Source organism: Stenotrophomonas sp. SMYL41, assembly GCF_036319965.1.
Classification (GTDB): Bacteria; Pseudomonadota; Gammaproteobacteria; order Xanthomonadales; family Xanthomonadaceae; genus Stenotrophomonas; species Stenotrophomonas maltophilia_R.
Window position 1 is genome coordinate 55,017 of record NZ_JAWIRX010000006.1, and the last position, 57,315, is coordinate 112,331.

Here is a 57,315-nt window from a genome sequence, read left to right on the forward strand (position 1 = left end):
GCGGGCCAACGCCCATTTCCAGCAGGCGGTAGGCCATGCCGAAGGCGGCCAGCTTCGGTGCCGAGCTGATGAACAGTGCGATCGGTGCCGGGGCACCCTGGTACACGTCCGGCAGCCACATGTGGAACGGCGCGGCACCCAGCTTGAAGGCGACACCGGCGATCATGAACACCGCACCGGTGATCAGCAGTACGCGCTCTTCCGAGTGCGGAATGGCCTCGCGGATGACGTCCAGGTGCAGGCTGCCGGTAGCGCCGTAGATCAGCGACATGCCGTACAGCAGCAGGCCCGAGGCCAGCGAACCCAGCACGATGTACTTCATCGCCGCTTCCGAGGCCAGGCCGTTTTCGCGGTTACTGGCGACCAGGGCGTAGGAGCACAGCGCCAGCAGCTCCAGGCCCAGGTAAACCATCAGCAGGCTGCCGGCCGAGACCAGGATCATCATGCCGGCGGTGCCGAACAGGATCAGCACCGGGATCTCGCCCTGGAACAGGTTGCGGTCACGCAGGTAGCGCCAGCCGTAGACCAGGGTCAGGCCGCTGAGCAGCACGATCCCGGTCTTCATCACGTCCGCGGCGGTATCGCGCACGAACATGCCATGGAAGACCTCCCCCTGCCCGCCCACGCCGGTGGCCAGCATGAACAGCACCACGGCCAGCGCAGCGAGCGAGAACAGGTGGGTGACGATCTTGTTCCGGTTGCTGACGAACAGGTCAAGGATCATCAGGGCGAAGGCGCTGCCGATCAGCACCAGCTCGGGAGCGAGCGGTGGCAGGTCGGCGGCGGTCAATGGCAGCAGCGGCGAGGTGGTCATCATCAAATCCTGGAATTACAGCAGCTTGCTGGATGCGATCTGCATCGCCAGCTTCGCGATCGAGGGCTCCATCAGGTCGGTCAGCGGCTTGGGATAGATGCCCAGGGCCAGCACGCCGATGGCGAACACGCCCAGCACCAGCCATTCGCGACCGTTGATGTCCTTCAGTTCGGCAACATGGCTGTTGGCCACTTCACCAAAGAAGATGCGCTTGTACAGCCACAGGGTGTAGGCCGCGCCGATGATCAGGGTGGTGGCCGCGCCCAGCGCGATCCACGGATTACGCTGGAAGGCCGACAGGATGACCATGAACTCGCCGACGAAACCGCTGGTACCCGGCAGGCCCGCATTGGCCATGAAGAACAGCATGGCGAAGGTGGCGAACCACGGCATCACGTTGACCACGCCGCCGTAATCGGCGATGCGGCGGCTGTGCATGCGGTCGTACAGCACGCCGACGCAGGAGAACATGGCGCCGGACACGAAGCCGTGCGAGATCATCTGCACCATGGCACCCTGCAGGCCCAGGCGGGCGGCATCGGCGTTGCCGGCTTCACGCACCAGCCACAGGGCGATGAAGGTACCCAGGGTGACGAAACCCATGTGCGCGATCGACGAATAGGCGATCAGCTTCTTCATGTCGTCCTGCACCAGGGCAACCAGGCCGACGTAGATCACCGCGATCAGCGACAGCGCGATCACCAGCCAGGCCCATTCCTGCGATGCGTCCGGGACGATCGGCAGGTTGAAGCGCAGGAAGCCGTAGCCGCCGATCTTCAGCGCGATGGCGGCCAGGATCACCGAACCGGCGGTCGGCGCTTCCACGTGGGCGTCCGGCAGCCAGGTGTGGACCGGGAACATCGGCACCTTGACCGCGAAGGCGATCAGGAAGGCGAAGAAGATCCAGGTCTGTTCCTTGGCCGACAGCGGCAGCGCGTACAGGTCGGCCAGCTGGAAGCTGCCGCCCTTCATGTACAGGTAGATCAGCGCCACCAGCATCAGCACCGAGCCGAGGAAGGTGTACAGGAAGAACTTCAGCGCAGCGTAGATGCGGCGCGGGCCGCCCCAGACACCGATGATCAGGAACATCGGGATCAGCATCGCTTCGAAGAACACGTAGAACAGCATCGCGTCCGTCGCGGCGAAGATGCCGACGGTGACGCCTTCCAGGATCAGGAAGGCGGCCACGTACTGGTTCACGCGCTTGTCGATGGCACTCCAGGCACCGATCAGGGCAAGCACGCTGACCAGCGTGGTCAGCAGGATCAGCGCCACGGCAATGCCGTCCACGCCCAGGTTGTAGCCGATCTTGTACGCCGGGATCCAGGCATGGGTCTCGACGAACTGCAGACCGTCGATGCCCGCGTTGTAGCCGCTCAGCAGCGAGAGGCACGCCACGAAGGTCAGCACCGCTACGCCCAGCGACGCCCAGCGGGCGGTCTGCGCATCACGGATCGCAAGGATCAGGGCACCACCGATGATCGGCAGCCAGATGAGGACACTGAGTAGAGGCCAGTTCGACACGTCTTCTTATTCCGTACAGGTCATCAACGCAGGTAATGCATCAGCACGCCCAGCAGGGCAATCAGGCCGATGATCATCGCGAAGGCGTAGTGATAGAGGAAACCGGATTGGGTACGACGCAGCACGCCGGCTGCGACGTCCACAACACGTGCCGAGAGATTGACCACGCCGTCGACGATGTTGCTGTCGATCCAGCGCGAGACCTTGCCCAGCTTGACGCTGCCACCGGCAAAGCCATCGATCCACAGCTTGTCGAAGCCGTACTTGTTTTCCAGCACCGACACCAGCGGGGCGAAGGTCTTGCGCGCCTTGCCCGACAGGTCCGGCTTCCACAGGTAGAACAGTGCAGCCAGCAGGAAGCCCGCAACGGTCAGGAAGAACGCAGGCGCCATCATGCCGTGCAGCGCGAACGCGACCGGGCCGTGGAACTCTTCGCCCAGGAAGCCGATGGTGTTCTTGGCCGGATCATAGAAATCGACGATGCCGGTGAAGAACGTATGCGCCTGGCCCTTGATGGCGTCGTGCGCGTGGTGGCCGGCCCAGTCGGTGCCGTACAGCATCGGACCGATGCTGAAGAAACCGATGGCGATCGACGGGATGGCCAGCAGGATCAGCGGCAGGGTCACCACCCACGGGGTTTCGTGCGGCTCATGCGGACCGTGGCCATGGCCGTGGTCGTCGTGGGCATCGCCGTGGTGGGCGTCGGCGGCGTGGTGATCGTCATGACCGTGGCCATGGGCATGATCATCATGCGCGTCGCGGAAGCGTTCCTTGCCATGGAAGGTCAGGAACAGCAGGCGGAAGCTGTAGAAGCTGGTAACGATCACGCCACCCAGCACCGCCCAGTAGCCGTAGGTGGCCACCCAGTTGTTGGACAGGTGCGCGTGCAGCTCGGCCGCCTCGATGATGGTGTCCTTCGAGTAGAAGCCGGAGAAGAACGGCGTACCGACCAGCGCCAGGGTACCGATCCACATGGTGATGAAGGTGATCGGCATGTACTTGCGCAGGCCGCCCATCTTGCGCATGTCCTGCTCGTGGTGCATCGCGATGATGACCGAGCCGGCGCCCAGGAACAGCAGCGCCTTGAAGAAGGCGTGGGTCATCAGGTGGAACACGGCGGCCGAATAGGCCGACACGCCCAGGGCGACGGTCATGTAGCCCAGCTGCGACAGCGTGGAGTACGCAACGACGCGCTTGATGTCGTTCTGCACGATGCCGATCAGGCCGGTGAAGAACGCGGTGGTGGCACCGATGAACAGCACGAAGTTCAGCGCAGTCTGCGACAGCTCGAACAGCGGCGACATGCGGGTAACCATGAAGATACCGGCGGTCACCATCGTCGCGGCATGGATCAGTGCCGAGATCGGGGTCGGGCCTTCCATCGAGTCCGGCAGCCACACGTGCAGCGGAACCTGGGCCGACTTGCCCATGGCACCGATGAACAGGCAGATGCAGATGACGGTGGCGATCGACCAGATCACCGGCTCGTTCAGCAGCTGCATGCCCAGGATCGTGCCGTCCCAGATCTGCAGCTGGGCGCGCGGATCAGCCAGCAGGCCGGCCTGCGAGAACACCTGCGCGTAGTCCAGGGTGCCGAACACCCACAGCACGCCGGCGATGCCCAGCAGGAAGCCGAAGTCACCGACGCGGTTGACCAGGAACGCCTTCATGTTGGCGAAGATCGCGGTCGGGCGCTTGAACCAGAAGCCGATCAGCAGGTACGACACCAGGCCCACCGCTTCCCAGCCGAAGAACAGCTGCAGGAAGTTGTTGCTCATCACCAGGGTGAGCATCGAGAAGGTGAACAGCGAGATGTAGCTGAAGAACCGCTGGTAGCCCGGATCGTCCTGCATGTAGCCGATCGTGTAGATGTGGACCAGCAGCGACACGAAGGTCACCACCACCATCATCATCGCGGTCAGCTTGTCGACCATGAAGCCGACGTGGGCCGAATACTGGCCAACCTCGAAGAACGTGTAGATGTTCTGGTTGAACGGCTGCGCGCCGCCCCACATCAGCTGGTAGAACGTGTACATCGACAGGCCGCAGGCAACCGCGACGCCGAGGATGGTGAGGGTCTGCGCGCCGAAGCGCTTGACCTGGCGACCGAACAGGCCGGCGATGATGCTGCCGAACAGCGGTGCAAGCACCACTGCGATCAACAGACTCTTGGAGAGAGTGATTTCCATCTGTGGATCAGCCCTTCAACGAATCGACTTCGCCGACATTGATCGTGCGGCGGGTACGGAACAGGGTCACCAGGATCGCCAGGCCGATGGCGGCTTCCGCGGCGGCGACGGTCAGGATGAAGAACACGAACAGCTGGCCGGACGGATCGCCCAGCTGACGCGAGAAGCCGACGAAATTGATGTTCACCGACAGCAGCATCAGCTCGATCGACATAAGCAGGACGATGACGTTCTTCCGGTTGAGGAAGATGCCGGCCAGGCTGATGGCGAACAGCACCGCGCCAAGCGCAAGCATGTGGCCAAGGGTAATCACGGCTGGGTCTCCTCGCCGGCGGCCGGCTTGCTGTTGCTGTGCACGACCGGTGCTTCGGCGCCCATCTTCACCATGCGCAGGCGCTGGCCCGCCTTGACCATGGTCTGCTGGCCCGGGTTCTGGCTCTTCACGCCGGTACGGCGACGCAGGGTCAGCATCACGGCGGCAACCACGGCCACGGTCAGGATGACGGCGGCGAACTCGAACGGCAGCAGGTACTCGGTGAACAGCGTGCGCGCCAGCCAGGTGACGTTGGAGCTGTCGGCGGCGACCGCAGCGGCGTTGTCGGCCGGGAACGGCGTGACCGAGCGGGCCTTGACGCCGATCAGGATCAGCATCTGCACCAGCATCGCCACCGCGACGATGAGGCCGACCGGCAGGTAGCGCACCCAACCCTCACGCAGCTTGCTGGGGTCAATGTCCAGCATCATCACCACGAACAGGAACAGCACCATCACCGCGCCGACGTAGACCAGCACCAGGGCCACGCCGAGGAACTCGGCGCCCACCAGCAGCCACACGCAGGCGATGGAGAAGAAGGTCAGCACCAGGCAGAGCACGGCGTGAACCGGGTTGCGCACGCTGATCACCGCACCGGCCGAAACCGTTGCCGCGATGGCGAACACCCAGAAAGCGATATTTACCCAATCCATCTCTCGACCTCAGCGGTAAGCGGCATCGGCGGCGCGACGCTCGGCGATCTCGTTTTCGAGACGGTCGCCCAGGGCCAGCAGCTGCGGCTTGGTAACGATGTTTTCGCCACGATTCTCGAAGTGGTACTCGAGGATGTGGGTTTCGACGATCGAGTCCACCGGGCAGCTTTCTTCGCAGAAGCCGCAGAAGATGCACTTGAACAGGTCGATGTCGTAGCGCGTGGTACGGCGGGTGCCGTCTTCGCGCTTGGCCGAGTCGATGGTGATGGCCAGCGCCGGGCACACCGCCTCGCACAGCTTGCAGGCGATGCAGCGCTCTTCACCGTTGGGGTAACGGCGCAGGGCGTGCAGGCCACGGAAGCGCGGCGACTGCGGGAACTTCTCCATCGGGTACATCATCGTGTACTTCGGCTTGAAGCTGTACTTCAGCGTCAGCCAGAGACCGGCCAGCAGTTCGAGCAGCAGCAGGCTCTTGAAGTAATGGGTAATCCTGTTCATCACTTTAGACGCCCTTTTGAATCACGCCGAAGAACACCATGACGGCGGTAACCGCGATCCACAGAATGGCCAGCGGGATGAAAACCTTCCAGCCCAGGCGCATGATCTGGTCATAGCGGAAGCGCGGGAAGCTGGCACGGAACCAGATGTAGGCACTGGCGAAGAAGAACACCTTGACGAACAGCCACGGCGCACCACCCTTCCAGATCCAGTCGACCAGCGGCGAGACGTCGCCGAAGTTGACCCAGCCCTGGACCGGGCTCAGCCAGCCACCGAGGAAGAAGATCGAGATCAGGAAGCTGATCAGGATCATGTTCGCGTATTCGGCCAGGAAGAACAGGGCGAACGCACCGCCCGAGTATTCGACCATGTGGCCGGCGACGATTTCCGATTCGCCTTCCACCACGTCGAACGGCGCGCGGTTGGTTTCAGCCACGCCCGACACCCAGTAGATGACGAACAGCGGGAACAGCGGCAGCAGGAACCAGTCGAAGAAGCCGGAGCTGCCGGCCTGCGCCATCACGATGTTGCTCAGGTTCAGGCTGCCCGACGCGATCATCACGCCGACCAGGGCGAAGCCCATGGCGATTTCGTAGCTGATCATCTGCGCCGAGGCGCGCATCGCACCCAGGAACGCATACTTCGAGTTGGACGCCCAACCGGCCAGGATGATGCCGTAGATGCCCAGCGAGGTCATCGCCAGCAGGTACAGCAGGCCGGCGTTGGCGTTGGACAGCACGATCTGCGAATCGAAGGGCACCACCGACCAGGCCGCGAAGGCCGGGGCCAGGGTGATCAGCGGGGCCAGCAGGTAGATCGCCTTGTTGGCGCTGCTCGGCTGGACCACTTCCTTGAACAGCAGCTTGAAGACGTCGGCGAAGGCCTGGAAGATGCCCATGCCCACGTACATCGGGCCGTGGCGGACGTGCATCCAGCCGATCAGCTTGCGCTCCCAGACCACGTAGAAGGCCACCGAGATGATCACCGGAACGGTGATCACCAGGATCTTCAGGATGATCCAGATCAGCGCGCCGATGTCACCGAGGCCAAGCAGCCACTGGTGCAGCGGGTCGACCGCGTTCAACAGCAATTCGTTCATGCAGCCACCACCGTTACGCGAGCGGCACCCAGCGGCGCGGTCGCGCCGTGGCCCGATTCAATCCAGACCGAACCCGCAGCGACGCGGGCATCGACCACCACCGGCAGGGTGGCCTTGCCGGCATCGGTGCCGACCTTGGCCATCTGCCCTTCCTGCAGCTGCAGGCGAGCGGCATCTTCAGCGTTCAGCACGATGCACGGGGCGTTGTTGAGCGGATGCGACTGCAGCGCCGGGGCGCGGCGGACCACCGCATCGGTGCGGTAGATCGCGGCGGTCGAAGCCACTTCCAGGCCTTCGCCGGCAACCACCGGCTGCGCCGAAGCGGCAACGGTGACCGACACCGACGCCAGGCTGGCGCGCAGGCCGGCCAGGTCGGTGAAGTCGAAACCGGCCACGGCCAGCTCGCCGCCCAGAGCACGCAGCACGCGCCAGCCTTCACGGGCCTCGCCCGGCAGCTTGCCACCGGCACGCGCCGACTGCTCGCGGCCATCGAGGTTGGTCAGGGTGGCGTCGATTTCCGGCAGTGCACCGATCGGCAGGATCACGTCGGCGACGTCGCGGGTCGAGGTGCAGGCGAACTGGCTGAACGCCACCACCTGGGCACCGGCCAGCGCCTTGCGCGCGGCGGGTGCATCGGCGAAGTCCAGGCCCGGCTCCAGGCCGTACACCACGTAGGCCTGGCGCGGCTGCGCCAGCATCGCGGCGACGTCCTTGCCGGCCGGCAGCACACCGGCGCGGGTCAGGCCAACGGCGTTGGCGCCCTGCGGGATGCGGCACAGCTTGGCACCGGTGGCGGCGGCGAAGTCACGCGCGGCGGCGCGGATCGCGGCAGCCTGCGGGTGGTTTTCGGCGATGCCACCAACGATCAGCACGGTGTTGTTGCCGCCCTGCACCGCCGAACGCAGCTCGGCGTTGGCCAGTGCGTCGACGAACTTCGACGGCGCAACGATCTGCTTGCCGGCAATGCTGAAGGCGAAGTCGAAGTCCACCGGGTTGACGACGTGGATCTTCGCGCCGTTGGTGGTCTGCGCCTTGCGCAGGCGGGCGTGCAGCAGCGGCAGTTCGTGGCGGATGTTGCTGCCCAGAACGACGATGCGGTCGGCGCCTTCGATCTCGGCCACCGGCAGGCCGAATACTTCGGCGGTTGCAGCGTCGGAGAAATCGCGGTTGTTGATGCGGTGGTCGATGTTGCTCGAGCCCAGTCCCTTGGCCAGGCGGGCCAGCAGCGCGCCCTCCTCGTTCGAGGTCGACGGGTGCACCAGCACGCCCAGGTTGTCGCCCTGGTTGGCCTTGAGGATCTCGGCGGCCGCGGCCAGGCCTTCGGCCCAGCTCACTTCCTTCCACTCGCCATTGACCTTGCGCAGCGGCTTGACCGCACGGTCTTCGCTGTACAGGCCCTGGTGCGAGTAGCGGTCACGGTCGGACAGCCAGCACTCGTTCACCGCTTCGTTGTCGCGCGGCACGGTGCGCAGCACTTCGCCGCGACGCACGTGCAGGAACAGGTTCGAACCCATCGCGTCGTGGTAGCCCAGCGACTCGCGCGCGGTCAGCTCCCACGGGCGGGCGCGGAACTGGAACACCTTGTTGGTCAGCGCGCCAACCGGGCAGACGTCGACGACGTTGCCGGACAGCTCGGTGGTCAGCGGCTTGCCGTCGAAGGTACCGATCTGCAGGTTCTCACCGCGGTACATGCCACCCAGCTCGTAGGTACCGGCAACGTCGGCGGTGAAGCGGACGCAGCGGGTGCACTGGATGCAGCGGGTCATTTCGGTGGCAACCAGCGGGCCCATGTCCTCGTCCGGCACCACGCGCTTGCGCTCGTTGAAGCGGCTGACCGAACGGCCATAGCCCAGCGACACGTCCTGCAGTTCGCACTCGCCGCCCTGGTCGCAGATCGGGCAGTCCAGCGGATGGTTGATGAGCAGGAACTCCATCACCGAGCGCTGGAACTTCAGCGCCTTCTCACTGCGGGTGGCGACCTTCATGCCGTCCATCACCGGGGTGGCGCAGGCCGGCGCCGGCTTCGGCGACTTCTCCACGTCCACCAGGCACATGCGGCAGTTGGCGGCGATCGGCAGCTTCTCGTGGTAGCAGAAGCGCGGAATCGAAATGCCGGCCTTGTCGGCCGCCTGGATGATCATCGAACCCTTGGGCACGACCAGCGACTTGCCATCGATTTCGATGGTCACGTGATCCGGTGGCACGTTCGGGTTTACGGGTTGCGCGCTCATGCGGCGGCTGCCTCCACCTTCTTGCCGTCAACCATCGAATGACCGTTGACGATGTAATACTCGAATTCGTCCCAGAACTGGCGCAGGAAGCCCTGGATGGGCCATGCAGCCGCTTCACCGAACGCACAGATGGTGTGGCCTTCGATCTGGCCGGCCACCGCCTTCAGCTGGTGCAGGTCTTCCATCGTGGCCTTGCCGGCGACGATGCGCTCCAGCACGCGGTGCATCCAGCCGGTGCCTTCACGGCACGGGGTGCACTGGCCGCACGATTCTTTGTGGAAGAACTGGCTGATGCGGCAGGCGAACTTGACGCAGCAGACGCTGTCGTCGAGCACCACGATCGCACCCGAACCCAGGCCGGAGCCCAGCGCACGGATGGTGTCGTAGTCCATCGGCAGATCCTTCAGCTCGGCCGCGGTCAGCACCGGCATCGACACGCCGCCCGGGATCGCACCCTTCAGCGTGCGGCCCGGACGCAGGCCACCGGCCATTTCCAGCAGGTCGTGGAATTTGGTGCCGAGCGGCACTTCGAAGTTGCCGCCGTTCTGCACGCAGCCGGACACCGAGAAGCACTTCGGGCCGCCGTTGGCGGTCAGGCTCAGGCCCTTGAACCACTCCGGACCGTTGCGGATGATCGCCGGCACCGAACCGTAGGTTTCGGTGTTGTTGATCGTCGACGGCTTGCCATAGAGGCCAAAGTTGGCCGGGAACGGCGGCTTGTAGCGCGGCTGGCCCTTCTTGCCTTCCAGCGATTCCATCAGCGCGGTTTCTTCGCCGCAGATGTACGCGCCGGCGCCCAGCGCACCGTAAATGTCGATGTCCACGCCCGAGCCCATCACGTTCTTGCCCAGCCAGCCATTTGCATAGGCGTCGGCCAGGGCCTGCTCGAAGTGCTCGAACGGCTCGTGGTGGAACTCACCGCGCAGGTAGTTGTACCCCACGGTCGAACCGGTGGCGTAGCAGGCGATTGCCATGCCTTCCACCACCGAATGCGGGTTGTAGCGCAGGATGTCGCGATCCTTGCAGGTGCCCGGCTCGGATTCGTCCGAGTTGCAGAGGATGTACTTCTGCATGTTGCCCTTGGGCATGAAGGACCACTTCAGGCCGGTCGGGAAGCCTGCGCCACCGCGGCCACGCAGGCCCGAGGCCTTGACCATCTCGATGACCTGCTCCGGCGGGATCTTCTCTTCGAGGATCTTGCGCAGGGCGGCGTAGCCACCGGTCTTCAGGTAGCTTTCGTACGACCACGGGGTGTCGTAATGCAGGGTGGTGTAGACCACCTGGTGCGGCAGCGGCGCGGGGCCGACCGGACCCTTGGATTCGTGGTGATGTGCCATGCCCTTACTCCAGCCCGTCCAGCAGCTCGTCGACCTTTTCCAGGGTCAGACGCTCATGGTAGTGACCGTTGATGACCATCATCGGCGCGCCGCCGCAGCCGGCCAGGCACTCTTCCTCGCGCTTGAGGTAGACGCGGCCGTCCGGGGTCGATTCACCGTGCTTGATGCCCAGCTTCTTCTCGCAATGGCGGACGATGTCCTCGGCGCCATTGAGCCAGCAGCTGATGTTGGTGCAGATGGCCACGTTGTTGCGGCCCACCTTCTCGGTCTCGAACATCGAGTAGAAGCTGGCGACCTCGTATGCCCACACCGGCGGCAGGTCGAGGTACTTGGCCACGGCGGCGATCAGCTCGTCGGTCAGCCAGCCCTCGTTCTGCTCCTGGGCCGCGTGCAGGCCCTGCAGCACGGCAGAGCGCTTGCGGTCCGGCGGGAACTTGGACAGCCAGTGATCGATGTGAGCGCGGGTCTTGTCGCTCAGCACCACCATCGGGTCGACGTCGCGCGCCGCCTCGAAATTACCTGTCGCCTTCATCGGCCGACCTCAGCGAAATGCATAACGTGAAATTGCAGAAACTGCGGCGCCGGCTTGCGCCGGCTGCCTGCAGCGGGCGTTGGCGTGGCGGACGGCATTACCGGTCAACCTCGCCGAACACCAGGTCGTAGGTACCGATCATCGCCACCACGTCGGCCAGCATGTGGCCGCGCACGATCGAATCGATCGAGGACAGGTGGGCGAAGCCCGGTGCGCGCAGGTGCACGCGGAAGGGCTTGTTGGCGCCATCGGAGACCAGGTAGCAGCCGAACTCGCCCTTGGGCGCTTCCACTGCCGCGTAGGTTTCACCGGCCGGCACGCAGTAGCCTTCGCTGAACAGCTTGAAGTGGTGGATCAGCGCTTCCATGTCGTCCTTCATGTCCTCGCGCTTGGGCGGAGCGACCTTGAAGTTCTTGACCATGACCGGGCCGGGGTTGGCCTTCAGCCACGCCACGCACTGCTTGATGATGCGGTTGGACTCGCGCATTTCGGCGACGCGGACCAGGTAGCGGTCGTAGCAGTCGCCTTCCTTGCCCAGCGGGATGTCGAAATCGACGGCATCGTACTTGGCGTACGGACGCTTCTTGCGCAGGTCCCAGGCAACGCCCGAGCCGCGCAGCATCACGCCGGTCATGCCCCACTGGTGGGCCAGTTCCGGACTCACCACACCGATGCCGACGGTACGCTGCTTCCAGATACGGTTGTCGGTCAGCAGGGTTTCGTATTCGTCGATGCGCTTGGGGAACTCGACGGTGAAGTTCTCCAGGAAGTCCAGCAGCGAGCCTTCGCGCGCAGCATTGAGCTGCTTCAACGCCTTGCCCTTGTGCCAGCGCGACTCCTTGTACTTCGGCATGTGGTCCGGCAGGTCGCGGTAGACACCGCCCGGACGGTAGTACGCCGCGTGCATGCGCGCGCCGGAGACCGCTTCATAGCAGTCCATCAGCTCTTCGCGCTCGCGGAAGGCATACAGCATCACCGCCATCGCACCCAGGTCGAGCGCGTTGGAGCCCAGCCACATCAGGTGGTTGAGGATGCGGGTGATTTCGTCGTACATGGTGCGGATGTACTGCGCACGCTCCGGCGCCTCGATGCCCATCAGGGTCTCGATCGCGCGCACGTAGGCGTGCTCGTTGCACATCATCGACACGTAATCCAGGCGATCCATGTAGCCGATCGACTGGTTGAACGGCTTGGACTCGGCCAGCTTTTCGGTACCACGGTGCAGCAGACCCACGTGCGGGTCGGCGCGCATGATGGTTTCGCCGTCCATTTCCAGGATCAGGCGCAGCACACCGTGAGCGGCCGGATGCTGCGGGCCGAAGTTCATGGTGTAGTTGCGGATTTCCTGCCGGCTTTCAGCGGCGTTGCTGGCGAACGCTTCGCCGGCCTGGTGTACGTGGCTCACTTCACTGCCTCCTGCGCGCGCTCACCTTCTGCGGTCTGCAGACGGGCGTCGTCGCGGATCACGCGCGGCACGCCGACACGCGGCTCCACCGAGGTGACCGGTTCATAGATCACGCGCTTCTTTTCTTCGTCGTAGCGGACTTCGACATTGCCGATCAGCGGGAAGTCCTTGCGGAACGGATGACCGACGAAACCGTAGTCGGTCAGGATCCGGCGCAGGTCCGGGTGGCCTTCGAAGATCACGCCGTACAGGTCGAACGCTTCGCGCTCGAACCAGTTCAGGCCCGGCCAGATGCCGGTCAGCGAGGACACCACCGGCAGCGCTTCGTCAGGGGCGAAGCAGCGCAGGTGCATCATCAGGTTGTGCTGGTACGAGCGCAGCTGGGCGACCACGGCGAAACGCTGGGTCGGCATGTGCTGCGGGCGGGCACCATCGGCGCCGTTCTCCTCGGTGGGGAACTCACCCCACGCGAAGCGGCCCTGGGCCTTGCCTTCGACGCCACGGCTGAAGCCCTGCGAGGACACATCGGCGGTATCCCATTCGTCGGAGCCATAACCAAGGTAGTCGACGCCGCAGAGATCCACGGCCTGCTCGAAACCAAACTCGTCACGCAGCGCCAGGGCGGTGGCGTGCCACTCGGCGGCAGGCACTTCCAGCGTCACTTCGCCGCGGGGTTCGACCACGATGACCTTCGCACCAGCGAAACGTACGGAGAGTCGGTCGATGAAGGATGCTTGCTCTGCCATGGGGGCTTGGCGCGCTCTTGTCAGGTGAAGGGGTCAGCGGGCGATGGTCTGTGTACGCCAGATCTTCTTCTGCAGCTGCAGGATCCCGTACACCAGCGCCTCGGCGGTCGGCGGGCAGCCCGGGACGTAGACGTCCACCGGCACCACGCGATCACAGCCGCGCACCACAGAATAGGAATAGTGGTAATAGCCGCCGCCGTTGGCGCAGCTACCCATCGAGATGACCCACTTCGGGTCCGGCATCTGGTCGTAGACCTTGCGCAGCGCCGGGGCCATCTTGTTGACCAGGGTGCCGGCGACGATCATCACGTCGGACTGACGCGGCGACGGGCGGAACACCACACCGTAGCGGTCAAGGTCCAGGCGCGCGGCGCCGGCGTGCATCATCTCGACCGCGCAGCAGGCCAGACCGAAGGTCATCGGCCACATCGAGCCGGTGCGCGCCCAGTTCAGCAGTGCGTCGACGCTGGTGGTGACGAAGCCCTTTTCCAGCAGCGGGTTGTCGCCTTCCGGCCGCAGGATGTCATCAACCCGGCCTTCCGGCGACGGGTTGTTCATGAGGCCATCGAGAGTCTGAATCACTCCCATTCCAGCGCTCCCTTCTTCCAGACGTAAATGAAACCGAGGAACAGCATGCCGACGAACAGGCCCATGGTGATGAGCGAACGCGCGCCCAGCTCCATGAAGACCTGGGTCCAGGGCACGATGAAGATGATTTCCAGGTCGAAGACGATGAACTGGATCGCGATCAGGTAGTAGCGCACGTCGAACTTCATGCGCGCGTCTTCGAAGGCCTCGAAGCCGCACTCGTACGGCGACAGCTTTTCCAGATCGGGGCGGCGGGGACCGAGGAATCGACCAACCAGCATCAGCGTAATACCGATACCGGTGGCAACGATCAGAAACAGCAGAGACGGCAAATATTCGGCCAGCACAGCGATTCTCTCTTGCCTCTGCCGCCGCGCCTGCAGGCGCTTTGGCATGGGGGAGTGGACGGGAATCTGCCTGGCGCCTTGCGCGCCAGACGAACCCGCTTTACTTACAAATGGTGCCCAAGAGGGGACTCGAACCCCTACGACTTGCGTCGCTACCACCTCAAGGTAGTGCGTCTACCAATTCCGCCACCTGGGCAAACGATCACATCAGACTATGTTCCCGATGCGCCGCGTATTGTAACCGGCTTCAGTCTTTCTGGGAGCCTTCCGAAGGCTTTTCTTCACCAGAAACCGAAGATTCCGCCTGAGCCGGCACAATCGCGGCCGGAACCGGGGCGGCCGGGACCGCATCGGCCTTCGGAACGGCCGGCAGTTCGCCCGCCGGAGCCGCCGGAGCGACTGCCGCCGGGGCGGACATCAGGCCCAGATCCTGGTCGGCCGCCGGGCGGCTGCCATGGCCGGCATACCAGGCCATGAAGAGGCTGATGCCGAAGAACACGACAGCCAGCCACTTGGTCGACTTGGACAGGAAGTTCGAGGCACCGCGCGCACCGAACACCGTACCCGAGGCACCGGCACCAAAGCCCGAACCCGCCGCCGCCCCCGAGCCACGCTGCATCAGGATCAGCGCGATCATGGCCACAGCGACCAGCACGTAGACGACATTGAGGATCAACATCAGCATTGGAAACCGCCCTCGGACAAAACTTCTAGGATTAGTTCGCGGCCGCCGCCCGTGCGATGGCCAGGAAGTCCGCGGCCACCAGGGAGGCGCCGCCGACCAGCCCACCATCGACATCCGGCTGCGCGAACAGTTCCCCGGCATTGTCGGGCTTCACGCTACCGCCGTAAACAATGGGCAGTGAATCAGCGATTCTAGCATCGATACGCGCGACTTCGCCACGGATGAACGCGTGCACCTGCTGCGCCTGCTCCTTGCTGGCGGTACGGCCGGTGCCGATGGCCCAGACCGGCTCGTAGGCGACCACAGCCTTGGCGAATCCGGCCGCGCCAACCCGCTCCAGCACCGGCGCCAGCTGGCTGGCGATGACCGCTTCGGTCTGCCCGGCCTCGCGCTGCTCCAGGGTCTCGCCCACGCACAACACCGGCACCAGGCCGGCATGCTGGGCGGCGGCGAACTTGCGCGCGACCAGCTCGCTGCTTTCATGGTGGTACTGGCGGCGCTCGGAGTGGCCGACCAGGCCATAGCGGGCCCCGACCTCGACCAGCATGGCCGCACAGACCTCACCGGTGTAGGCGCCCTTCTCATTACTGCTCACGTCCTGCGCGCCGAAGGCCAGGCCGGTCTCACCGAAGTCCTCGACCAGCTCGCCCAGGTACGGCAGCGGTGGCAGGATCACCACGTCCACCCCCTCCAGCGGCAGCCCGCCGGCCACCTGCCCCAGCAGTTCATTGGCGAATTGACGGCTGCCATGCAGCTTCCAGTTTCCGGCGACGATCTTGCGGCGCATGAGCGGGTGGCTCCTGTGTGAAGTCAGCCGGTCATGATACCCGTTGCGGCAAAAATCCGTTTCCGTGTAAGCGTTTACATGGATTTTCAGCCAACGGCGCCGCCCCTCGTGGCGGGGGCGCAGAGAGCCCGGTTGGATTTGGGGCGTGGCCGGGCGAGTGGGACTGCGCAGGGGGCGCTGCAAGTCCCCCTCCGGGGCCCGGCCCAGCCGCTGGCGGCTGTGCGTTCGGGCGCTTGGGAAGCAGTGCTTCGCAAGCAAAGCGCCCTCACCCATGTAAGCTCGGTCGCCGCTTGCTCGTGTGCGCTGTCCTGCACACACGAGCAAGACCGGGGTTGGGCGTCCTGCCCAACCCGCCCGGCCTCTGACACATTCCGGCGGTTCCGCCCGCCACGGAAAGAAAAAAGAAGAGCAAGGGCAAAAGCAGAAGCAGGAGCAGCACTCCGGTCGACCGCCGGTGTCAGATCCCTTTTCCGCAGGAAAAGGGATCTGACACCTACCCCACTTCGATCTGACAGATGTGTCGACCAAGGTCGACACCTACCAGAAGCCGCCCGTACCCACCGTCACCGGGAGACTGCCGAAGGCGGGGGGGGGGGGGGGGGGGGGGGGGGGGGGGGGGGGGGGGGGGGGCGCGCCCCCCCCCCCGCGGGGGGGGGGGGGGGGGCCCCCCCCCGCCCCCCCCCCCCCCCCCCGCCTCCCCCCGCAACACCCCAGAGCCGCTTTGGCCTTGGCTTTGGCTTTGGCCTCGGCGGGTGCCGGGCGCAGCCCTGAAAAGAAAAAGGCCGCCTTTCGGCGGCCTCACTTTTCTTTACTTCAGCTTGATCTCGCGCAGGCGTTCCTCGAGGAAGCCGTGGGCGGTGATCGCCTCCGGGTACCGGCTCGGGTTCTCCGGGGTGATGCAGGACGGCAGCACGTCGATCAGGAAGTCCGGGTTCGGGTGCAGGAAGAACGGCACCGAGTAGCGCGGCTGGCGGGCCAGCTCACCCGGGGGATTGACCACGCGGTGGATGGTCGACGGATACACGTGGTTGGTCAGGCGCTGCAGCATGTCGCCGATGTTGACCACGATGGTGTCCGCATCTGACGTAAACGGCACCCACTCGCCTTCATGCGACTGCACTTCCAGGCCCGCGGCGCTGGCGCCGACCAGCAGGGTGATGAAGTTGATGTCGCCGTGGGCACCGGCACGCACGTTCGGGATATCGTCGGTGGTGATCGGCGGGTAGTGGATCGGGCGCAGGATCGAGTTGCCGAAGTTGGTCTTGTCGGCGAAGAAGTCCTCCGGCAGGCCGATGTGCAGGGCCAGCGCGGACAGTACGCGAGAGCCCAGATTGTCCAGTGCCTGATACAGGCCGTACCCGCGCTCGCGGAAACCTTCGACCTCGGTCGGCCACAGGTTCGGTGCCATCACGTCCCGGTACTTGGAGTCATCGGCGATTTCACGACCGATATGCCAGAACTCCTTCAGGTCGAAATGCTTGGAGCCCTTGGCGGTCTCCACGCCGAACGGAGTGTAGCCGCGGGCCCCGCCACTGCCGGCCACGTGGTACTTGCGCTTGACCTCTTCCGGCAGTGCGAAGAAGGCCTTGAAGGCGTCGTAGGCCGCGTCGATGTCGGCCTGCGGGATGCCGTGGTTACGGATGCCCGCGAATCCCCATTGGCGGTAGGCCGCGCCCAGCTCGGCCACGAAGGCCTCGCGGTCGCTGTCGAAACGGGTGATGTCGAGGGTGGGGATCTGGCTCACAGCGGTTCCTGGCTTGTCGTTGGGTCTGAGGGGGCCAACGCATTCATGGCCCGCCTGAACATTGTGACAGATCGCCCGGGGGACGCCACTCGATACAAGGATACAAACCGATACAATGCGCGACCCGCGCGCGTCGTAACGCTTTCGTCACGCAGGCGCTCCCTTGTCTCCGCGCTCCCTGAACCCGACCCGCCATGCCCGCAGCTTCCCCTGCCGCCCCCGCCACTGAAGGTTCCACCCGGCGCTGGCGCCGACTGGCCTGGTGGTCGCTGTTCATCGCCGGCAACGCGGTACTGGCCGCAGCGATCGCGCTGGGCAACGTGCCGCTGCGTGACAATCCGGGCGGCGGCGCCGGCCTGGCCTACCTGGCGATTGCCCTGCCCGGCCACCTGCTCGCGTTCGGTGCGCTGGCCGGCCTGCTGCCGTTGCTGCTGGGCCTGTGGCCGCGCAGCGCGCGCACGCTGAGCGTCAGTGCTGTACTGCTGCAGGGCCTGTGGCTGTGCCTGCTGCTGGTCGACGCCAAGGTCTTCACCCTGTACCGCTTCCACCTCAACGCCATGGTCGTGAACATGGTGTTCGGCGGCGCCCTGCACGACCAGGTCGCCCTGTCCTGGAAGACCTGGCTGCAGGTCGCGCTGCTGGTCGCTGCGGTCTTCACCGCCGAAGGCCTGCTGGCCTGGGCCTGCTGGAAACTGCTGCCGGCCGCGCCGCGCCGGCGACGGGTACTGCAGGCCTGGGCGATGGTCGCGCTGCTGATGGGTGGCGGCCAGGTCGCCACGGCCTACTACGACGCCCGCGGCGACCGCGATGTGATCGCGCAGTGGAATTACCTGCCGTGGGCACAGCCGATCACCGCCAAGAGCTTCATGCGGCGCCTGGGCGTGGTCAGCCAGCAGCAGGCCGGCCTGCCCGACCCGCGCCATGCGCAGCTGCTGTACCCGCTGCATCCGCTGCGCTGCCAGAGCCCCCATCGCCCCAACGTGCTGATGGTGGTGCTGGAATCGCTGCGCCAGGACGTGCTGACACCGCAGCTGATGCCCAATACGTCGGCGCTGGCGCAGGACGCGCGCGTGTTCGACCATCATTTCAGCACCGGCAATGCCACCCGCTACGGCCTGTTCGGACTGCTCTACGGCCTGCCCGGTGGTTACTGGCCAAGCATGCTTGACGAGCAGCGTGGGTCGCAGCTGTTCCAGGTGCTGGGCCAGCAGGGCTACGACCTGCACCTGTACGGCAGCGCGCCGCTGTACAGCCCGGAATTCGATCGCACCGTCTTCGCCGATGTGCGCGACCAGCTGCACCAGGGGCCATCGGCGCTGAAGTCCGACGGCCGCGACCGCGCGATCATCAGTGCACTGCAGCAGGACATCCGCGCCAGCCAGGCCGCGCAGCGCCCGTGGTTCGGCTTCGTGTTCCTCGATTCTACCCACGCGCCCTACCACATGCCCGCCGGCTACCCGCCAGTGGCGACGCCGATGGCCGCCGACATCGACTTCCTCAAATTCGGCCCGGAGCATGACCCGGCGCCGGAACTCAACCGCTACCGCACCGCTGTGCACTATGCCGACAGCCTGATCGGCACGCTGCTGGACGATCTGCGCGCACAGGGCCTGGCGGAAGACACCATCGTGCTGGTCACCGGTGACCATGCCGAAGAGTTCAACGACCTCAAGCTGAATTACTGGGGCCACAACGGCAACTTCTCCGATTACCAGCTGCAGGTTCCGTTCGTGCTGCGCTGGCCGGGCAAGGCCGCGGGTCACGACGCACGCACCAGCTCGCACGAAGACTGGGTGCCGACACTGATGCGCCACGCACTGGGATGCGAGAACGCACCGAGTGATTACAGCACCGGCCAGGATCTGCTGGCCGAGCCGCAGGGCCAGCGCGCCCTGGTGGTGGAAAGCTGGTCGCAGCGCGCGATTCGCCATGGCGACGCCATCTACGTGTTCGACAAGTTCGGCAACGCCACCGCTCTGGGCCTGGACTATCGCCCGCTGCCGCAGCAGGCGCCCGATGCAGCCGCCGTACGCACTGCATGGGAAGCACTGACCCGCTTCCGCAACCGCTGACCCTCAAGGATCGACCCCGCATGAACCGTCCGCTGCGCATCCTGCACACCGAAGCCGCCAAGGGAATGGGCGGGCAGGAGATCTACATCTTCCGCCACATGCAGGTGATGCGTGCGCGTGGCCACGAGGTGGCGCTGCTGTGCCAGCCCGAGGCGCGACTGGCCCAGCTGGCACGCGATGATGGTTTCACCGTGCATACCCTGCGCATGGGCGGCCTGCTGCGCCTGCTGCGCGGCATTTGGTCGGTTTCGCGCCTGGTGCGCCGCGAGCGCTATGACGTGGTCAACACCACCAGCCGCCGTGATGCGCTGATTGCCGCCGCCGGCGCACGCCTGGGCGGCACGCCGCTGGTGGTGCGCTCGCGTCACCTGATGAGCCCGGTCAACTCGCTGCTGACCTATACCGGACTGCCGCACCGGGTGCTGACCGTCAGCGGCTTCGTCAAGCAGTTGCTGGCCGAGCGCGGCATTCCGGCCGAGCACATCGGTATCGTGCCGCCGATCGCAGTCCCCCCGCGCTGGAGCGAAATCCGCAAGGCCGATCCCTGGCAGTGCCTGCAGGAGGTACGCACGGAGGTACGCGCCGAGCTCGGCTTCGGCGAACAGGACATCGTAGTCGGCTGCGTGGCGGTATTGCGCGAACCCAAGGGCCATGCCGACCTGCTGCAGGCGATGGTACCGCTGTGCAAGACCCATCCGAACCTGCATCTGGTGGTGATCGGCGATGGCCAACCGGTCATGGATCGGCTGCAGGCGCTGCGCGATGAGCATGGCCTGCAGCAACAGGTGCATCTGCTCGGCTATCGTGATGGCGCGTGCCGGCTGATGGCCGGTTTGGACATCTTCGCCCTGGCCTCGCACAAGGAGGCTGCCGGTACCGTCTTCCTGGAGGCCGCCTATGTCGGGGTGCCGATCGTGGCCACGCGCGTGGGTGGCGTGCCGGAGATGGTGGTCGATGGCAGCAATGCGATCCTCACCCGGCTGGGCGACAATGCGGCCCTGACAGGCGCCCTGCGCCTGCTGGTGGACGATCCGGAACGGCGGCGGCAGATGGGCCGCGCTGGGTGGGACTGGATGCGCAGCGCGCGCCGATTCACCCCCGACGGCCACGGTGAAACCACCGAACACTATTACCACCAGTGGCTGAAGGAGCTGGGACATGGCTGATGCCCGAACCGTACCGGTGCTGATGCACCACCACGTCAGTCCGTCGCCGGGCATGATCACCGTGTCGCCGGAGAATTTCGAAAGCCAGATCGCATGGCTGGCCGGCAACGGCTGGACCTCGCTGACACTGGACCAGTACGCCGGTTTCCTGGCCGGCAAGCCGGTGCCGCGCAAGTCGATCGTGATCACCTTCGACGATGGCTACCTGGACAACTGGGTGTATGCGCACCCGGTCCTGCAGAAGTACGGCATGCACGCCGTGGTGTTCGTGGTCACCGGCTGGATGGGGGAAGGCCCGGAGCGGCCCCATGCGGGGCTTGCCGGGGCAATGTTGCCTGCCACACCGGACCACCGCAGCTGCGAAGCAGCGATCTATGAGCAGAACCGCAGCGACGACGTGATGATGCGCTGGAGCGAAGCGCGCGCGGCCATCGCCGCCGGCACCTTCGAAGTGCATTGCCACACCCATACCCACACCCGCTGGCTGCGCCGCGACGATCTGGACCGCGCACAGCGCCGTGCCGGCCTGAGCCATGACCTGGCAGTGTCGCGCAGCGTCCTGCAGGACAAGCTCGGCGAGGTGTCCGATACGCTGTGCTGGCCTTACGGCGATTTTGACCAGGACCACATCGAGGTGGCACGCGAGCAGGGTTTCCGCTACCTGCACACCACCCACCCGTTCGGCCGCAACGTGGTAGGCGGCGATCCGGAACGCATCTACCGCTTCGCGATCCGCAACCGTCCGGCGAGCTGGCTGCGCAAGCGCATCGCGCAGAGCTACAACCCGCTGATCGCACCGCTGTTCAATGGTTTCAAGGCACGCCAGAAGAAGATGGTGCCGGGGCCATAAGCAGCCCACCGCCCTGCCCCTTCAACGAAAACGCCCCGGCATTCCGGGGCGTTTTCGTTGAAGGGGCAGGCGCCTCAACTGGCGGCTTCACGTACCGCCGCGGAGAGGCGGTCCAGCGTCTGCTGCATCAGCGCGGCATCATCGGCTTCCACCGTGACCCGCACCACCGGCTCGGTACCGGACGGGCGCAGGAATGCACGACCACGGCCAGCCACCGATTGCTGTGCGACGGCCAGCGCGGCCTGCACGCTGTCGGCCTGCACCGTGGCCTTGGCCGAGACATTGCCCAGCCGCACGTTCACGGTCTTCTGCGGCACCCGCACCAGCCCCTTCAGTGCCTGGCGCAGGGTCTGCCCGCTGTTGCGCAGCGCCACCAGCACCTGTAGCGCACTGACGATACCGTCACCGGTGGTGGCCCGATCCAGGCACAGCAGGTGGCCGGAGGCTTCACCGCCGAGCACGCCACCGCCTTCGACCAGCGCCTGGTGCACGTAGCGATCACCGACATTGCTGCGCAGGAACGGAATCTGCAGATCGGCGAAGGCCTTCTCCACACCGTAGTTGCTCATCAGCGTGCCGACCACCGGACCATGCAGGCGGCCTTCGTCCTTCCAGGCGCGGGCCAGGATGTACAGCAGGTCATCGCCGTCGACCGGATTGCCCTGGTCGTCGGCCATCAGCACGCGGTCGCCATCGCCATCGAAGGCGATGCCGAGATCGGCGCGGGTTTCGCGGACCTTGGCCGCCAGGTTGTCGATATGGGTGGAGCCAACGCCGGCGTTGATGTTGACGCCGTTGGGCTCGGCACCAATGCCGATCACCTCCGCCCCCAGTTCGCGGAACAGCAGCGGCGCGATCTGGTAGGTGGCGCCGTGCGCGCAATCCAGCACCAGGCGTACGCCACGCAGGTCGAACGCGCGCGGCACGCTGGCCTTGCAGAACTCGATGTAGCGGCCGACCGCCTCGCGCGCGCGCGACGCCTTGCCCAGCTTCTCCGATTCAGCGGTGGTGAACGGAACGTCCAGCGCCGCTTCCAGGGCCAGCTCGGTGGCATCGTCGAGCTTCTCGCCCAGGGCGGAGAAGAACTTGATGCCGTTGTCGTAATGCGGGTTGTGCGAAGCGCTGATGACGATGCCGGCATCCACGCCCAGCGTGCGGGTCAGGAACGCCACCGCCGGGGTCGGCATTGGTCCCAGCAGCTGCACGTCGGCACCGGCGGCAACCAGGCCGGCCTCCAGCGCCGCTTCGAACATGTAGCCGGAAATGCGGGTGTCCTTGCCGATCACCACGATCGGCCGGCGCCCGTCCTGGCCGCGTTGCGCGACCAGGACACGGCCCAGGGCGTTGCCCAGGCGCAGCACGAAGTCGGCCGAGATCACGCCCTGGCCGACCCGTCCACGGATGCCATCAGTACCGAAGTACTTGCGGGCCCCCATCAAGCCACCTCCGGCGCCGGCTGGCGGCCCAGCATTGCCAGCAGGTCCGACAGGCGGTCGCGCATCTCGCGGCGGTCGCAGATCTGGTCGATGGCACCGTGCTCCAGCAGGAACTCCGAACGCTGGAAACCTTCCGGCAGCTTTTCGCGCACGGTCTGCTCGATCACGCGCGGGCCGGCGAAGCCGATCAGTGCCTGCGGCTCGGCGATGTTGATGTCGCCCAGCATCGCGAAGGAGGCCGACACGCCACCGGTGGTCGGGTGGGTCAACACCGAAATATATGGCAGGCCGGCTTCGCGCAGCTTGCCCAGCGCAGCCGAGGTCTTGGCCATCTGCATCAGCGAGAACAGGCCTTCCTGCATGCGGGCGCCGCCGCTCTGCGAGAAGCACACGTAGGGCGCACCGATCTCGACCGCGGTTTCCGCGGCCAGCGCGAAACGCTCGCCGACCACCGATCCCATCGAGCCGCCCATGAAGGCAAAGTCGAACGACGATGCCACCAGCGCACGGCCCTTGAGCAGGCCGCGCATGGCGATCAGTGCGTCGTACTCGCCGGTGTTCTTCTGCGCGATCTTGATGCGCTCGCTGTACTTCTTCTGGTCCTTGAACTTGAGCAGGTCGGTCGGCCCAAGGCGCGCACCGATCTCGGTGGTGCTGTCGGCGTCGAACAGGGCGGCCAGGCGCGCACGCGCGCGGATCGCCATGTGATGGCCGCACTTCGGGCAGACTTCCAGGTTCTCTTCCAGTTCCGGACGGTACAACGCGCTGCCGCAGTTGCTGCACTTTTCCCACAGGCCCTCGGGGACACTGCGCTTCTTGCTGGGGGTGTTGTCGGTGCGGATGCCGGACGGCATCAACTTGCTGAGCCAACTCATGCGGGAGGACACTTCCGTTCAGGGCGGCCCGGAGGCCGCAAAGGCGGACAGTCTAGCTCCGCTTTCCCCGCCCGTGCACCCCCTTGCCAGCCATGGGGCCGCCGGAAAAAACCATGCTGGGACGTACGTTTAGGTGCTGGAAGTGCAGGCCACTGGCCGGCAGCCCTTGCGTGCAGGCGGGTATGGAGGCTGCCGGCCTGCGGCCGGCAGCCTTGTTACGCGTCCAGCGCCTGTCGCAGCGGGGCCAGGAAGGCCCGGGCGCGCTGCGCAGCCTCTTCAGCCGAGCCCGCTTCGGCCAATGCCGCCACCAGCGCGCTGCCTACCACCACGCCATCGGCCTGGCGGGCCATGGCTGCGGCACTGGCGGCATCCTTGATGCCGAAGCCTGCCACCACCGGCACCGACGCGCGCGCACGCAATGCCTGCAGGCGGGCGCTGGCGGCTTCGCTGTCCAGGCGCTCGGACGCGCCGGTGACACCGGCAAAGCTGACGTAGTAGAGATAGCCACGGGCCAGCGCCAGCAACTTGTCGGCACGCGCCTCGCTGGTGGTCGGTGACGCCAGCAGGACCAGGGCCAGGCCGGCCGCATCAAATGCCTGCAGCGCCTCGCCCGCTTCTTCCGGCGGCAGGTCGACCAGCAGCACGCCGTCCACGCCTGCGTCCACGGCAGCCTTGGCGAAGGCCGCGTAACCATGGATCTCCACCGGGTTCAGGTAGCCCATCAGCACGACCGGAGTCTTCGCATCGCGCTCGCGGAACTTCGCCACAGCCTGCAGGACGTAGCGGCTGCCGGCACCGCGCGCCAGCGCGCGCTCGGAGCTGCGCTGGATGGTCGGGCCGTCGGCCATCGGGTCGGAGAACGGCACGCCGAGTTCGATCACGTCGGCGCCGGCATCGGCCAGTGCGTGCATGACCGGCACGGTGGCCTCCAACGAGGGATCACCGGCCGTGACGAAGGGGATCAGCGCCTTGCGCTGTTGTTCGCGCAGACGCTGGAAACAGGCATCGAGTCGGGATACGGACATTTCAGGCACATCCTTCAATCAGTTCAATCGCATCGCTGGTTCCCCAGTACATCCGGGTGACCTTCCCTTCAAACAATTCCAGGCGGATACCCAGGTCCGAGCCCGGGTCCTGCCAGGTGAGGTACTCGCCCTGGTCACCGTCGTAGGCATGCGGGCTGGATACCGGCGGCTTCGGGAACTGGGCCATGGCCTGGGCGCGCGTCATGCCGACCCGCAGGCCGAACGGACCGGGCTGCTGGGTCGGCGCCCCGCTCTCCGGGTCCAGGCCGAGATCGAAACGGACGACGCGATCTTCATCGGTCATCATCGACACGCCGGGTGGCAGCCCCTTGCCGTCGTAGTACTCGCAACTGCCGCCGATGGCTTCGACCGCCCCTTGTGCCGTCCATGGCCCGAGTGCCTTCAGATCAGCCATATGCTGGCCGATCAGCACCTCGCCGGCATGATCCAGCGCCACCGAGGCCACCGCGGGCGCGTCGTCGCTGTCCGCGCCTTCCGCCGACGGCGGATCGACGATCGGCGCGCGCGCGATCAGGTCGAGGTCGTCGTTGGCGGCCGACTGCTGTGCCGGCTGCGTGGTGGCCTTGGCGGCCGGTGCCAGTACCGGCGGCTCCGGCGGCTGGCACGCGGCCAACCCCAGCGCCAGCAGCAGCACGCCACTGTTCCGCAGCAGCGCGCTCACAGCACCAGCCCTTCGCGCGCGGCGATGGTATGCACGTCCTTGTCGCCACGGCCGGACAGATTGCACAGCACGATCTGGTCACGCGGACGCTCACGCGCCAGCTTGATCGCCTGTGCCAGCGCATGGCTGGACTCCAGCGCCGGCAGGATGCCCTCGGTATGCGCCAGCAGGTGGAAGGCCTGCAGTGCTTCTTCATCGGTGATGCCGAGGTAGCGTGCACGGCCGGTGTCGGCCAGGAATGCGTGCTCGGGGCCGACGCCCGGATAGTCCAGGCCGGCCGACACCGAATGGGTCTCGATGATCTGGCCGTCGTCGTCGCACAGCACATAGGTGCGGTTGCCATGCAGCACGCCCGGGCGACCGGCAGCGATCGACGCGGCGTGGCGGCCGGTGCTGATGCCATCGCCTGCGGCTTCGGCGCCGACGATCTCGACCTGGCGATCGTTGAGGAAGGCATGGAACAGGCCGATGGCATTGCTGCCACCACCGACGCAGGCGGTGATCGCATCGGGCAGGCGGCCGTACTCGGCCAGCATCTGCTCGCGTGCTTCGCGGCCGACGATGGCGTTGAAATCGCGCACCATGCGCGGATAGGGATCCGGGCCGGCAACCGTACCGATGATGTAGAAGGTGTCCTGCACATTGGTCACCCAGTCGCGCATCGCTTCGTTGAGCGCGTCCTTCAGGGTGGCCGAGCCGGAGGTGACCGGCACCACCGTCGCGCCGAGCAGCTTCATGCGGTAGACGTTGATCTTCTGCCGCTCGATGTCGGTGGCGCCCATGTACACCACGCACTCCAGGCCCAGCCGCGCGGCAACGGTGGCGCTGGCCACGCCGTGCTGGCCGGCACCGGTCTCGGCGATGATGCGCTTCTTGCCCATCCGCGCCGCCAGCAGCGCCTGGCCGATGGTGTTGTTGATCTTGTGCGCGCCGGTGTGGTTCAGGTCCTCACGCTTGAGCAGGATCTGCGCGCCGCCAACATGGTCGCTCAGGCGCTGGGCGTGGTAGATCGGGCTCGGCCGGCCCACGTAGTGGGCCAGGTCGCGGTCGTAGGCGGCCTGGAATGCCGGGTCCTGGCGGGCCTGGTCATAGGCCTGCGCCAGTTCCTGCAGCGGGCCGACCAGGGTTTCGGCAACGAAGCTGCCGCCGTAGCGGCCGAAATGGCCCTGGGCATCCGGGAAGGCGTGGTAGTCGGCAATGGGGGAGGCAGACATGGAAGCGACCGCTGGTTCGAGACAGGTGGATACTCTAGCGCACGGGTCATGACCGGAAAATGGATATTATCTGGCGTATATCGTCAGGAAATCTCACATGAGTCGTTCCTTGCTGCCACCGCTCAATGCGCTGCGCGCGTTCGAGGCCACCGCCCGCCTGGGCGGGGTTGGCCGTGCCGCGCAGGATCTGCACGTCACCCACGGTGCGGTCAGCCGGCAGCTGAAGCTGCTGGAAGACCACCTCGGCCTGGCACTGTTCCAGCGTGCCGGCCGCGGCCTGCGCCTGACCGCTGCGGGCACGCGCCTGCAGGCAGCATGCAGCGAGGCCTTCAGCGGCATCGAAGACTGCGTGCGCGAACTGCGGCGGCCGGCGGCGGCCCCGGCGCTGGTGCTGGGCTGCAGTGGCAGCGTGCTGGCGCGCTGGATGATTCCGCGCCTGCCCGCGCTGCAGGCCGCCCTGCCCGGCGTACGCCTGCAGTGGTCGGCGCTGGATGGCAGCTTCACCGAGGCGCAGGCCGCACTGGATGCGGTGCTGTTGCTGGCGCAGGGGCCATGGCCCCGGGGCTGGCAGGTGCGTGAGCTGGCGCCGGAGCGGGTCGGCGTGGTGGTGGCCCCCTCGCATCCGGCGGCGCTGCGCCTGCGGCATGTACCACCCTCGGCACTGCTGCTGGAGACGCTGCTGCACACCAGCTCACGGCCGCAGGCGTGGCCGGCGTGGGCGCAGGCGCACCAATTGGACACCGCGAAGCTGCAGCTGGGTACCGCCTTCGAGCACCTGTACTACCTGCTGGAAGCCGCAGTGGCCGGGCTGGGTCCGGCAATCGCCCCCGAGCCGCTGGTGGCCGAAGACCTGGCCGCCGGGCGACTGGTCGCGCCGTGGGGGTTTGCCGCCACCGGTGGTTTCTGGGTGCTGGCGCGACCGGACGGACCGGCCGATGCACGCGTGGATGCGCTGGCCGACTGGCTGGGCCAGCAACTCCGCTGACAGCAAAAAGGGGACGGAGGGGATTAAGTCGGAAGTGGCACAAACGACTTAATTCCCTCCGTCCCCTTTTTCAGCTGGCGGTCGGGGTGGCCAGCCGCTGCTGCAGGTCCTCGCGCAGCCGCGACAGTTCCACTTCGGCCTGCTGCCGCTGCTGCATGCCTTCGCGATGGATGCTGCGCACTTCCTCGACCGTGGCGATCAACTGGTCGTGCACGTGGCGCAGCGTGGCCACGTCGATCACGCCGCGCTGGTTGCTGCGCGCGGTATCCACCGAGGCCTGGCGCAGCAGGTCGGCATTGCCGCGCATCAGCTCGTTGGTGGCATCGTCGATGGCGGTGGACAGCTCGACCGCGGCCTTCTGCTCGCCCAGCGAAAGCTGGATGGCGAACTGGCGCTTCCACGACGGGATGGTGATCTCGCGCACCGTGTTGAACTTCTCGATCAGCTGCAGCGCGTTGGCCTGGATCAGGCGGATCATCGGTAGTGACTGATCGGCCGCGTGCTGCATCAGCTGCAGGTCGGACACGCGCTTTTCGATCAGGCGGATCGCGTTGTCGACTTCACCCTGGCGGATGCGCTGCTGCGGATCCTCACTGCCCTGCCCGGCCAGCTGCTCGGCCCGCAGTTCGGCCAGTCGCTGCTTGCCGGCGGCGGCATACAAGCCGAGCGCATGGCGTTCTTCACGGACGATGTCGTGCATGCGGTCGAACTCGCCCACGCGCTTGCCCATCAGCGCCTGTTGCACACCGACATCGCCCAGCAACTGCTCGATCTGCGCGTTGGTGTCGCTGAACTTCTGCACCAGCTCGCCCTTGGATACGCGCAGGCGGTCGATCAGGCCACCGATCACCGGCACCTTCGACCGCTGGGCGAAGCCGTCCAGCTTCAGGCTGCGCGCGATGCGCACCACTTCGCCCAGTTTCTCGCCGCTGGCATCCAGATCACGATTGCGCACCTGGTCCAGCAACTGGCTGGAAAACGCTGCGGTGCGCGTGGCCGCTTCGCGCCCGAACACCTGCAGGTTGCCCGGGCGCAGGTCATCCAGCTCCAGACGGATCTCGGCGATGCGCGGCAGATCCTCGCGGACCAGGCCCAGCGCCTGCAGTGCGCCTTCATCAAGCGCAGTGCCGGTGGTGGTGCCGGGCACGAGGGCACCGGGGCTCTGGCTGTCCTGGGTCATCGGGCAGTCTCCTTGCAGTTGGGTAAGCGGCAGCGGCGGCCGGCTCAAGGCAGTCTAGCCTGAGCTGCGGCTACCTCGTCATCGATCTGTGCGTGCAGCGAGGCGGCCTTCGCGGCCAGTGTGGCGCCGGCCGCGGCCTGGCCCGCCACGGCGGCCTGCCGCCAGGCCGGCAACAGGACGTCATGGATGCGCGCGAAGCGTTGCAGCAGCACGATGTCCTGGTCCTGCAGCAGCTGCCATTGATGGGCTTCCAGACGGCGCAGCGAGGCCAGCCGGCGAAGATGATCCAGCCGTTGCGACAGCGCGGCCTGGCCGGCGATATCCAGCGACGTCAGCCGCGCCGCAGCCAGCCCGACCCAGTCGTCCAGCGCTGCGGCCGCCGCTGAGTGCTCGGCGATGGCCATGGCCCGCAGCTGCAGGTGCTGCTGCAGGTGCTGGGCCTGCTCACGCGCCTGCAGGGCCAGCACGCCCAGCTGCGACTGCAGCGCACGCCCTTCCGCCTCGCGATCGACATCGCGCCCCAGCAATCGGCCCCACCAGCTCTCCTGCTGCCGGATCTGCGCCGGGTTATCGGCCTGCAGGGCCAGCGCGATGCGTGCCAGTGCCGCCACCAGGCCTTCGCCCGCGCCCGGCGGCAACGGTGTTTCGCGCCGCGCCAGCGCCTGCAGCAACGGCGCACCATAGTCGGCCAGCACGGCGACATCGGCCGTGTCCGGCAAGCTTGGTGGCGGCAGTGGCGCCTGCGTGGTCACGGCAGCGGCGGCGGCTTCGGTGTCGTTGCCGGAATGTCCTCGCTGTCGCCCGGCGGCAACGACTCGCCATAGAAGTGGCGCATCAGGGCTTCATCCAGCGCGCGCTCCTCCGGCGTCGTGGCACGGCGCACGCGCGCACGCTGCGCCACCACACTGTTCGGCACGCCACGCTCGACCTGCTGCCGCGCCCAGCCGGCGAATGCGGCCAGGGTCTGCGACACCTGTGCCTGCTGCGCCTGCGATGCCGCCAACAATTCCACCAACGGCGCCAGGCCAGCCTGCAGGTCGTCGGCCAGGACCGTGGCCGGCACGCTGGGGGCCGCCGCGACCGGCTCCGGCGCGGTGGCTGCGGGACGGGTTTCAGAAAGGCGATGCAAGGCCTCCAGCAACGCCGGCCACGGTGCCGGGTCGGCAACGGCGATCGCCTCCGGCGCCGGCGGTGGCAGCTGCAGGGCGGTGGCGATGTCGGCCAGCTGCGCAACCACGCGCCCCCCGACATCGCTGTCGTCGGCACCCATGGCCTTGTTGCGCAGGAAATCGCGCTTGATCTGCGTCCATCGCTGCGCCTGCGTGTCGTCCAGCACGCCGCGCAGTTCGGCCAGCTTCAACAGGTTTTCTTCGGCGCCGGTGGTCAGCAGCTGTGCCTCGCCCAGGTAGTGGTCGGAGATCAACTGCTGCAGCTCGTCCTCGTTCATCACCGGCGAGATCTTCTCGGCCAGCTTGTTCATGTTGCGGTAGCTGCCCTGGAGCCGGAACGGCGGCTCGGTACGGTAGCGATCGTCCTGCGCGGCACTGGCGATGTACTGCTGGTTGACCCGGTAGACCACGTCGCGCACGCGCAGCATGCGCTGCAGGGTGGCGGTGATTTCATTGATTTCCGCGCTGCTGTAGGCGTGGCTGAGACCGTTGGTCGAGACTTCCTTGCCCATCGCACGGTCGACCAGCACGTACAGGTCAGCCATGTCGCGCGTGGCCAGCGGCGCCAGCACCGGGTTGGACGTCAGGCTGTTCTCGATGTAGCTGAGGGTAAAGGCCGCCTCCATGCCACCGAGCACATCACCGAGGTTGTAGATGTCGGCACGGTTGGCCAGCATGTCGGGAATCTTGAACACTTCGCCGGACTCGGTGTACGGGTTGCCGGCCATCACCACGCAGAACTTCTTGCCGCGCATGTCATAGGTGCGGGTGCGACCACGCCACACACCCTCGATACGGCGGGTACCATCGCACAGCGAGATGAACTTCTGCAGGAATTCGGGATGGGTGTGCTGGATGTCGTCCACATACAGCATGGTGTTGTTGCCCATCTCCAGCGCCAGGTTGAGCTTCTCCAGTTCCTGCCGCGAGGTCGCGTCCGGTGCCTGTGCCGGGTCCAGCGAGCGCACCTCGTGACCCAGCGCCGGGCCGTTGATCTTCATGAAGACCAGGCCCAGTCGGTGCGCCACATATTCCATCAGCGTGGTCTTGCCGTAGCCCGGGGGCGAAATCATCATCAGCAGACCCATCAGATCGCTGCGCTTGTTCTCGCCGACCGTGCCCATCTGCTTGGCCAGGTTGTCACCGATCACGCCCAGGTAGACATCGTTGATCAGCCTGTTCCGCACGAACGAGGACAGCGGCCGCGCCTTGAACTCGGAAAGCCGCAGGGTCTCGCGCTCGCGGCCGATGATGCCCTGTCGCAGTGCCTGGTAGGCATGGAATGCCGGCACGAAGTCGCGCAGGTGCTGCTGCAGGCGCGTGAGGAAATCATCCAGCGATACCACCAGCGTGCCGTTGCTGATGCGCGCATGTTCACCCAGCAGGCCACTGACCTCCGCCTGCAACGCGGTGTCGCGGGCACGGGTGCTCAGCTGGCGCTGCACCAGCAGCAGTGCCGCGGCCTCGTCGACGTATCCGGCATGCAGGGCATGCGCCGGCAGCCGCGCCAGCGCACGCAGCCACTGCCCGGCCAGCGCCCAGCGCGTGGCCAGCGGATCCTGGCTGCGCTGCAGGGCGCGTTCGACCGCCTCACGCTGCCCGGCCTGCTCCAGCTGCTGCTGTAGCGCATCCAGCAGCGCCACCGCATGGCGACTGCTGCTGAACACCGGCTCGCCGGTCGCCAGCTCTTCGCCCAGGTAGGCGGCCGCAGCCTCTGCAGCATCGGCATCGAACGGCAACGCGTGGGATTGCGTGTACGCCAGCAGTGCCTCGGCCATTTCAGCACGCAACGCCAGCCGCCCTTCGTCGGACCCCAGCAGGCGTGCCAGCGCTTCGGCACCCATCTGTCGGCCCGGCCATTGCGCCACGGCTTCGCGCCGCTGCTCGGCAGCCCAGAACAGCAGTGCCAGCGCACGCACCCGCGGTGCATGGCGCAGGCTGCCGGCCGCCTGCTGCAGGGGCAGCAATGCACGCAGTATCAGTGCGGCATCATGGTCATGGATGCCGCGCTCGTAGCCTTCGCGGTAGCGCGGTGCGGCGAACGCACGCACGCGCTGGTCCAGTGCTTCGGGGGTGGCGGCTTCATGCTGCAACGTGGCCAGATCGAGGCCGTCGCTGCCCTCCTGCGCGGCCATCAGCAGGCTGCCGGCCAGATACTCGCCGCGATACAGCGTGGGCGATTCCGAGTCCAGGGTGACCGGCCAGAACGGCTTCAGTGCATCCAGCTCCGGGTCGTGCAGGGTTTCAAGGAAGTCGGTGCCGGTCAGGTGGATCGCCAGCGTATCGCCCCGCGGCAGCAGGGTCAGATCCAGCGCCTGGGTGTTGACGCTGAAGCGGTGCCGCGGTCCCAGCCGCACCACGTTGCCGCCCGCTTCGTACAGATCACTGCGGTCGCGCAGCTGGCGCACCGCCTGGTCACGCACGCCTTTCAGCCGCGCCTCGATGTCGTCGGCCTTGACGTTGTCATGCAACGCGCGCAGGCGTTCGGCCAGCTCACGCAGCTTGAGGATCAGCGGATCGCCGGCGAAGAACGCATTGAGCTCGTCGGCGGTGGCGAAGCGCTCGGTGCGCTTGGCCAGACCATCGAGAATGCGGTTGGCCGCATCCAGCACCGAACGCGCCTTGCGCTGGCGGTCATCCAGCAGTGCCTGCTTGTGCGTCTCGAAGGCTTCGACCAGCTCTTCGCGTTTGCTCAGGATGTCGCCGAGGAACTGCTCGTGTTCGCCGAACTGGCTTTCCAGCTCCTCCAACTGCACCAACAGGCGCGAAAGCTGCTCGTCGGCGCGTTCGGGGTCGGTGGCCAGCGCCAGCGCGCTGGTGATCGACTGCGAGAACAGCGCGAACTGCGCGGCAAACTGCGCCACGGCCTCGGCCGAACCCAGCGACCGGCGACGCTGGTCGGCGCGCGCGCGCGCCTGGTTGAGGCGCCCGTACAGCACCGAGATCGACTCGACCACGCGGGTGCGGGCAGTGGCATCGTCCACCTTCAGGCCGGCCATCAGCTCGGACAGCATGTCCAGGTCGGCGGCCATGCCACGCAACCCTTCCAGCTGCTCGTCCAGCTGGCGGGCGCTCTGTGCCTGCTGCGCCGCTTCATCCAGCGCCTGCAGGCGCGTGGCCAGCGGCGCCAGCGCGGCGTCGCCAGCGAGGAAATCACCCGTGGCGGCGCCGACGCGGTCCTGCGCCTCCACCAGCTCGGCCGCCATCACTTCGATGCGCGCGGTGTCGATGTAGCGCAGCTCGCGGATGGTCAACAGGCGTCCGCGCAGTGCAGTGATTGCGTTGAGGGCCTCGACGAAGGCCTGCACCTCGTTCCAGTTCTGCGGCTGCAGCCGGCCCAGCAGCGCCTTGTGCGCGGCCTCTGCCTCGACCATCGCCTGTGCCGACTGCTGGCGGATCGACTGCACCTTCTCGTATTCGTCCAGCACCGATTCGCCGGTGGCGCTGATCTGCCGCAGCAGCGCCTCGGCACCATCGCAGGCCGCGTCGCCCAGCCAGTGGTGGGCATCGAACAGGCGCCGGGTATCAGCTACCAGTCGCTGGTAACGCTGTACCGACACGTCCTGGCCATCGATCTCGCGTGCGAGGTTGAACAGGTTGGAAATGCCGCGCACCAGTTCGGCGTTGCCGATGCGGCCCATGAAGGTGTTGCCAGGCGGCCGGCTGGCGGCGAATTCGTCACTGCTGAACGGTGTGTGCCAGACCTGCATCGGATGGATGCGGGTGGGTTCGCTGCCTTCGGCATGGAACAGCACCATGCGCCCGTCCTGCAACAAGGCGTAGCCATGGCCGAACACCGGGTTCTGCAATATGCGCTGGATGGTGTTGTAGACGAACAGAGCCGAGCGCCCGCCCTCGCGCTCGTAGAAGATGTACAGCACGTCCTCGCCGTTCGGCGAACGGATACTGCGCTTGAACTGCATGCCGGCCATCGAGGCGTCGAATGCCTTGTGCTCGCCGCCCTGCAGGTAATAGCCGCCCGGGAAAATCACGCCGTGGTCTTCGGGCAGCTGCACGCAGGCCTGCACGATCGCATCGTTGCGCACGATGCCGCCGGTCAGCGTGTTGTAGATCAGGCCGCGCCATTCCGTCTCCCGGTAGGGCAGCACCTTCAGCAGGACCAGCGAACCAACCCGTGCGAATTCGAACTGGGCGTCGTCCAGCGACTGCGTACTGTCCTCCACCGGTTCGCTGTAGATGCCCTGCCCGGTTTCGGTGTTGTTCTCGACCTTGATGGTGAGGTCGCCGCCAGTGGTCTCCACGAACAGGGTGTCGAGGATGTTCAGGTGCGAATGGCGGCCATTGACCGCCAGGTCGCGGGTGGCCCTTGTCCATTCGAAGTCGAACGGCGGCGGCAGTGCGATATCGCGCTCGCCGCGCGCATCCAGATAGGTCAGCTCGCCATCGCGCGCCAGCGCCCAGCGGAACACGCGCACGTCGCTGCTGCGCTCGCCGATCTGGAACGAGGCCAGCAGCTTGTCGCCCACCACGATCAGCTGCAGCAGGCGTGCGTGCTTGTAGTAGGCGTACAGCTCGTTGAAGTCGTGCACGAAGCCGGGCTGGTCGAGGAAGCTGCCCTTCAGCTCCAGCGCGGCGACGTCGTAGCCGTCGCTGCCCTGCACCAACCGGTACAGGCCGAACACATCCTCGATACGGGTCTGGGTCTTCAGCCCGATGAACACGTTGTAGCCGAACAGCAGGCGGTCCGGCCCGACCTGCACGATGTCACGGCCGACGCAGTTGTTTTCGCTGCGGATGCGGAAGCGCCCGACCACCTCCAGGCGGCTGTCACCGAACTCGGCCAGGCGCTGGCGGTTGAGCGTTTCGGCCAGGCCCTGCAGGCGCTGGCCCTGCTCGGCCAGGCGGCGGCGCAGGACTTCGTAGGCGCCGCCTTGGGCAACGGCCTGGTCGACGGTATTGCCGCCGGCCTCCGGTGCAGTGGATTCGGCGGACGGATGGGTATCAGACATCAGCAGGCTTCCGGCTCACGGGCAGACGGCCGCGGTTGCGGCCGGCGCGGGAGGGCGATGGCCGCAGCAGCCATCGCCCGATGCATCAACGGGCGCTGTCGACCACGGTGGCCGACACGGTCGGCACCGCTTCGGCATCCTCGGCGATCTGGCGCGGTGCCGGTTCGGCCACGGCCACGCCCAGGTAGCGCTGCATCAGCTCCTGCACGATCGGGCTCTTGCCGGCGAAGCCTTCGATCGACTTGCCCAGCGACACCGCCTTGACCAGGTTCTCGAACATGCCGCCGTCGCCACCGACCAGGTCGATGTCGGCGTTGCGCAGCGCGCTGGCGATGACATTGGCGTTCTCGCGCGAGACTTCCTTGCCGGCCTCGATCGAGGCCAGCGCCTGCTTCAGGCTGTTGTCCAGCATCATGCGGAACTCTTCGTGGCCACGTGCCTGGTCGCTCAGCGAGGCAATGGCTTCGAACTTGCGCACCAGGCCTTCAGCCTCGGCCAGCAGCTTCTTCTGCACCACGCCCGCTTCTGCGTTGCCCAGCGATTCGGTGGCGGTGGCACGCGCCAGGCCCATCTTCTCTTCGCCCTGTGCCTGCGCCTGCAGGGTCTCGGCCAGTACGCGGGCCTCGTTGCTGCCTTGCTTCAGGCTGGCTTCGGCCTTGGCTTCGATCACGCGGGCCTCGGCAATGCCGACCTTCTCGATGGCCAGCGCCGAGGCTTCACGCACCTGCGCTTCGGCCAGGCCCGGCGCAGCCTGCTCGGCACGCAGCGCATCGGCCAGCAGGCGCTTGGCTTCGGCCTGCTTGCCGGCCGCTTCGTGCTCGGCCTGGGCCAGCGTGGTCAGTTCCACCGCGCGGTGCTTGGAGGCGGTCTCGCGCGCCTGCGCTTCCTTCACCTCGCGCACCAGCGATTCCTGCGCCTTGGCTTCGGCTTCCAGGATCAGCACCTGCTTCTGGCGGTCTGCCTCGGAAACCTCGCGCACTTCCTTGATGCGCTCTTCTTCCTGCGCCACGGTCTTGTCGATGGAGATGCGTTCGCGGGTGATGTTGGCCACGTCCATCTTGCCCTGCTCGACCACCTTGTCGCGCTCCACGCCCTGCAGCTGCACTTCGCGGTCGGTGGTGACCTGCTCCAGCTGGCGTGCGCGCTCCACGCGCTCGGCCTCGATGGCCACGGCACGCTGGCGGTTCTGCTCGGCCACTTCCACTTCGCGCAGGCGGTTCTGGTCGCGGATCTCGATCAGCTGCTGTGCTTCGATGCGGGCATTCTCGGACAGCTGGCGCTGCTCTTCCTGCACCTTGGCGGTCTCGGCCTCCTCGCGCGCGCGGATGGTCTCGATCTCGCGCTTCTGGCGTGCTTCGGCTTCGGCCTGCTGGCGTTCCAGCGCCAGCAGCGCTTCGCGCGCTTCCACGTTTTTCTTGGTGATGGCGAGCTTCTCGTTCTGCTCCAGCTCGTTGGTCACCACGTTCTGCGCGGCGGTCAGCTCGGTGATCTTGCGGATGCCCTGCGCGTCGAGGATGTTGAACTGGTCCAGCAGCGACTTCGGAGTCTGCTCCAGGTAATCGATCGCCACGTCTTCCAGCACGTAGCCATTGAGGTCATTGCCGATCACCGCGATGATCTCGTCGCGGAACTCCTGGCGCTTCTCGAACAGTTCGGTGAAGTCGAACTTCTTGCCGACCGTCTTCAGCGCTTCGGAGAACTTGGCGTTGAACAGCTCGTCGACGGCATGCTTGTCCGATGCACGGTCGGCACCGATGGCCTTGGCCACGCGCAGCACGTCGGCCTGGGTCTCGTTCACCCGCAGGTAGAACGCCACGGCGATATCGGCACGCATGTTGTCGCGGCAGATCAGGCCTTCCTTGCCGCGGCGGTCGATCTGCAGGGTGATCAGGCTGATCCGCATCAGCTCGGCGCGGTACAGCACCGGGATGATCAGCGCACCGGTGAAGTGCACCTTGGGCGTGGAGCTCATGTCGTTGACGATCAGGGCCACGCCCTGGTCGACCTTGCGGTAGAAGGCCTTGAACAGCCCGGCCACGCCCAGCAACAGGACGAGCAGGCCGCCGGCGACGGCCAGGATCGGTAAGAGGGATGCCAACGTCATTGATGATTCTCCTTGTTGCCCGGAAGCAGGTTGTCCTGGAAATCAAGGGCGATCGCATCGGCGCGGACCACCCGGTAATAGTGTTGCTCGGCCATATGCTCGACCAGCACGATGCGCTCGCCACGCTGCAGTTCGATGTCGCTGCGGATCTGCAGCACCAGCCCGGCACCGCCATCATCGACAGTGGCATGACCGCTGCGTGCGTCCACTTTCGGCGATGCGACCACGCCGATCCGGCCCAGCAGCGATGCCTGCGGCACCGGCCGCAGGCGCAGCAGGAAGCGCCGGACCGGGCGCAGGATCAGCGCGGTAAGAGGTACCGCAGGCAGCGGTGCCAGCACCGCCACGAGCGTACCCAGGCCCCAGCGCAGCAGGTCCGGCAGCGGCAGCAATGCGAACAGGTGGATGAAATAGGTGATGAGCCAGCCGAACAGGCCCAGCAGGGTGACCACCACCATGATCGGGACGCCGCCCAGGCCCCAGCGCGCCAGCATGGCCGACAGGCCACTGAGGTCGGTCCCCGCCTCGAGTCCGCCATCGGCGCCGAGATTGCCGAAACCGTCATCGACCAGGCCGAACGCCGCAACTGCCCAATACATCACCGACACCAACAGCAGAATGCTGTACGGCAGCGTCGGGTAACCGAGCACGACGGTGAGAAACTCCTGCATCGCTTGCCTTCCTGGGCTATGGGCGGCGGCCGCCCGTTCGGGGCGCGCCGTGCGCGTCCCGTCGATCCCCACGCCAGCCTTCGTGGCAGGCGTGCTTGGGACCATCCTATGTGAAGAATGCGTGCAGGCTCAAATCCGGGCGCTGATCAGGGTAAATAGTGACGCGAATCACTCGAGAACCGTGCAATCGGCGCGGCGTACTTCCTCGACGAACGTGCGCATCTTGTAGCCGTCCTTGATGCCCGGCTCCAGTTCGATGCCGCTGGAGACATCCACGCCCCACGGCAGGGTGGCCAACACCGCGTCGTAGACGTTTTCCGGGTTCAGCCCGCCGGCCAGCAGGAACGGGCGATGCAGGCCGGTCGGGATCCGGCCCCAGTCGAAGGCCACGCCGGTACCGCCACCGCCGCCCGGCGCATGGCTGTCGAACAGGAAGCCGGCGGCGCTGGGATAGCGCAGCTGCAGGGTGCGGGCGTTGATCTCTTCACGCCCGCCCATGGCGATCGCCTTCAGGTAGGGCATGTTGAAGCTGCGGCAGAAGCTCTCGTCTTCCTCGCCGTGGAACTGCAGCAGGGTCGGCCTTACCGTGCGCAGTACCTCGCGCACCTCTTCCTTGCTGTTGTTGCGGAACAACGCCACCACGTCGACCATCGGCGCGATCGCCTGGCGCATCGCGCGTGCCTCGGCCGGGGCGACCCGGCGGCTGCTTTCACGGGCAAAGATGAAACCCACCGCGTCCACACCCAGTTCACCGGCCAGGCGGACGTCGCCGGCCCGGGTCATGCCACAGAACTTGATGCGTGTGCGGTAGTAGGAGCGGCTCATAGCGTGACCTCGGCGGGCAGATGCCAGTTGTCGGGGTACAGGGGCCCAAGGAACACCAGGCCCTGCGGCGGTGCGGTGGGACCGGCTACGGTGCGATCGCGCCCGGCCAGCAGTTCGGCGATCCATTCCACCGGCTTCTCGCCACTGCCCACCAGGATCAGCGATCCGACGATATTGCGGACCATGTGATGAAGGAATGCATTGCCCTGCACGGCGACCTCGATCACCTCGCCCTGGCGGCTGACCTGCAGTGACTGCAGTTCACGCCGTGCATGCAGCGCCTGGCATTGCACCGAGCGGAACGCGCTGAAGTCGTTCTCGCCAAGCAGGGCCTGGCCGGCGGCATGCATCAGGCCCGCGTCCAGCGCACGGCGCTCCCAGCTGAGGGTCTGCCGCTGCAGCGCCGGCCGCACTTCGCGGTTGAGCAGGCGGTAGCGGTAGCGGCGCGCACGCGCCGAGAAACGGGCATGGAAATCATCGGCCACCGGCACGCACCAGCGCACCGCGATCGAGCGCGGCAGGCGGGTGGTGGTGCCCAGCATCCAGGCGCGCGGATCGCGCACCACGTCGGTATCGAAATGGACGACCTGGCATTGGCCGTGCACGCCGGCATCGGTACGGCCGGCACAGACCACCTGCAGCGGCGCATCGGCCACCGACGACAGGGCCTGCTCAAGGCTGGCCTGCACGCTGGGGCCGCCCTCGCCAAGGTTCTGCCAGCCCCTGAAATCGCTGCCGTCGTATTCGACGCCAAGCGCGTAACGCATGTGCTACCTCGATGTTGCGGGTGGGGCGGCGCTCAGGCCGGATCGCGTTCGGACCAGACCGCCAGTTCGTTGCCACCGGGCTCGACGAACTGGAAGCGGCTGCCGCCGGGGAAAGAGAACACCGGCCGCACGACCTCACCGCCAGCGCTGCGCACCGCCGCTTCGATCGGCGCCAGCTGGTCGGCATACAGCACCAGCAGCGGCGCTCCGCTGTCACTGGCCCGTTGCGGCTTGCCGCGGAAGAAGCCGCCCTGCAGGCGGCCATCGTCGAAGGCGGTGTAGTCGCTGCCATAGTCGACGAACGACCAGCCGAATGCCTTCTCGAAGAAGGCGCGGCTGGCCGCGGGATCGATGGAGGCGAATTCAACGTAGTCGATGCGATGCTCGCGGCTCATGGCACGATCCTTGTCGGTGGGGTCGGTCACGGCAGGCGGGCCAGCAGTTCGCGGGCCTGGGCCTGGCAGTGCAGGTCGCCGCCCTCGGCCACTTCCTGCAGCAGGGTACGGGCGGTCTGGGCATCGCCCAGATCGAGGTAGGCAATGGCCAGCTCCAGGCGCTCCTGCCCGGCACGCGGCGCCCAGCCGGCATCATCGGCCGGTGCAGCGGCGGCGTCTTCGTGCGCGGCCGCGGCCAGCATGTCGTGCGGCGCGCCACTGGAAACGTCGCTGTCATGGGACTCGGCCGGCAGGTCGAACACACCGCGGAACTGCGGTTGCTGTTCGGCGTGCAGCGCATAGTCCGGCACAGCCACCTCGCCAGGGACCGCCTGCGCGTCCGGTCCATCCTGCACGGAGGCGACCGGTGCGGGGCTGTCCGGCGTGGCCACCGGTTCGTCCCAGCGCGGCAGGTCGGTGACTGCCTCGGGCAGCTCCACCACGTCGTCATCGCGCAGCGTCTGCGCCTGCCAGTCGGCCTGGGCAGCGATGTCGACAACCGGTTCGGCAGCCATGTCATCCTGCACCTCCATTTCGGTCGCCCAGGCCGGCATCGCCGGCTCCTGGCGGCCACTGTCGGACACCGCCGTCGACCACGAAGACTGCTCGGCCAGCGTATCCAGCGCTGCGCCCGCCGGTACCGCAGCGGCCAGGCCGGCGGCATCGCCTTCTTCGCGCAGCGGCGGCAGCGGCGACGGCTTGCGACGACGCAGCAGCCAGGCCGCACCGGCCGCCAGCAACAGCACCGGCAGACCCAGCCAGTACCACGGCGTTGCCGCATCGCGGGCATCCGGTGCCTGCGCCAGGCGCTGCTGCGCAGCGGCCAGGTCGTTGTCCTTCATCGCGATCAGCGACTGCTGCTGTTCCTTGAGTTTTTCCAGGTCGGCCACGCGCTGCTTCAGCTCGCCGATCTCGGCATCGCGGGTCGCGATGTCCTCGCGGGCCTGGCGCAGTTGTTCGTTGCCCAGCATGTCACCCTCGCTGCCGGCTCCAGTGCCGGTGGTTGTGCCCGCGTGCGCGGCGTCGGAGGCCAGCGCCGGAGCGATTTCAAGTCGTGCCCCATTGGCCGCAGCCTGGGAAGAAGCGTTCGTGGTTGCCGCCCTGGCGGCCGCGGCGACGGTACCCGCAGGTTGCGGCACGGTGCGCGCCTGCCGCCACTGCGCGGCGTGTTCGCGCACCAGCGCTGCGGCCTCGCCAGCATCGACCGCTGCCAGCGCATCGCTGCCAGGCATGCGAAGCACGGCGCCCTGCTTGAGCAGGTTGATGTTGCCACGGATGAAGGCTTCCGGGTTGGCACGCAGCAGGGCGATCATCGCGCGGTCGCGGCTGACCTGGCTGCCGCGGGCCATCGCGCTGGCGATCTGCGAAAGGGTCTGCCCACGCTGGACGGTGACGCTGCCATCGGGCGCTGATGCAGGGGCAGGTGCAGCCGCTGCACGCGGGCGAACCGGAGCGGGTGCCGGCGTGGCGGCGGTGGCGGACGGCGCAGGCACGCTCGCGCTCTCCGCAGCGGCGGGCGCAGCGGCGACGTCACGGGCGATGGTGTTGGAGAGCGTACCCGCGGGCGCAACGATTTCCGGCTCGGCCACGGCCAGTGCGCTGGAGGGTGCATCGACCAGTGCCGAGTACTCACGCACCAGGCGGCCCTGGCCCCAGTCGGCCTCGATCAGGAAGCTCAGCGACGGGGTCTCGACCGGCGTCTGCGAGGTCACACGCACCACCGCCCTGCCCTGTGCATTGCGGGTCAGCTCGAACTGCAGTTCGCCAACCAGGCCGGTCGGCCGCTGCAGGCCGACGCGCTCGAAGGTGACCGGTGAGGCCAACGCGACACGCAGATTCTCCAGCTCGGACGGATCGGCGGAGATCACCGGGATTTCGGCCAGCAGGGGCTGGCCCGGCCTGGACAGCACACGGATGTCGCCCAGACCCAGGGCAAGCACCGAACTGCTGGCCAGGGCCAGCAGCGCGGTGGAAAGATAGAGGAGCGGGCGCTTTGCGCCCCTGGCCCGTTTATTCATGGGCGACACTATAAAGCGTGCGGACCGCGGTCCGCACCCATGCAGAGCCGAGCCCGTGCCCGGCTGCGCAGCCTGGTAGTGCCGGCCGCTGGCCAGCAAGCACTTCAGCCCACGGATCAGGGCAATGCCGGCCAGCGGCCGGCACTACCGGTGAGGCAACCGCAGTGATCAGCGCGGCTCGGCGGCAACCAGCTCGGCCAGCTGCACGGCATTCAGGGCCGCGCCCTTGCGCACATTGTCCGACACGATCCACAGGTTCAGGCCGCGCGGGTGCGACAGGTCCTCACGGATGCGGCCGACATACACCGCGTCGGTACCCGATGCATGGGTGACCGGGGTCGGGTAACCACCGGCCTCGTGGCGGTCGACCACTTCGATACCCGGCGACTGCTCCAGCAGCGCGCGTGCTTCGGCCACGGTGACCTTGTCGCGGGTCTCGATCGCCACCGATTCGGAGTGGCCGTAGAACACCGGCACGCGCACCGCAGTGGGGTTCACCAGGATGCTGTCGTCGCCGAGGATCTTGCGGGTCTCCCAGATCAGCTTCATCTCTTCCTTGGTGAAGCCGTTGTCCTGGAAGTCGTCGATGTGCGGGATCAGGTTGAAGGCGATCTGCACCGGGAAGCGCTGCGGATCGATCTCCTGGAAGCTCAGCAGCTGGCCGGTCTGCTTGCCCAGCTCCTCGGTGGCCGAACGGCCGCCGCCGGACACCGACTGGTAGGTGGAGACGTTGATGCGCTCGATGCCGTACTTGCGGTGCAGCGGCGCCAGCGCCACCAGCATCTGCATGGTCGAGCAATTCGGGTTGGCGATGATGCCGCGCGGACGGTTGGCGACCTGTTCCGGATTGACCTCGGACACCACCAGCGGCACGTCATCGTCGTAACGGAAGGCCGAGGAGTTGTCGATCACCACCGCACCGGCGGCGGCGAACTTCGGTGCGTATTCCTTGGACACGCTGCCGCCGGCCGAGAACAGCGCGATCTCGACACCGCTCGGATCGAAGGTGGCCAGGTCCTGGACCGTGACCTTCTGGCCGTTGAACTCGATTTCGCCGCCAGCCGAACGCTCGGAGGCGAGGACGCTCAGGGTACCAACCGGGAAATCACGCTCGGCCAGGATCGACAACATGGTCTCGCCGACGGCACCGGTGGCACCGACGACGGCGACGTGGAAACTGCGCTGTGCATTGCTCATGGGGGAAACTCTCATGGAAACGGGGATGGGGAAAATCACGCACGACAGCTGGGTTCGGGGAACCTCCTCAAGCGGGGCGCGCGGAGGTTCCCTATCGTTTCCCGGTTTTTTTGCCCAGGGTCACGCGCGCGGCCATCGCCGCGTCAGCGTTGATCGCGCTCGGCATGCGCGACGGGCCGCCGTCCAGGCCGAGCCCGGCGAGCAGATTATCGACGGCCAGCTGTACCATCGCCGTGCGCGTGGCCAGCGAGGCACTGCCGATGTGCGGAGTGAGCACGACGTTGCGCAGCGCCAGCAGTTCCGGGCGCACCGTCGGCTCGCCCTCGTACACATCCAGGCCGGCGGCAGCAAGGCGACCGTTGGCCAGCGCATCGGCCAGCGCGATCTCATCGACCAGTCCACCGCGGGCGATGTTCACCAGCGTGGCCGACGGCTTCATCTTCGCCAGCGCGGCGGCGTCGATCAGATGATGCGAGGCCGGCGTGTATGGCAGCACCAGCAGCAAGTGGTCGGACTGCGCCAGCAGCGTATCCAGGTCCACATAGGTGGCCCCCACTTCCGCTTCGGTCGCGGCCGGCAGCTGCGAGCGGTTGTGGTACAGCACCTTCATGCCGAAACCGTGCGCGCCGCGGCGGGCGATGCCCTGGCCGATGCGGCCCATGCCGAGGATGCCCAGTGTGCTGCCGTGGATGTCGGCACCGAGCATGGTCTGGAACGACCACTGCTGCCAGTGCCCTTCGCGCAGCCAGCGCTCGGACTCGGTGATGCGGCGCGCGGTGGCCATCAGCAGGGCGAAACCGAGATCGGCGGTGGTCTCGGTAAGGACGTCCGGCGTGTTGCTGGCCAGGATGCCGGCCGCGCTGAGCGCGTCGACGTCCAGGTTGTTGTAGCCCACCCCGACATTGGCGATCACCTGCAGCTGTGCGGCGCCGGCCACCTGGGCCGCACCGACGCGCTCGTTGAGGGTGATGACCGCGCCATCGGCGCTGGCCAGCTGTTCGGCGATCTGGTCGGGCGACCAGGCGGTGACCGTGTCGGTGCTGCGCAGCTGCACGCGATCGCGCAGCGGCGCGATGGCCGCGTCGATCAGCGGCTGGCTCACCCACACAGTCGGCCGCGTGTCAGCCATCGATCTGCCCGGGAATGCGCGGGGTGATCGTGCCGACATCGCCACACTGCGCGCGGTGGCGCAGCGCCTGGTCCATCAGCACCATCGCCACCATCGCCTCGGCGATCGGGGTGGCACGGATGCCGACGCAGGGATCGTGGCGGCCGGTCGTGACCACTTCGACCACGTTGCCGGCGGTATCCAGCGACGGGCCCGGCAGGCGCAGGCTGGAGGTCGGCTTCAACGCGATCGACGCGACCACCGGCTGGCCGGTGGAAATGCCACCGAGGATGCCGCCGGCATGGTTGCTGGCGAAGCCCTGCGGGGTCAGCAGGTCGCGGTGTTCGGTGCCCTTCTGCGCGGCGCTGGCGAAACCGTCGCCGATCTCCACGCCCTTCACCGCGTTGATGCTCATCAGCGCGGCAGCGAGTTCTCCATCAAGCTTGCCGTAGATCGGCTCGCCCCAGCCTGGCGGCACGTTGTCGGCGACCACGTCCACGCGCGCACCGACCGAATCTCCGGACTTGCGCAGCGCATCCATGTATGCCTCCAGCTCGGGCACCTGTGCCGCGTGCGGCCAGAAGAACGGATTGCCTTCCACCGCCGACCAGTCGAAACCGGCCGGGGTGATGTCGCCCAGCTGCGACAGGTAGCCACGCACGGTGACGCCGAAGCGCTCGGCAAGCCACTTCTTGGCGACCACGCCGGCGGCCACGCGCATGGTGGTCTCGCGCGCCGAGGAACGGCCGCCGCCGCGCGGGTCGCGGATGCCGTACTTGTGCCAGTAGCTGTAGTCGGCATGGCCCGGGCGGAACTGCTGGCCGATGTTGGCGTAGTCCTTGCTGCGCTGGTCGGTGTTGCGGATCAGCAGCGCGATCGGGGTGCCGGTGGTCAGGCCCTCGTACACGCCGGACAGGATCTCGACCTCATCGGCCTCGCGCCGTGCCGAGGTGTGCCGGCTCTTGCCGGTGGCGCGGCGCTGCAGGTCGTGGGCGAATTCGGCCGCGTCCAGCGCCAGCCCCGGCGGGCAGCCATCGATCACGCAGCCGATGGCCGGCCCGTGCGACTCGCCGAACGTGGTGACGGTGAACAGCTTGCCGAACGAATTGGAGCTCACGGGCGCTGCGCCGCCAGTTCGGTGATGCGTGCGCTGTGGGCAATCAGCTCGCGGCATTCAACCGCGAAGATGCCCATCTGGCCGACCTTGAATTCGATCCAGGCGAAATCGACTTCCGGCAGCAGCTTGACCAGATGCTGTTCGGACTCGCCCACTTCACAGATCAGCAGGCCGTCTTCGCTCAGGTGCAGCGGCGCGTCGCGCAGGATCTTCAGCACCAGGTCCAGGCCATCGTCACCGGCACGCAGGCCCATTTCCGGCTCGTAGGAGTATTCCTTCGGCAGCGCATCGGTCTCGTCGTTGGTGACGTACGGCGGATTGGTGACGATCAGGTCGTAGTGGCGGCCGGACAGGCCATTGAACAGGTCCGACTTGATCAGGTTGACGTTGTACGCCTGCAGCCGCTCCCGGTTTTCTTCAGCCAGCGACAGCGCGTCTTCGCTCAGGTCGACGCCGTCCACCTGCCAGTTGGGGTAGTAGTGGCCCATGGCGATGGCGATGCAGCCCGAACCGGTGCACAGGTCCAGCGCACGGTACACGTCGCGGCCGGCCAGCCAGGGCTCGAAGCCGCACTCGATCAGTTCGGCGATCGGCGAGCGCGGCACCAGGGCGCGCTTGTCGCTCTTGAAGCTCAGGCCGGCAAACCAGGCCTCACCCGTCAGGTAGGCGGCCGGGATGCGTTCGTCGATGCGGCGCTGGAACAGCTCCAGCACGCGCAGCTTCTCGGCCTGCAGCAGGCGCGCCTGGCCGTAGGCCGGGCCGAGGTCGTGCGGCAGGTGCAGGCTGTGCAGCACCAGCTGGGTGGCCTCGTCCAGCGCGTTGTCGTAGCTGTGCCCGAAGGTCAGCCCGGCTTCGTTGAAACGGCTGGTGCCGTAGCGGATCAGATCGATGATCGTGTGGAGTTCGGCGGCCGTTTCAGCGGTCATGGCGGTACTGCGGGCAAAGTGGCCCTCGATTATAGGGGCTGGCGCCCGCGGCGGCATCCGTTGCGGCGGAAACGATCGGGCCACAGCCGGTATGATGGAGCCCATTTCGCGCGGGAGCCCCCATGTTCAATCGCAACGCCGGCATCATCCTGCTGATCGCCCTGGCGGCGGGGCTCGGCCTGCTGGCCGCCCAGCAGGTGTTCGCGCCGAAGCCGCCGGCCAACGCCCCGGCCACCGAAGCGATCACCCTGTACCCGCAGCCGCGTGAACTGCCCGATTTCAACCTGGCCCAGTCCGATGGCACCCGCCTGATCCCGGGCGAACTGAAGGGCCACTGGACCCTGGTATTCCTGGGCTTCACCTTCTGTCCCGACGTCTGCCCGACCACCCTGGCCGAGCTGGCCGGCGCGCAGAACCAGTGGGAGGCCCTGCCCGATGGCCTGCGCCCGCGCGTGCTGTTCATCTCGGTCGACCCGGACCGCGACAGTGCCACCCGCCTGGGCGAGTACGTGCACGGCTTCCACAAGGACACCCTGGCCGCCACCGCCGATATCCCCTCGCTGGAGCGCTTCGCCACCTCGCTGGGCTTCGTGTTCCAGAAAGTGCCCGGCAAGCATTTCGACGAGAATCCCGAGGATTACACCGTCGAGCATTCGGCCAGCCTGGCCGTGCTCGACCCGCAGGGCCGTCTTGCCGGCCTGGTGCGCCCCCCGTTCAACGCGCCGGCCATTGCCCGCGACCTGCAGAAGCTGACCGAGAAAACCGCCCCATGAGCCTCACCACCGCCCTGACGTATGCCCTGCCCCATCGCCTGCTGTCCTCGATGGCGCGTTCGCTGGCGTACTCGGACGATCCGCGCGTGTCGCGCTGGCTGATCGACACGGTCACCCGCAAGTTCAACGTCAACCTGGATGAAGCAGCCAACCCGGACCCGCGCAGCTACGCGACCTTCAACCAGTTCTTCACCCGTGCACTGAAGCCGGGCGCGCGCGTGGCCGATGCCGATCCACGCAGCCTGGTGATGCCGGCCGACGGCCGCATCAGCCAGCTCGGCAGGATAGAGGCCGGCCGCATCTTCCAGGCCAAGGGCCAGTCGTTCACCGCCGCCGAACTGCTGGGCAGTGACGAGGACGCCAAGCCGTACAACGACGGCCTGTACGCCACCGTGTACCTGTCGCCGCGCGACTACCACCGCGTGCACATGCCGTGGACCGGCACCCTGCGCGAAACCGTGCACGTGCCGGGGCGCCTGTTCAGCGTCGGCCCGGCCGCCGTCAACGGCGTGCCGCGCCTGTTCGCGCGCAACGAGCGCCTGGTCTGCCATTTCGATACCAGCTTCGGCCCGATGGTCAGCGTGATGGTCGGTGCGCTGCTGGTGTCCGGCGTGGAAACCGTTTGGAGCGGCGAGGAGATTCCGGCCTACGGTGATCGCATCACCCGCAAGGACTACCGCGGCCAGGGCATCCAGCTGGAGCGCTTCGCCGAAATGGCGCGCTTCAACTACGGTTCGACCGTGATCGTGCTGCTGCCGCCGGGCGTGGCCGAGTTCGCCCCGCAGCTGGGCGCCGAAAGCCCGGTGCAGCTGGGCCAGGCGCTGGCGAAGCTGCGCTGACAAAAAGGGGACGGAGGGGATCAAGTCGTTCATGCATGAACGACTTGATCCCCTCCGTCCCCTTTTTTGTTGTTACTGCAGGGCCGGGGCCGGGCCGACGTCCATGCCGTCGTAGTCTTCCACTCCCCGCTCCGCGGCCAGCGCCGCGAATTCCTGGTTGCGGCGGTCCAGCGAGGCTTCATCGTGGATCTCCACGCGCTCCACGTGCAGCACGTGGAACGGCGCGCCGCCCTCTTCCGGCTCCTGCTCGAACAGTTCCACGAAGGCATAGCCCTGCGCCTGCAGGTGATCCGCCAGCGCCTGCAGCGGCTCGGCACTGGAGTGGACGAAGAAGTAACCCCACAGCAACGGGCCGTTGATATCCCAGTCGGTGTTCTCGCGGAGGTTGGCGAACAGGTTGCGGGTGGCTTCGAGGTCCATGCGGGTTCCAGGGATCGGGGGGATTACTTGTCGCAGCCCTGCAGCTTCAGCGTCTGGCCGTGGCGCAGGCTGTAGGCAGGGGCCTTCAGGCCATTGGCGCGGGCCAGGGTCGGCACGTCGCACTGGAACTTCGCCGCGATGGCGCCCAGGGTTTCGCCCCTGGCCACCTTGTGGCTGCGCACCGGTTTGTTGGGCCGCGCGGCCGGACGCGGCGTGGCCACCGGAGCGACCGGGGTGGTCGGTACGCTGGTGGAGGCAGCGGCGTCGGCCACCGGCACCACCCCGCCGACGGCCACGCTGCCGGTGTAGCTGGTTGCGGCCGGGCGCTTGATCGCCGCGTTCAGATCGGCGGTGATCAGGGTGCGCGCGAGGTCGGCGCGCGGGCCACTGACGCAGTTGCGCTGGTACAGGCCCGCGATGCGGGTGGTGGCGTTGATCAGCGTACCGGCCGGAATCCAGCCATCGGCTTCATAACGCGGGTTGAGATTGCGCAATGCACGCATGTAGCCATCGCGGGTACCGTGGCTGCCCAGGCAGATGGTCAATTCGTAGATGGTGGTGGACCTGGCCAGACGCAGCGTGGCGGGCTGCGCGCTGATCTTCGGGAACTCCACGCCGTACTGCTGCGGGTGCAGGAAGATCCAGGCCGCAGCGATCACCATCGGCACGTAGTCCTTGGTTTCACCGGGGAACTGGTTGTAGACGCTGTCGGTCCAGAAGCTCTGGCCACCGCTCTGCTTGAACACGCGCGCGGCACGACCTTCACCACCGTTGTAGGCGGCCACCGACATTTCCACGTTGTTGTTCAGTTCGCGCAGGCGCTCGTTGAGATAACTGGCGCTGGCTTCGGCGGCGCTGCGCGCGTCGAAGCGGGTGTCGAAACCGGTGCCGTCCGGGCCGAGGCCGAAGCGGCGTCCGGTGGCCGGCATGAACTGCATCAACCCGGCGGCGCCCGCACGCGAGGACGCATGCACGCGGCCGTTGGATTCCTTGGCCATGATGCCGAACAGCAGCGCCTCGGGCAGGCCGCGTTTTTCCCATTCCGGCCACATCACTGCGCGCAGGTTCTGGTAATTCTCGTAGCTGGTGAGCAGTGCCGGGCGCATGTCGGTCAACCAGCGGCGGATGCCGGCCTGTACCGCCGGGTTGTACTCGACCATGCTGTCGAAGGCGTGCCGTTTATCGTTCAGCAGCGCGGCGGCACGCGCCGCCTCGGGCACGTCCGCGGTGAGCGGGCCGATATGGTCGGGGTCGGCTTCCAGGCGGTCACCGCCCTCGTCGGCCACGTCATCGCTGGCGGCGGCATCAGCGTCGTGCTTGAGCAGGCGCTTGTAGCTGGCCAGCAGGGTGCCCATCTGGCAGCCCTTCTGCTTCACGCAGTCGTTGAGGACATCTTCCATGTCCTCCAGCGCGGCATCGGCCTCGTTGCTGCCCTTCGGGTCGGCATTGGCGGCCAGCAGCAGGGCGTCGCTGTAGCGCTTTTCGGCGGCGGTCATGCGCTGTTGCAGCGCATCCACCTTCACCTTGTCCCGGGCCGAAACCCGCTGCGCATGGGCGTCGGGTGCCAGGGAAACCAGGCCGGCCAGGGCCAACAGCGGCCAACCACGGGAAATCAGGACAGGAACGGGCATTGATGGCACTGTGTGCGAAACAGGCAGGCAGAGTAGCGGCGCCGCCAAGGTCCGGGCAAGCCGACCTTCGGACCGTCACGGCCGGCGGTTAACATTGGACTATTCATCACAAGGGCTGGACCATGGATCCGATTCTGCTCGGCAAAGGCATTACCGACGATATTGCCGTCACCCTGCTGCCGAAACTCGGCAACCGTCACGGCCTGGTGGCCGGCGCCACCGGTACCGGCAAGACCGTGACCCTGATGACCCTGGCCGAAGGGTTTTCGCGCCTCGGCGTGCCGGTGTTCCTGGCCGATGTGAAGGGTGATGTCTCCGGCCTGGCCGTACCCGGCAGCGGTGCCGAGAACCTGCTCAAGCGTGCCGCCGAGATCGGCGTGGCCGACTATGCGCCGACCGCCAGCCCGACCCTCTTCTGGGACCTGTACGGCAAGCTGGGCCACCCGGTACGCACCACCGTCAGCGAGATGGGCCCGACCCTGCTGGCGCGCATCCTCGAGTTGAACGACACCCAGTCCGGCGTGCTCGACATCGTGTTCAAGCTGGCCGACGACCGCGGGCTGCTGCTGCTGGACATGGACGACCTGCGCGCCCTGCTCGGCCTGGTCGCGGAGGAGCGCAAGGACATCTCCACCGAGTACGGCCTGGTCAGTGCGCAGTCGATCGCCGCGATCCAGCGTTCGGTGCTGCGCCTGGCGCAGGATGGCGGCGAGAACTTCTTCGGTGAGCCGGCGCTGGAGCTGGCCGACATCATGCGGGTCAACCACGACGGCCGCGGCGTGATCGGCATCCTCGCCGCCGACCAGCTGGTCCTCAAGCCCAAGCTGTACTCCACCTTCCTGCTGTGGCTGCTGTCGGAGCTGTTCGAGCAGCTGCCGGAAGTGGGCGACCTGGACAAGCCGAAGCTGGTCTTCATCTTCGACGAGGCCCACCTGCTGTTCGACGATGCACCGCCATCGCTGGTGCAGCGCATCGAACAGGTGGTGCGCCTGATCCGTTCCAAGGGCGTGGGCGTGTACTTCTGCTCGCAGTTCCCCGACGACGTGCCGGGCAACATCCTCGGCCAGCTCGGCAACCGCGTGCAGCACGCGCTGCGTGCGTTCACCCCGCGCGACCAGAAGGCGGTGAAGACCGCGGCCGAGACGTTCGTGCCGAACCCTAAGCTGGACGTGACCAAGGTATTGAGCCAGCTCGGTACCGGCGAGGCCCTGGTCTCCACGCTGCAGGACAAGGGCGTACCGATGCCGGTGCAGCAGACGATGATCGCGCCGCCACGCTGCCGGATGGGGCCGATCACCGAGGCCGAGCGCGCCCAGGTGCGTGCCGGCAGCCCGGTCGGCAGCCGCTACGACACCGCGATCAACCGCGAATCGGCCGCCGAACTGCTGGCCCAGCGCGCGCAGAAGGCGACCGAACAGGCGCAGGCACCTGCCGCACGCAGCCGTGAGCAGGACGAAGCGCAGGAAGGTGGTTTCGGCCAGGCGATCAAGGATGCGATCTTCGGCACCAAGCGTCGCCAAGGCATGATCGAGACCATGGCAAAGCAGACCACCCGCACCGTCGGCACCAAGCTGGGCAACCAGATCGTGCGCGGCATCCTCGGTGGCATCTTCGGCGGCAAGCGCTAGCTGCCCCTGCTGGGCTCGGATCCCTTTCCGCTGGAAAGGGGTCCGACCCCGCTCCCCCACCGCTCCCCCTCGAATAGAAGTCGTATTTCATGTCGCGTTGGCGCCCCCCCGCAGAAAAAAGCACCGCCCTGATCACCGCCTCCGGGCATGCGCGGCTGAAGTCCGAACTGGATGAGCTGTGGCGTGTGCGCCGCCCGGAGGTGGTGAAGGCGCTGGCCGCCGCTGCCGCGGAAGGCGACCGTTCGGAGAACGCCGAGTACACCTATCGCAAGAAGCAGCTGGGCGAAATCGACCGCCGCGTGCGCTACCTGACCAAGCGGCTGGAATCGCTGCGCGTGGTCGATACCACGCCGACCGATCCGCAGGCAGTGTTCTTCGGTGCGTGGGTGGAACTTGAGAACGTGGACAGCGGCGACACCAGCCGCTACCGCATTGTCGGGCCGGATGAGACCGACGCCGGGCTGGGCTGGATCAGCATCGACTCACCACTGGCGAGGGCGCTGCTGAAGAAACGGCTGGAGGACGAGTTCTCGGTGGAACTGCCCGGCGGGCAGTTCACCTTTGCGGTGATCGGGGTGGAGTACGAGCCTGTATAGCGTCGAGCCGGTCTCGACTGCGTTGTCCAACAGTCGAGGGTGGCTCGACGCTACAGAAGCAACAACGGCGGCGGGTACGCGCGTCCTGCACGCAGCGGGCGGAAATAACCGGTATTGCGATAGAAGGCGGCATCCTGCACGTCGTGCCAGCCGGGAATGCCGGCCAATGGCAGGGGCCGCAGCTGCAGCGGATCGGTCACTACCCTGCCCTCGGCGATGGCCGCGGTCACTGCGTCAACACAGTCAGCATCGGCATCGCCCCGCACCACCACGCACTTGCCCACCAGCAATCGCCCGGGCAGCAGCGCCTGTTCCATCAGCGCATGCCCGAATACCGCGGCAATGGCGATGTCACCGCCCTGCCAGCGCGACGGCTCGAACAATGCAGGCCAGTCATGCCCGTCCCACGCGCGCAGCAACGTGCCATCGCGCACACGCACGATCACGCCGGTTTCGTCGAACTGGGTCAGCGCCGCCTGTGCACGGTTGCGTTGGCCCGGCGGCATCGCCTCGATATGCCGGCACTGCTGCGCATTGAGCACCTGCTTGAGCTGCGGGTAACGGGCCCACACCAGCGCGTTGAACAGGTCATGCCAGTTGTCGGCGCGGGTGGCGATGCGGCCCTGCGCGATGCGGGCTTCGTAGTGCAGACCGTCGGCCAGCAGCGTGGCATCCTGCTCGACCAGCTGCTTGCCGGGCAGCACGAGGCGTGCCTCGAGCGCTGCAACGGACGGCCACCCCGGGCCTTCCAACAGATCACGAACGTCGCGCAATCCGGCAAACAGCGGGTGCCCGAACACCTGCGGATCGACCGCCGCACGTGGCGGCGGCACGAAGCGGCGGACGCCGCCCCCGTCACCGGCGGCGGCCGTCGCTGCGGTCACAGCATCCTGAGGTCGAATGCCGGGCGGGTAGCGGCGGGCAGCGCGTCACCGTACAGGTCGTGCTCGTCGCTCTCGGTGATTTCGACGTCGATGAACTCGCCCACGCGCAGCGGCACCTGGTCGGCATTCTGGATATGCACCAGGCCATCGATCTCCGGCGCATCGGCCTTGGAGCGGGCTACGGCGATATCGCCTTCGATGGCATCGACCAGGCACTGCTGCACGGTACCGATCTTGGCTTCCAGGCGCGCGGCGGAAATCTGCGCCTGCTTCTCCATGAAGCGGGCCAGGCGTTCCTGCTTCACTTCCTCCGGCACAGCATCGGGCAGATCGTTGGCGGTGGCACCCTCGACCGGCGAGTAGGCGAACGCACCCACGCGATCCAGCTGCGCTTCGTCGAGGAACGACAGCAGTTCCTCGAACTCGGCCTCGGTCTCGCCCGGGAAGCCGACGATGAAGGTCGAACGCACGGTGATGTCCGGCGCGATGCGGCGCCAGTTCTGCACGCGCTCCAGAGTCTTCTCGACCGCCCCGGGGCGCTTCATCAAGCGCAGGATGCGCGGGCTCGCATGCTGGAACGGGATGTCCAGGTACGGCAGGATCCGGTTCTCGGCCATCAGCGGCACCACCTCGTCCACGTGCGGATACGGATAGACGTAGTGCATGCGCACCCACGCATCCAGCTCGGACAGGCCTTCGCACAGCGCCTTCAAGCGGGTCTGGTAGGCCTTGTCGCGCCACATCTTCTCGGCGTACTTCACGTCCACGCCATAGGCCGAGGTGTCCTGCGAGACCACCAGCAGCTCACGCACGCCCCCACGCACCAGGCGCTCGGCTTCACGCAGCACCTCGTCGACCGGGCGCGAGACCAGCTTGCCGCGCATCGACGGAATGATGCAGAAGCTGCATTTGTGGTTGCAGCCTTCGGAAATCTTCAGATAAGCGTAGTGGCGTGGCGTCAGCTTGATGCCGTAGTCGGGCACCAGGTCCACGAACGGATCGTGCCTGGGCGGCAGAGCTTCATGCACCGCTTCCATCACGCTCTGGTAATCCTGCGGGCCGGACACCGCCAGCACATTGGGGTACGCCTCGCGGATCTGTTCCGGGCGCTTGCCCAGGCAGCCAGTGACGATGACCTTGCCGTTCTGGTTCATCGCCTCGCCAATGGCATCCAGCGACTCGGTCACCGCCGAATCGATGAAGCCACAGGTGTTGACCACCACCACGTCGGCCGAATCGTAGGACGGGACGATGTCGTATCCCTCGGACCGCAGCTGGGTGAGGATGCGCTCGGAATCGACGAGGGCCTTCGGGCAGCCAAGGCTGACGAAGCCGACTTTGGGGTTCAGCTGGGACATGGAATCGCGGGACTCTGGGGGCCTGGGCCCCTGCCGGCATGGCAGGGGGTCCTGGGGGCCGGGGCCTGAAAGGGCGCCAGTATACCGGGGTTGGCGGCCAGGCTCTGAACGGCCAATTGCCCGATCACGCACAGCTGCTGACACCGCGCTAACCGGCGCAGCATCGACAATGCAGCTCTGTTCCCAGCAACGAGGAAGATGACGATGGCCGAGTGGATCACCCTGGATACGCATCACGGCCCGGTGCGGGCCTGGCAGGCCCTGCCGGAAGGCACCGCGCGCGGTGGCCTGGTGGTGGTGCAGGAAATCTTCGGCGCCAATCCGCACATCCGCGGCGTGGCAGAGCGTTTCGCGGCCGAAGGCTATGCGGTGCTGGCGCCATCCTTCTTCGACCTGCTTGACGGCGCCGACGCCGATCCGGACGCCCTGCCCTACGACGCCGAGGGCGTGAAGCAGGGCCTGGAACGGGTCGGTGCGCTGGGCATGGAGAAGGCGCTGGAAGTGGTCCGCGCGGCGGCGACCCGGCTGGCCCGCTACGGCAAGGTCGGCACGGTCGGCTACTGCTGGGGCGGCACGGTGGCGATGCTGTCGGCCCTGCGCCTGGGCCTGCCCTCGGTCAGCTACTACGGTGCGCGCAACGTGCAGTTCCTTGACGAGGCGCCCAAGGCCCCGGTGATCTTCCACTTCGGCGCCGAGGACAGGAGCATCCCGCCGGAAGCCATCCAGGCCCATCGCGAGAAACTGCCGCAGATGGCCACCTACGTCTATCCGGCTGATCACGCCTTCAACCGGGAGGTCGGACATGCGTATGATCCAGACAGCGCCGCCCTGGCGCTGCAACGCACCCTGGACTTCTTCTCGGAGCATCTTGGATGAGCGAATTCGAACTCGATTCACGCCTGGCCACCGATAGCGTGCTGGTGGCGGAAGGACCGTTGTCGCAAGTGCGGCTGATGAACGACGAACGATTCCCCTGGCTGGTGCTGGTACCGCGCTTGGCCGGGGTGACCGAGTGGATCGAGCTGGACGGCGAGCAGCAGGACAAGCTGCGCACCGAGCTCAACCGCGCCTGCAAGGCCCTGAAGGGCGCCGACGGGGTGGAAAAGATCAACATCGGGGCGCTGGGCAACATCGTGCGCCAGCTGCACTTCCATGTCATCGGCCGCCATGACGGCGATCCGGCCTGGCCGGGCCCGGTCTGGGGCAGCGGCCCGGCGCACCGTTACGAGCCGGCGGCGCTGGACCAGCATGTCGCCTACTGGAAGGAACGGCTAGGATATCCGGCCCAGTCCTGAGCCTTCGCCGACCCGATGCGATTCAACCTCGTTGCCGCCGTCCTGCTGATCCTGATCGGCCTGTTCATGCTCGCCAGCAATCTCGGCTGGACGCATCTGAACCTGTCCAAGCTGCTGTTGACCTGGTGGCCGGTGGCCCTGGTGGGCGTCGGCATCGCGATGCTGTTCGGTCGCGGCAAATAAGGCAGTGCCCGGCCATGCCCGGGCACGCACCAGAAACGGAAACGCCGGGCATCGCCCGGCGTTCTCGATGGGTGATGACGCGAGCGATCAGGTCCGCGGCAGGGTCACGCCGGTCTGGCCCTGGTACTTGCCGCCACGATCGCGGTACGACGTCTCGCACACGTCATCGGCGGCCGCCTGGAAGAACAGCATCTGCGCCACGCCTTCGTTGGCGTAGATGCGCGCCGGCAGCGGCGTGGTGTTGCTGAATTCCAGGGTGACGTGGCCTTCCCATTCCGGCTCCAGCGGCGTCACGTTGACGATGATGCCGCAGCGCGCGTAGGTGCTCTTGCCCAGGCACACCACCAGGGTATCGCGCGGGATGCGGAAGTACTCGACGGTACGCGCCAGCGCGAAGCTGTTCGGCGGGATGATGCATTCGTCGGCGGTGATGTCGACGAAGCTGCCCGAGTCGAAGTGCTTGGGATCGACAATCGTCGAGTTGATGTTGGTGAATACCTTGAACTCGCGCGAGCAGCGCACGTCGTAGCCATAGCTGGACGTGCCATAGCTGACGATGCGCTGGCCGTTGGCCTGCTTGACCTGCCCCGCCTCGAACGGCTCGATCATGCCGTGCTGCTCGGACATGCGGCGGATCCAACGGTCACTCTTGATGCTCATGCTTTGTCCTGGGGGTACGAGGGGGCGCGAGGATTCTAGCAGGGGCCCGGCCTCGGCCGGCGGCCCCTGCCCCGGCACTCACAGCAGCGACGACAGGATCGGGATCGAGGCGCGCGGGCGCTTGCCCACTTCCTCGATCAGGCGCTGTGCGGCATGGCGATAGGCCTGGGCCGGCGCCGAATCCGGCTGGGCCACGGTGATCGGGGTGCCTGCATCGCCCTGTTCGCGGATGCCGATCTGCAGCGGCAGCGAACCCAGCAGCGGCACGCCGTACTGCGCGGCCATGCGCTCGCCGCCGCCCTCGCCGAACAGGTGCTCGATGTGCCCGCAGCTGCTGCAGGTATGCACCGCCATGTTCTCGACAATGCCCAGCACCGGCACCTCGACTTTCTCGAACATCTTCAGCGCTTTCTTCGCATCCAGCGTGGCGATGTCCTGCGGCGTGGTGACGATCACCGCACCGGCCAGCGGAATCTTCTGGGTCAGGGTCAGCTGGATGTCACCGGTGCCCGGCGGCAGGTCGATCAGCAGGAAATCCAGGTCGTCCCACAGGGTGTCGTTGAACAGCTGGGTCATCGCCGAGGTGGCCATCGGGCCACGCCAGATCATCGGCGTGTCCTCTTCGATCAGGTAGCCGATCGACATGGTGTCCACGCCAAAGGCACGCAACGGCTCGATGCTCTTGTTGTCCGGGCTTTCCGGGCGGCCGGACAGGCCCAGCATGGCTGGCACGCTGGGGCCATAGATATCGGCGTCGAGCACGCC

At 66.8% G+C, this 57,315-nt stretch carries 52 protein-coding genes and 1 tRNA gene (2 of these 53 running past the window's edge); 11 read left to right on the forward strand and 42 right to left on the reverse strand.

The window, feature by feature from the left end; genetic code table 11:
• From nuoN to V3B30_RS09195, 18 genes are all read right to left on the reverse strand, one after another.
• A protein-coding gene (gene nuoN / locus V3B30_RS09110; RefSeq protein ID WP_100473465.1) for an NADH-quinone oxidoreductase subunit NuoN crosses the window boundary here: on the reverse strand, positions 1–814 show its 5' portion. Its footprint begins 647 nt before the window's first position; only the first 814 of its 1,461 coding nucleotides appear in the window; it begins with the start codon at positions 812–814; the stop codon falls past the left edge of the window.
• Positions 815–829: 15 nt separating this feature from the next.
• Positions 830–2,338 (reverse strand): NADH-quinone oxidoreductase subunit M, encoded by a 1,509-nt coding sequence (locus V3B30_RS09115; RefSeq protein ID WP_262082782.1) that lies wholly within the window; start codon positions 2,336–2,338, stop codon positions 830–832.
• A 23-nt stretch (positions 2,339–2,361) separates the two neighbouring features.
• Complete coding sequence (gene nuoL, locus V3B30_RS09120; protein ID WP_100473467.1) at positions 2,362–4,527, reverse strand: NADH-quinone oxidoreductase subunit L; 2,166 nt, start codon at positions 4,525–4,527, stop codon at positions 2,362–2,364.
• A 7-nt stretch (positions 4,528–4,534) separates the two neighbouring features.
• Complete coding sequence (gene nuoK / locus V3B30_RS09125) at positions 4,535–4,840, reverse strand: NADH-quinone oxidoreductase subunit NuoK (RefSeq protein ID WP_005410454.1); 306 nt, start codon at positions 4,838–4,840, stop codon at positions 4,535–4,537.
• Positions 4,837–5,493: an NADH-quinone oxidoreductase subunit J gene (locus V3B30_RS09130; protein WP_100473468.1), complete on the reverse strand. Its 657-nt coding sequence runs from the start codon at positions 5,491–5,493 to the stop codon at positions 4,837–4,839. The genes nuoK and V3B30_RS09130 overlap by 4 nt, the downstream gene beginning before the upstream one ends.
• Before the next feature lie 9 nt (positions 5,494–5,502).
• Positions 5,503–5,991 (reverse strand): NADH-quinone oxidoreductase subunit NuoI, encoded by a 489-nt coding sequence (nuoI, locus tag V3B30_RS09135; protein WP_005410456.1) that lies wholly within the window; start codon positions 5,989–5,991, stop codon positions 5,503–5,505.
• A gap of 4 nt (positions 5,992–5,995) precedes the next feature.
• Positions 5,996–7,090, reverse strand: a complete 1,095-nt coding sequence (nuoH, locus tag V3B30_RS09140; protein WP_006458641.1) for an NADH-quinone oxidoreductase subunit NuoH — start codon at positions 7,088–7,090, stop codon at positions 5,996–5,998.
• A complete protein-coding gene (gene nuoG, locus V3B30_RS09145; RefSeq protein WP_262082783.1) occupies positions 7,087–9,321 on the reverse strand; it encodes an NADH-quinone oxidoreductase subunit NuoG in 2,235 nt (744 codons plus the stop codon). The genes nuoH and nuoG overlap by 4 nt, the downstream gene beginning before the upstream one ends.
• On the reverse strand, positions 9,318–10,658 hold the full coding sequence (gene nuoF / locus V3B30_RS09150; RefSeq protein WP_005410459.1) for an NADH-quinone oxidoreductase subunit NuoF: 1,341 nt from the start codon (positions 10,656–10,658) through the stop codon (positions 9,318–9,320). The genes nuoG and nuoF overlap by 4 nt, the downstream gene beginning before the upstream one ends.
• 4 nt (positions 10,659–10,662) lie before the next feature.
• Positions 10,663–11,190: an NADH-quinone oxidoreductase subunit NuoE gene (gene nuoE, locus V3B30_RS09155; RefSeq protein ID WP_100473470.1), complete on the reverse strand. Its 528-nt coding sequence runs from the start codon at positions 11,188–11,190 to the stop codon at positions 10,663–10,665.
• A 97-nt stretch (positions 11,191–11,287) separates the two neighbouring features.
• Entirely contained in the window at positions 11,288–12,595 is a 1,308-nt protein-coding gene (locus V3B30_RS09160) for an NADH-quinone oxidoreductase subunit D (RefSeq protein ID WP_100473471.1), read from the reverse strand.
• Positions 12,592–13,341 (reverse strand): NADH-quinone oxidoreductase subunit C, encoded by a 750-nt coding sequence (locus tag V3B30_RS09165; RefSeq protein ID WP_057497499.1) that lies wholly within the window; start codon positions 13,339–13,341, stop codon positions 12,592–12,594. The genes V3B30_RS09160 and V3B30_RS09165 overlap by 4 nt, the downstream gene beginning before the upstream one ends.
• Positions 13,342–13,374: 33 nt before the next feature.
• Positions 13,375–13,929 (reverse strand): NADH-quinone oxidoreductase subunit B, encoded by a 555-nt coding sequence (locus tag V3B30_RS09170; RefSeq protein WP_005417936.1) that lies wholly within the window; start codon positions 13,927–13,929, stop codon positions 13,375–13,377.
• A complete protein-coding gene (locus tag V3B30_RS09175; RefSeq protein WP_008265012.1) occupies positions 13,920–14,276 on the reverse strand; it encodes an NADH-quinone oxidoreductase subunit A in 357 nt (118 codons plus the stop codon). Before V3B30_RS09175 ends, V3B30_RS09170 begins: the two co-directional genes overlap by 10 nt.
• Before the next feature lie 111 nt (positions 14,277–14,387).
• Positions 14,388–14,472 (reverse strand) — tRNA-Leu (locus V3B30_RS09180).
• A 51-nt stretch (positions 14,473–14,523) separates the two neighbouring features.
• On the reverse strand, positions 14,524–14,961 hold the full coding sequence (secG, locus tag V3B30_RS09185) for a preprotein translocase subunit SecG (RefSeq protein WP_262082784.1): 438 nt from the start codon (positions 14,959–14,961) through the stop codon (positions 14,524–14,526).
• A 31-nt stretch (positions 14,962–14,992) separates the two neighbouring features.
• Entirely contained in the window at positions 14,993–15,748 is a 756-nt protein-coding gene (gene tpiA / locus V3B30_RS09190) for a triose-phosphate isomerase (protein ID WP_262082785.1), read from the reverse strand.
• Positions 15,749–16,556: 808 nt separating this feature from the next.
• A complete protein-coding gene (locus V3B30_RS09195; RefSeq protein ID WP_010483082.1) occupies positions 16,557–17,492 on the reverse strand; it encodes a 2-oxoglutarate and iron-dependent oxygenase domain-containing protein in 936 nt (311 codons plus the stop codon).
• A gap of 194 nt (positions 17,493–17,686) precedes the next feature.
• On the opposite strand from V3B30_RS09195, the gene V3B30_RS09200 reads away from it, so the two are divergent.
• From V3B30_RS09200 to V3B30_RS09210, 3 genes are read left to right on the forward strand one after another with little or no spacing between them, the layout of a single operon-like run.
• Positions 17,687–19,564: a sulfatase-like hydrolase/transferase gene (locus tag V3B30_RS09200; RefSeq protein WP_262082786.1), complete on the forward strand. Its 1,878-nt coding sequence runs from the start codon at positions 17,687–17,689 to the stop codon at positions 19,562–19,564.
• A gap of 20 nt (positions 19,565–19,584) precedes the next feature.
• Positions 19,585–20,730: a glycosyltransferase family 4 protein gene (locus tag V3B30_RS09205; protein WP_100473474.1), complete on the forward strand. Its 1,146-nt coding sequence runs from the start codon at positions 19,585–19,587 to the stop codon at positions 20,728–20,730.
• Positions 20,723–21,580, forward strand: coding sequence for a polysaccharide deacetylase family protein (locus V3B30_RS09210; RefSeq protein ID WP_262082787.1), 858 nt, complete (start codon positions 20,723–20,725; stop codon positions 21,578–21,580). The genes V3B30_RS09205 and V3B30_RS09210 overlap by 8 nt, the downstream gene beginning before the upstream one ends.
• Before the next feature lie 74 nt (positions 21,581–21,654).
• Here the strand turns inward: V3B30_RS09210 and glmM are convergent, their stop codons facing one another.
• The 5 genes from glmM to trpB form a co-directional block, all read right to left on the reverse strand.
• The gene (glmM, locus tag V3B30_RS09215; RefSeq protein ID WP_100473476.1) at positions 21,655–23,016 is read right to left on the reverse strand and encodes a phosphoglucosamine mutase; all 1,362 of its coding nucleotides are present in this window, start codon (positions 23,014–23,016) and stop codon (positions 21,655–21,657) included.
• The gene (gene accD / locus V3B30_RS09220; RefSeq protein ID WP_005410473.1) at positions 23,016–23,891 is read right to left on the reverse strand and encodes an acetyl-CoA carboxylase, carboxyltransferase subunit beta; all 876 of its coding nucleotides are present in this window, start codon (positions 23,889–23,891) and stop codon (positions 23,016–23,018) included. Before accD ends, glmM begins: the two co-directional genes overlap by 1 nt.
• Positions 23,892–24,106: 215 nt before the next feature.
• The gene (gene trpA, locus V3B30_RS09225; protein WP_262082788.1) at positions 24,107–24,916 is read right to left on the reverse strand and encodes a tryptophan synthase subunit alpha; all 810 of its coding nucleotides are present in this window, start codon (positions 24,914–24,916) and stop codon (positions 24,107–24,109) included.
• Position 24,917: 1 nt separating this feature from the next.
• Positions 24,918–25,598 (reverse strand): hypothetical protein, encoded by a 681-nt coding sequence (locus V3B30_RS09230; RefSeq protein WP_262082789.1) that lies wholly within the window; start codon positions 25,596–25,598, stop codon positions 24,918–24,920.
• A complete protein-coding gene (gene trpB, locus V3B30_RS09235; RefSeq protein WP_014647880.1) occupies positions 25,595–26,812 on the reverse strand; it encodes a tryptophan synthase subunit beta in 1,218 nt (405 codons plus the stop codon). Before trpB ends, V3B30_RS09230 begins: the two co-directional genes overlap by 4 nt.
• A 97-nt stretch (positions 26,813–26,909) precedes the next feature.
• Here trpB and V3B30_RS09240 point away from each other — a divergent pair, with 97 nt between their 5' ends.
• Complete coding sequence (locus tag V3B30_RS09240; protein WP_262082790.1) at positions 26,910–27,797, forward strand: LysR family transcriptional regulator; 888 nt, start codon at positions 26,910–26,912, stop codon at positions 27,795–27,797.
• A gap of 70 nt (positions 27,798–27,867) precedes the next feature.
• Here V3B30_RS09240 and V3B30_RS09245 read toward each other — a convergent pair whose 3' ends face one another.
• The 13 genes from V3B30_RS09245 to prmB all read right to left on the reverse strand — a co-directional run bounded on the left by V3B30_RS09245 (position 27,868) and on the right by prmB (position 46,283).
• Positions 27,868–28,977 (reverse strand): toxic anion resistance protein, encoded by a 1,110-nt coding sequence (locus V3B30_RS09245; RefSeq protein ID WP_262082791.1) that lies wholly within the window; start codon positions 28,975–28,977, stop codon positions 27,868–27,870.
• 44 nt (positions 28,978–29,021) lie between these two features.
• On the reverse strand, positions 29,022–29,729 hold the full coding sequence (locus tag V3B30_RS09250) for a hypothetical protein (RefSeq protein ID WP_329809649.1): 708 nt from the start codon (positions 29,727–29,729) through the stop codon (positions 29,022–29,024).
• Positions 29,726–35,116: a DNA repair ATPase gene (locus V3B30_RS09255; protein ID WP_262082793.1), complete on the reverse strand. Its 5,391-nt coding sequence runs from the start codon at positions 35,114–35,116 to the stop codon at positions 29,726–29,728. Before V3B30_RS09255 ends, V3B30_RS09250 begins: the two co-directional genes overlap by 4 nt.
• 85 nt (positions 35,117–35,201) lie before the next feature.
• On the reverse strand, positions 35,202–37,220 hold the full coding sequence (locus V3B30_RS09260) for a hypothetical protein (protein WP_075677095.1): 2,019 nt from the start codon (positions 37,218–37,220) through the stop codon (positions 35,202–35,204).
• Entirely contained in the window at positions 37,217–37,891 is a 675-nt protein-coding gene (locus V3B30_RS09265; protein ID WP_100473484.1) for a hypothetical protein, read from the reverse strand. The genes V3B30_RS09260 and V3B30_RS09265 overlap by 4 nt, the downstream gene beginning before the upstream one ends.
• 168 nt (positions 37,892–38,059) lie before the next feature.
• Positions 38,060–38,716 (reverse strand): phosphoribosylanthranilate isomerase, encoded by a 657-nt coding sequence (locus V3B30_RS09270; protein WP_014037969.1) that lies wholly within the window; start codon positions 38,714–38,716, stop codon positions 38,060–38,062.
• Entirely contained in the window at positions 38,713–39,483 is a 771-nt protein-coding gene (truA, locus tag V3B30_RS09275; RefSeq protein ID WP_014647888.1) for a tRNA pseudouridine(38-40) synthase TruA, read from the reverse strand. Before truA ends, V3B30_RS09270 begins: the two co-directional genes overlap by 4 nt.
• Positions 39,484–39,515: 32 nt before the next feature.
• A complete protein-coding gene (locus V3B30_RS09280; RefSeq protein ID WP_262082794.1) occupies positions 39,516–39,878 on the reverse strand; it encodes a VOC family protein in 363 nt (120 codons plus the stop codon).
• 26 nt (positions 39,879–39,904) lie between these two features.
• A complete protein-coding gene (locus V3B30_RS09285; RefSeq protein WP_262082795.1) occupies positions 39,905–41,935 on the reverse strand; it encodes a FimV/HubP family polar landmark protein in 2,031 nt (676 codons plus the stop codon).
• Positions 41,936–42,103: 168 nt separating this feature from the next.
• Complete coding sequence (locus V3B30_RS09290; RefSeq protein ID WP_100473487.1) at positions 42,104–43,132, reverse strand: aspartate-semialdehyde dehydrogenase; 1,029 nt, start codon at positions 43,130–43,132, stop codon at positions 42,104–42,106.
• A gap of 91 nt (positions 43,133–43,223) precedes the next feature.
• The gene (locus tag V3B30_RS09295; protein ID WP_262082796.1) at positions 43,224–44,261 is read right to left on the reverse strand and encodes a D-glycerate dehydrogenase; all 1,038 of its coding nucleotides are present in this window, start codon (positions 44,259–44,261) and stop codon (positions 43,224–43,226) included.
• Entirely contained in the window at positions 44,254–45,357 is a 1,104-nt protein-coding gene (gene aroC, locus V3B30_RS09300; protein WP_088026670.1) for a chorismate synthase, read from the reverse strand. Before aroC ends, V3B30_RS09295 begins: the two co-directional genes overlap by 8 nt.
• On the reverse strand, positions 45,354–46,283 hold the full coding sequence (gene prmB / locus V3B30_RS09305; protein WP_262082797.1) for a 50S ribosomal protein L3 N(5)-glutamine methyltransferase: 930 nt from the start codon (positions 46,281–46,283) through the stop codon (positions 45,354–45,356). Before prmB ends, aroC begins: the two co-directional genes overlap by 4 nt.
• A 122-nt stretch (positions 46,284–46,405) precedes the next feature.
• Between prmB and V3B30_RS09310 the strand changes: the two genes are divergently transcribed.
• Together V3B30_RS09310 and asd are read left to right on the forward strand one after the other, a co-directional pair.
• Complete coding sequence (locus V3B30_RS09310) at positions 46,406–47,056, forward strand: SCO family protein (RefSeq protein WP_005417991.1); 651 nt, start codon at positions 46,406–46,408, stop codon at positions 47,054–47,056.
• Positions 47,053–47,895 carry an archaetidylserine decarboxylase gene (asd, locus tag V3B30_RS09315; RefSeq protein WP_006381472.1) on the forward strand — a complete coding sequence of 281 codons (843 nt, stop codon included), beginning with the start codon at positions 47,053–47,055 and terminating at the stop codon, positions 47,893–47,895. Before V3B30_RS09310 ends, asd begins: the two co-directional genes overlap by 4 nt.
• A gap of 72 nt (positions 47,896–47,967) precedes the next feature.
• Here the strand turns inward: asd and V3B30_RS09320 are convergent, their stop codons facing one another.
• Both V3B30_RS09320 and V3B30_RS09325 read right to left on the reverse strand, forming a co-directional pair.
• Complete coding sequence (locus V3B30_RS09320; protein ID WP_100473490.1) at positions 47,968–48,315, reverse strand: ribonuclease E inhibitor RraB; 348 nt, start codon at positions 48,313–48,315, stop codon at positions 47,968–47,970.
• Between the two features lie 23 nt (positions 48,316–48,338).
• Positions 48,339–49,946: a transglycosylase SLT domain-containing protein gene (locus tag V3B30_RS09325; protein WP_262082798.1), complete on the reverse strand. Its 1,608-nt coding sequence runs from the start codon at positions 49,944–49,946 to the stop codon at positions 48,339–48,341.
• 122 nt (positions 49,947–50,068) lie between these two features.
• On the opposite strand from V3B30_RS09325, the gene V3B30_RS09330 reads away from it, so the two are divergent.
• Together V3B30_RS09330 and greB are read left to right on the forward strand one after the other, a co-directional pair.
• Entirely contained in the window at positions 50,069–51,574 is a 1,506-nt protein-coding gene (locus tag V3B30_RS09330; protein WP_262082799.1) for a DUF853 domain-containing protein, read from the forward strand.
• A gap of 89 nt (positions 51,575–51,663) precedes the next feature.
• Positions 51,664–52,170 carry a transcription elongation factor GreB gene (gene greB / locus V3B30_RS09335; RefSeq protein WP_262082800.1) on the forward strand — a complete coding sequence of 169 codons (507 nt, stop codon included), beginning with the start codon at positions 51,664–51,666 and terminating at the stop codon, positions 52,168–52,170.
• A gap of 50 nt (positions 52,171–52,220) precedes the next feature.
• On the opposite strand, the gene V3B30_RS09340 is transcribed toward greB, so the two are convergent.
• Together V3B30_RS09340 and rimO are read right to left on the reverse strand one after the other, a co-directional pair.
• Positions 52,221–53,054 carry a DUF3025 domain-containing protein gene (locus tag V3B30_RS09340; protein WP_262082801.1) on the reverse strand — a complete coding sequence of 278 codons (834 nt, stop codon included), beginning with the start codon at positions 53,052–53,054 and terminating at the stop codon, positions 52,221–52,223.
• Positions 53,051–54,412 (reverse strand): 30S ribosomal protein S12 methylthiotransferase RimO, encoded by a 1,362-nt coding sequence (rimO, locus tag V3B30_RS09345; RefSeq protein WP_100473495.1) that lies wholly within the window; start codon positions 54,410–54,412, stop codon positions 53,051–53,053. The genes V3B30_RS09340 and rimO overlap by 4 nt, the downstream gene beginning before the upstream one ends.
• 204 nt (positions 54,413–54,616) lie before the next feature.
• On the opposite strand from rimO, the gene V3B30_RS09350 reads away from it, so the two are divergent.
• From V3B30_RS09350 to V3B30_RS09360, 3 genes are read left to right on the forward strand one after another with little or no spacing between them, the layout of a single operon-like run.
• A complete protein-coding gene (locus V3B30_RS09350) occupies positions 54,617–55,288 on the forward strand; it encodes a dienelactone hydrolase family protein (protein ID WP_262082802.1) in 672 nt (223 codons plus the stop codon).
• On the forward strand, positions 55,285–55,707 hold the full coding sequence (locus V3B30_RS09355) for an HIT family protein (RefSeq protein WP_014647910.1): 423 nt from the start codon (positions 55,285–55,287) through the stop codon (positions 55,705–55,707). The genes V3B30_RS09350 and V3B30_RS09355 overlap by 4 nt, the downstream gene beginning before the upstream one ends.
• 15 nt (positions 55,708–55,722) lie before the next feature.
• Positions 55,723–55,890 carry a DUF5668 domain-containing protein gene (locus V3B30_RS09360; RefSeq protein ID WP_005418011.1) on the forward strand — a complete coding sequence of 56 codons (168 nt, stop codon included), beginning with the start codon at positions 55,723–55,725 and terminating at the stop codon, positions 55,888–55,890.
• A gap of 87 nt (positions 55,891–55,977) precedes the next feature.
• On the opposite strand, the gene dcd is transcribed toward V3B30_RS09360, so the two are convergent.
• Both dcd and apbC read right to left on the reverse strand, forming a co-directional pair.
• Entirely contained in the window at positions 55,978–56,550 is a 573-nt protein-coding gene (gene dcd / locus V3B30_RS09365; protein ID WP_014037995.1) for a dCTP deaminase, read from the reverse strand.
• Positions 56,551–56,628: 78 nt separating this feature from the next.
• On the reverse strand, positions 56,629–57,315 hold the 3' portion of the coding sequence (gene apbC / locus V3B30_RS09370) for an iron-sulfur cluster carrier protein ApbC (RefSeq protein WP_005418013.1). The gene runs 168 nt beyond the window's last position; only the last 687 of its 855 coding nucleotides appear in the window; the start codon falls outside the window, past its right edge; its stop codon occupies positions 56,629–56,631.

Bases quoted from the DNA above. Each gene is read 5' to 3' on its own strand.
- nuoL (WP_100473467.1), bottom strand. From the start codon at position 4,527: ATGGAAATCACTCTCTCCAAGAGTCTGTTGATCGCAGTGGTGCTTGCA.
- V3B30_RS09130 (WP_100473468.1), bottom strand. From the start codon at position 5,493: ATGGATTGGGTAAATATCGCTTTCTGGGTGTTCGCCATCGCGGCAACG.
- nuoI (WP_005410456.1), bottom strand. From the start codon at position 5,991: ATGAACAGGATTACCCATTACTTCAAGAGCCTGCTGCTGCTCGAACTG.
- nuoH (WP_006458641.1), bottom strand. From the start codon at position 7,090: ATGAACGAATTGCTGTTGAACGCGGTCGACCCGCTGCACCAGTGGCTG.
- nuoG (WP_262082783.1), bottom strand. From the start codon at position 9,321: ATGAGCGCGCAACCCGTAAACCCGAACGTGCCACCGGATCACGTGACC.
- nuoF (WP_005410459.1), bottom strand. From the start codon at position 10,658: ATGGCACATCACCACGAATCCAAGGGTCCGGTCGGCCCCGCGCCGCTG.
- nuoE (WP_100473470.1), bottom strand. From the start codon at position 11,190: ATGAAGGCGACAGGTAATTTCGAGGCGGCGCGCGACGTCGACCCGATG.
- V3B30_RS09165 (WP_057497499.1), bottom strand. From the start codon at position 13,341: ATGGCAGAGCAAGCATCCTTCATCGACCGACTCTCCGTACGTTTCGCT.
- V3B30_RS09170 (WP_005417936.1), bottom strand. From the start codon at position 13,929: ATGGGAGTGATTCAGACTCTCGATGGCCTCATGAACAACCCGTCGCCG.
- secG (WP_262082784.1), bottom strand. From the start codon at position 14,961: ATGCTGATGTTGATCCTCAATGTCGTCTACGTGCTGGTCGCTGTGGCC.
- tpiA (WP_262082785.1), bottom strand. From the start codon at position 15,748: ATGCGCCGCAAGATCGTCGCCGGAAACTGGAAGCTGCATGGCAGCCGT.
- V3B30_RS09200 (WP_262082786.1), top strand. From the start codon at position 17,687: ATGCCCGCAGCTTCCCCTGCCGCCCCCGCCACTGAAGGTTCCACCCGG.
- V3B30_RS09205 (WP_100473474.1), top strand. From the start codon at position 19,585: ATGAACCGTCCGCTGCGCATCCTGCACACCGAAGCCGCCAAGGGAATG.
- V3B30_RS09210 (WP_262082787.1), top strand. From the start codon at position 20,723: ATGGCTGATGCCCGAACCGTACCGGTGCTGATGCACCACCACGTCAGT.
- glmM (WP_100473476.1), bottom strand. From the start codon at position 23,016: ATGGGGGCCCGCAAGTACTTCGGTACTGATGGCATCCGTGGACGGGTC.
- accD (WP_005410473.1), bottom strand. From the start codon at position 23,891: ATGAGTTGGCTCAGCAAGTTGATGCCGTCCGGCATCCGCACCGACAAC.
- trpA (WP_262082788.1), bottom strand. From the start codon at position 24,916: ATGTCCGTATCCCGACTCGATGCCTGTTTCCAGCGTCTGCGCGAACAA.
- trpB (WP_014647880.1), bottom strand. From the start codon at position 26,812: ATGTCTGCCTCCCCCATTGCCGACTACCACGCCTTCCCGGATGCCCAG.
- V3B30_RS09240 (WP_262082790.1), top strand. From the start codon at position 26,910: ATGAGTCGTTCCTTGCTGCCACCGCTCAATGCGCTGCGCGCGTTCGAG.
- V3B30_RS09245 (WP_262082791.1), bottom strand. From the start codon at position 28,977: ATGACCCAGGACAGCCAGAGCCCCGGTGCCCTCGTGCCCGGCACCACC.
- V3B30_RS09255 (WP_262082793.1), bottom strand. From the start codon at position 35,116: ATGTCTGATACCCATCCGTCCGCCGAATCCACTGCACCGGAGGCCGGC.
- V3B30_RS09260 (WP_075677095.1), bottom strand. From the start codon at position 37,220: ATGACGTTGGCATCCCTCTTACCGATCCTGGCCGTCGCCGGCGGCCTG.
- V3B30_RS09265 (WP_100473484.1), bottom strand. From the start codon at position 37,891: ATGCAGGAGTTTCTCACCGTCGTGCTCGGTTACCCGACGCTGCCGTAC.
- V3B30_RS09270 (WP_014037969.1), bottom strand. From the start codon at position 38,716: ATGAGCCGCTCCTACTACCGCACACGCATCAAGTTCTGTGGCATGACC.
- truA (WP_014647888.1), bottom strand. From the start codon at position 39,483: ATGCGTTACGCGCTTGGCGTCGAATACGACGGCAGCGATTTCAGGGGC.
- V3B30_RS09280 (WP_262082794.1), bottom strand. From the start codon at position 39,878: ATGAGCCGCGAGCATCGCATCGACTACGTTGAATTCGCCTCCATCGAT.
- V3B30_RS09285 (WP_262082795.1), bottom strand. From the start codon at position 41,935: ATGAATAAACGGGCCAGGGGCGCAAAGCGCCCGCTCCTCTATCTTTCC.
- V3B30_RS09290 (WP_100473487.1), bottom strand. From the start codon at position 43,132: ATGAGCAATGCACAGCGCAGTTTCCACGTCGCCGTCGTCGGTGCCACC.
- V3B30_RS09295 (WP_262082796.1), bottom strand. From the start codon at position 44,261: ATGGCTGACACGCGGCCGACTGTGTGGGTGAGCCAGCCGCTGATCGAC.
- prmB (WP_262082797.1), bottom strand. From the start codon at position 46,283: ATGACCGCTGAAACGGCCGCCGAACTCCACACGATCATCGATCTGATC.
- V3B30_RS09310 (WP_005417991.1), top strand. From the start codon at position 46,406: ATGTTCAATCGCAACGCCGGCATCATCCTGCTGATCGCCCTGGCGGCG.
- asd (WP_006381472.1), top strand. From the start codon at position 47,053: ATGAGCCTCACCACCGCCCTGACGTATGCCCTGCCCCATCGCCTGCTG.
- V3B30_RS09320 (WP_100473490.1), bottom strand. From the start codon at position 48,315: ATGGACCTCGAAGCCACCCGCAACCTGTTCGCCAACCTCCGCGAGAAC.
- V3B30_RS09325 (WP_262082798.1), bottom strand. From the start codon at position 49,946: ATGCCCGTTCCTGTCCTGATTTCCCGTGGTTGGCCGCTGTTGGCCCTG.
- V3B30_RS09330 (WP_262082799.1), top strand. From the start codon at position 50,069: ATGGATCCGATTCTGCTCGGCAAAGGCATTACCGACGATATTGCCGTC.
- greB (WP_262082800.1), top strand. From the start codon at position 51,664: ATGTCGCGTTGGCGCCCCCCCGCAGAAAAAAGCACCGCCCTGATCACC.
- rimO (WP_100473495.1), bottom strand. From the start codon at position 54,412: ATGTCCCAGCTGAACCCCAAAGTCGGCTTCGTCAGCCTTGGCTGCCCG.
- V3B30_RS09350 (WP_262082802.1), top strand. From the start codon at position 54,617: ATGGCCGAGTGGATCACCCTGGATACGCATCACGGCCCGGTGCGGGCC.
- V3B30_RS09355 (WP_014647910.1), top strand. From the start codon at position 55,285: ATGAGCGAATTCGAACTCGATTCACGCCTGGCCACCGATAGCGTGCTG.
- V3B30_RS09360 (WP_005418011.1), top strand. From the start codon at position 55,723: ATGCGATTCAACCTCGTTGCCGCCGTCCTGCTGATCCTGATCGGCCTG.
- dcd (WP_014037995.1), bottom strand. From the start codon at position 56,550: ATGAGCATCAAGAGTGACCGTTGGATCCGCCGCATGTCCGAGCAGCAC.